Raw genomic sequence first — 57,671 nt, 5'->3', positions numbered from 1 at the left:
TATTGCCGAGGCTTCGGTTTGTTTGCCGGTTACTTCGCCAAGTTTATTGATCATGCTGAGGGCGCTGTGCAGGTCGTGTATATCGCTTACCCAAACGGGGTAGTGGCGCATTAGCTCTTCAACCTGGCTTTGCTCGTTTTCTTCTTTGTTAGCTATGATCAGGTCGGGCTTTAGCTTATAGATAGCTTGCAGGTTTAATTGCTTGGTGCCGCCAACTTTGGCTACCTGTTTAACTTTATCGGCCGGGTGGATGCAGAATTTGGTAATGCCAACAATTTGCCCGCCCAGGCTAAGGTCAAATAGAAGTTCGGTTTGGGATGGTACAATGGAGATGATTCGCCGCGGAGTATCGGGCAAATTAACGGCATTGTTCATCTGGTCGTAAAATACCGGCATATAGTAATTTCGGCTTTGTTATTGTGCTAAGGTAAATTAAATTTCAGCCATCAAAAATGAGTAGTTTTGTACCGATGAATTATTTTGAATTTTATAACATCCCGGAATCCTTTAAGCCGGACGCCGCACAGATAAAAAAACAGTTTTACGCTTTAAGTAAACAGTTTCATCCCGATTTCCATGCCAATTCGGATGATGAAAAGCAGCAGGAAATTTTAGAGCTATCCACCCTAAATAATAAAGCTTATCAAACCTTAAGCGACCCAAATAAGACCCTCGAATACATTTTAAAACTCCACGAGTTGGTAAGCGAAGGTGCAAAACCGGCGCTCCCGGCAGATTTTTTAATGGAGATGATGGACATTAATGAACGTCTTATGGAAATTGAAAACGCAGAACAATTTGGCGCTATTGGTGCCGAAGTTGCTGCAATTGAGGGTGATATGACCGAGGAGCTAAACGGCGTTACAAGCGATTACGAAACCCTTAACGATACCGCAAAAGAAGACAGGCTAAACCACATTGCAAATATTTACTACAGGCAAAAATATCTTTTGCGAATTAAAGAGAGTTTAGATACATTTGCAGCCCGCTTCTAAGCAAAAGACTTGCTTAAGAACATGCCCAGCTGGCGGCCCCGATAGCTATCGGGGTGGTAAACGAGCTGGTTACAACATGCCCAGCTGGCGGAATTGGTAGACGCGCTGGTCTCAAACACCTGTGGGAAACCGTGCCGGTTCGACTCCGGCGCTGGGTACAAAGCCTCGATGAAAATCGGGGCTTTGTTATTTAGTATAATCACTGTTGGAAACTGTGCCGGTTCGTCCCGATAGCTATCGGGACCGGCGCTGGATACAAAGCCTCCAAGGAAGACAAAATACGAAGAAGCAGCAGACTGCAACTGCCTCATTGCCATGGAGCAATCCAAGCACACGAAAAATTTTGTGTACTTACCAAATAATAAATGCCGCGCTCGATATAAAAATATTTACGAGCGATGCAAAGATATTCGACCTCAAAACCTCTTTCTCCAGATATATGTATCGGGAATGAAAAGCGTATAAGCGAAAGGAAATCGTTAAGAGAACCTATTAAATCATAAAACTGTCTTAATATGATGCTTGCTTAACAATCCGTTTGGCAGTTGATCAACTTAACATCACTTCGATGCGGCTTTTTCGTAATTCTTTTTGTTGCAAAGAAATATTTGCCCTGGCATCTTTGGACTATAATAAAAACAGTTAAGTGTTATTTGAATTAACACAGTTTGAGCGAGTACGGCCATCTTGATGATGAATAGACATATGAATCAGTAAAGGTATTCAAAACTTATTGATGACATGCTGATGCGTAAAGCAGAATAGATTTAGTTCTTTTTTCAAAAAATGCATAACTTTTTATAATTATGTTCTATTTAATAAATACCTATATTTCGAATCTGATACGATTAATAATGAAAATGACTATTATATCAACAAAAGCAATATTCACCGTCTTATTGCTATTAACGCTAAGTTTTGAATCGTTCGCCACATGTATAGTTATAAGAATTAGTCAAAATCGATTTTACATTGGAGCTGATAATATGAGATACCTTGGTAAAGGAATTAATCAAAATATCCGCAAAATCCACCAAGTAAAAAAAAATTGGTTCGCTGTATCTGGATGGAATGACTTCTATTTAACAGCCATCGCAAATGAATCATTGATGAAATTTAATGATTTAGATATAGCTTCTGAACATTTTGAAAATGCGATGGGCGACTTTTACCTATCCTTTCTGAGTCAATTTAGTTTGAAACGAACCTTAGACAGGTTTCCTCCTAATAATAACTTATTAGGAAGGGTTAGCTTCATGGGGTTTAAATATAATAAAGCTTTTTTAAAAACTGTAGTCTTTTACGTTGATGTAGATAATGGTGGTCAAATATCAATTTCCCACCAATCGACAAAAAATCAATACTGTTATATGGGTATTACAGATCATATTAAGCTTTTGAATGAAGGCGAGATTTTAATCGCTATGAAAAACGATATTTCAGCATTCGATTATATTAAAAGGATGGTATTGTTTGAACAAAGCTATTACCCAGACAAAATTTCCAAAACTGTTGATTTGTTAAAAATAAGCATCACTGGCCATACTTGGATAGCAAGGAATGATAGCGTTGAACCAATAAAAGACTTTATGGCTGTTAAAAAGGTAACTAAATAAAAATTGGCATTCTAACTTGGATAATGCGGATGGTCTGGATAATACAGTAATAGATAGGGAACTATAGAGATTATTTTTACCTGTCGTTTGAAATACGTTAGCCTAAACTGCCTCCGTTAAGTATTCTTCCGCAACGTGGTGGAACAATTTAGCATTATCGTGGCTCATATCCATGCATTGCGCTATTAGGTGCTGGTATTATTGGTATGCTAATTTTTGGGCGATCATGTTTAGGATCCTTCCCGCACCTATTTGCATGTTTTCTACAACATTCATGTACAAAATAATCGACATATCACTTTGATAATGTGCGTCTTCCTGATAAATTATCTGGGTAAAAGCTTCTTCGATAATTACGTTCATGCCAAGGCAGCACTCCGTTAATGCGGACTCGTTAAGTTGCGAAAATACCGATTTCAAGCATTTTAATTGCTCGTTAGTATCATCCAATTCCTCGCTTAAAGCAAGAACAAGGACCCCGAAATTGGCATGGCTGATAAAAATTGGGATGCTTTTAATAAGATGATGTTTCGCCGCATATAAGATGCTTAACTGATTGATAAAAATTGTACGAATAGCCGAAGTACCCAAGCTGTTGGGATAAGTAATTTTCATTTGGAAGGGAGTAGTAAAGATGTATATGGGTAACAGGATCGGCGTAGTCCCACAATGTACGTAATTATTTCACGCGATAGGCAAAACGTTTCTTAAGCATATTATCCCGCAAGTTTGGTGGCGCTATTTTGTCAGTCAGTACAAAATTTTAAATATTTGATTATCAAATATTTAAAATTTTTTCAATGCGGTCACGGCCGTGAACGTGAACATTTAAAATATAATAGGCATGCAAAGCACACGTATGCGAAGATTGACAATTATTATTATCAATCGCTCAAGAATGTTAAATTTGATCTCACCAGCACTTACCAGGAAACGGAGCATTTTTCACTCACCAAATCATTTCTGGATAACCCCAAAGCATACTTGCGGCATTCAATGGAGACTGAAGAATAGTCTATTTCACAAATTCGCCAAAATGCCACAGCACTCCCGATGGATCGTGCACGAAACACTCCTTGCCCCAAGGCTCGGTTTTGATAGGGGTTAGCCTTACATTTTTATGCTTGCCGGGCAAGTCTAAAGCCACAAGTTCCTGCCAAAACCTTTCCACGTCATCTACCTCCATAAAAAGCATGGTGTTGTCTATCCAGTCTTTTACATAGAAATCTTGCAAGTAAAAGCTTAGCGTGCCGCTTTTAAAAACCGACATATTGTGCGATAAAACGGTTTCCTCAAAGCCAAGGTCGCGGTAAAAGCTGCGCGAAATTTTAAAATCTTTAGCGCCGATAAACGGGCGGAGGGAGATGCCTTTATGTTCCATGTTGTTGATTTTTAATTAAACTATAGTGATACAATCTTCCGTTATCAGATCTTCGCCCCGGTACCTGCGGATGAGTTGCGCGGTGGCAACCACATCTTTTTGGCAATAGGTGCAAATGCGCGGTAGGTCGTCATCTACCCAGTAAATGTGGCCAACCTGGCTGCCATCAATATCGTCTTTAGGTGTGGGTATGTTAAATATCGCGGTTAGCAAACTCAGCGAGGTGTAGTTTTTATAATCGCCGAATTTCCAAAGCTCCATGGTATCCAGGTGAGGAATCTCCCAAGGCTTTTTGCCCTGAATCTGTAAATGCGGCGGGAACTGCACGCCATTGACCAGCATGCGACGGCAAATGTACGGCAGGTCGAATTCCTTGCCATTATGTGCGCAAAGGATCATGCTTAGCGGCTGCCCGGTCAACATCTTGCTAAAATCATCCAATAGTTCCTTCTCATCGTGCCCTGCGAATGATTTTATGCGCAATCCGGGGCGTTTGCCATTGGTAAATATCCCTACCGAGATACAGATGATCTTCCCAAACTCGGCCCAGATGCCTGCGCGTTCGTAAAACTCTTTAGGCGTTTCGTCCTTACGCTGGTATTGCGATTTATGCGCCCAAAGTTCCTGCAGGTTGTCGGGCATATCATCATAGTTGCTGTATTGAGGTACGGTCTCAATATCCAGTACCATCAGGTTGCTCAGGTCGTATTGTTCAAGCATGGTACTAAGTTATTTATTCTTATCCAGTACCTCAAAATTTATTTGCACGGTGTTGCCGTTAGCGTCTACCAAAGTAAGCTTATGCTTGCCCGGCACCGGGTTTAAAGCCATTTGGTGGTAGGCACCGCTTTCGCCGATATACTTATCGTCCAAATGCCAAAAGATCTTGATACCGCTTTGCCTGTGTGCGGCATTGCAAATTAACCTGCCCCGTTTACCATCAGCTTCTAACGGCACGTAAATCTTCGCGCCATCTTTCGGGTAGATCAGTTCCATAGGGTTAGCTTCGGCCTGTTCGCAGCCGGGGGCAAAAGGCGGCAGGGTGTGGTACTGGTAGTTTTTGGTTTTGTAATAATACTCCATGGATGGCGGCAGCACAAACCAGCTTTTGTTGAGCATATTATCCGGCGAAGTGCAGTTACCCGTCACCTGAAATTTTTGATCGGCAGATAAGTGAACCAATTTATGCCACGGGCAAACAGGCGCTTTTAAACCGCTCTTAGGTACTAATTGCTCAACCGGGTGTTCACAATTTGGCCCCGCGCGGTAACCGCTTTCTTTACATACGTTTATCTTTACCATTTCGCCGGTGGGAGTATCAAACCACTCTCGTGCGGCAGGCAGCAGGCGGAAAATATCAAATAGCACCGGCGCGGCGGTATGGATGCCCGTTAAACCCGGTCTGCCTTCGCCGTCGGTATTGCCTACCCAAACACCAACCACATATTTTGGGGTGATGCCAATTGCCCATCCATCCCTGAAACCGAAACTTGTACCCGTTTTCCATGCGATGCGCTGGGTAGAGCTAAACTGCTGCCAAAGCATTTCTTCGCCGGGGCGCATCACTTCTTCCATGGCTTGCAGGGTATAAAATATGGAGCCGGCATCCAGCAATCCGTTTTTTTCTGCTTTTCGTTTTTCTGTTGGCGATAGGGCATAAACCGGGGCATGGTAATCGTCAGGGTCGTACCTGGCTGTTTTATTGTAATGGTTAAGTATCCTCGCCATATCCGCGTAAGCGCCCGTAAGTTCCCAAAGGGTGTTTTCGCCGCCACCCAATATCAGGGATAGGCCATAATGGTCAGCAGGTTGGTTTAGCGTGCTGATGCCAACTTTTTTCAACTTGTCATAAAAACGTTCATACTTATATTGCTGCAGCATTTTTACTGCCGGTATATTCAGCGAGCGGGAGAGTGCATTAGATGCGGGCACCGCACCATCATAGCCCAAGTCGAAGTTCTCGGGGTGATAACCTGCAATTTGCGTAGGCACATCCGGGATGAGGCTATTGGGTAGTATCAACCCATCGTGCAGCATGCTGGCATACAGTAAAGGCTTTAATGTACTCCCCGGACTGCGCGGGGCATCCACAACATCCACATCACTTTCCATTTCAGGGTTTTCGCGGTGCGATATATTGCCCAGGTAGGCCAGCGTTGCGCCGGTCTCTACATCAAGCACTACAGCGGCTATATTGTTAATGTCATTAGCTTTTAAAACCTGGTGATGCTTTTCCAGTATATCGGCAACCTGTTCCTGTAAATTGCTTTTGAGGGTCGTTTTTAGGCGTGTTAAAGCCTGTTTGTTGCTTTTAAAATCAGCTTTAAAACGTTGCAGTAAGTGCGGGGCCATTTGGGGCAGGGCCATAGGCTTTTCGGGCACGGGTTCAAATTTGGCAAGCGATGCCGTGGTGCTGTCTATGATGCCCTGTTGGAAAAGTTTATCGAGCAGGGTATTCCGTTTGCGTAATAAAAACAACCTGTTTTTACCTGGGTGTACCAATGAGGGGGAGTTGGGTAATACCGCCAACGCAGCCATCTCTCCCCAGGAGAGCTTATCTGGCCCGCGGCCAAAGTACCGCCACGATGCGGCGTCTAAGCCTATAACATTACTGCCAAAAGGGGCGTTGCTGGCATATAGCGCCATGATCTCTTTTTTACTATAGGTAATTTCCAGTCGCATGGCCCTAAAGATCTCGCCAAGTTTGTTCCATACGGTGCGGTTATTTCTTGTACTCAGGCGGATCACCTGCATGGTTAACGTGCTGCCGCCGCTGGTTACCCTCTTAGCTTTAATATTTTGTTTTATGGCGCGTCCAAACGCCAGCGGATCGAACCCCCGGTGGTTGTTAAACCTTTTATCCTCAAAAGCGATAATACACTTACTAAATTTTTCGGGCACATCAGCGTTATAAGGAAATCGCCATTGTCCGTCAGTAGCGATGGAGGCGCCAAGTAATTGCCCCTGGTCGTCGTCGATAACAAAGGAGGTGGGGCTGCTAAATAACGGCTTGGGTAAACAAAGTGCAAACCATAGCAGCAAAGCAAATAAAATAGCCATTAATATCAGTACTTTTGGCTTTTTGAGGCTTTGCTTCATTCGCGATAGCATTAATTTGGCATTTTATAATCCATGATGAAAATAGGTAAATTATCAATAATTATCCCGGCTTATAACGAGGGCGGCACCATCCACCTCATTTTGAACAAGATAAAAGCTGTGGAGCTGGTTGATAACATCCAAAAAGAGATCATTATTGTGGATGATTGCTCTACCGATAATACGGAACAAGCTGTTGCCGGTTACCAGGCCCAACATCACGATATCGACATTAAATACCTTAAACACCCGGTAAACAGGGGTAAAGGTGCGGCATTGCACACGGGCATCGCGCAAGCAACGGGCGATTACACCATTATACAAGATGCCGATCTGGAGTACGATCCATCGGAATATAACGACCTGCTGAAACCTATTTGCAACGGCTTTGCCGATGTGGTTTATGGATCGCGCTTTATGGGTAGCAATCCACACAGAATTTTGTTTTTTTGGCACACCATAGGTAACCGCTGGTTAACTTTCTTATCAAACATGATGAGTAACCTTAACCTTACCGACATGGAAACTTGCTATAAGGTGTTCGATACCAAGTTGATACAGTCTATTAAATTAGAGGAGCAGCGCTTTGGTTTTGAGCCGGAGGTAACTATTAAGATCTCCCGCATCCCCCGCATCCGTATCTACGAAGTGGGGATCTCCTATTACGGCCGTACTTACGAGGATGGCAAGAAAATAGGGTGGAAGGATGGCGTGCGCGCTATTTACTGCATCCTGAAATATGGTTTATTTAAAACCAGGTAAGAGTGAGTATCTTCAAATTCAAACAATTTGATGTTGACCAAACCGGTTGCGCCATGAAGGTGAACACCGACGGCGTGTTGCTTGGCGCCCTGGCACATGTCCATAATCCACAAAGCATTGTTGATATTGGAACCGGCACCGGCGTAATTTCCCTGATGCTGGCACAACGGTTTGAAACCGCTAAAATTGATGCGGTAGAAATTGATCAGGACGCCGCTAAAATAGCCGGCGAGAATTTTAATAACTCCAAATTTAACAGCAGGTTATCTGCTCATTTAAACTCGTTCGAAGATTTTTTTGAAGGACATAAGGGGTTTAAATTTGACCTTATCGTATCAAACCCGCCGTTCTTTTTAGATTCGCTGATATCGGCAAATGATAAAAAAAGCCTGGCACGGCACACAGGTATTGCGTTTTTTGAAAGAATGCTAAAATACACCGCCAAATATTTAACAGATCCCGGCACTTGCCAGTTAATTCTGCCTTTGGATACAGTTGCGCTGATCAAAAAGTTATTGCCAACTTACCAGTTATACTTGCAAAAAATTATTTCAATAAAATCTTTTATTCATTCTGATCCGCATAGGGAAATAATAACTTTTGGTAAAGAGCAAAAGGACCTGTTACAGGAAGAGTTGTTTATTTATGATGATCCAAAAGTTTACGCAAAACAGTATCAATATTTATTAAAGGATTTTTTAACAATATTTTAAATCTAATCCCGATGGCAATCGTGACGTACATTTTAAATCCTCAAGTTGCATGACCCGCATAGGCCTAATATCAGATACCCACGGTTACCTTGACGATGCCGTTTTTAAGCATTTCGAAAACTGCGACGAGATCTGGCATGCCGGTGATTTTGGGGATATTGAACTTGCTGATAAACTAGCGGCCTTTAAACCGCTTAAAGGCGTTTATGGTAACATCGACGGAAAAGACATTCGCCAGGTGTACCCCGAGCACTTGCGTTTTATGTGCGAAAAGGTGGATGTTTGGATGACACATATAGGGGGCTATCCCGACAGATATGCACCCAATGTAAAGAGTGAAATATACACTAAGCCTCCGGGGTTATTTATCAGCGGGCACTCGCATATTTTAAAAGTTATTTTTGACAAAAAGATAAATTGCCTGCATATAAACCCGGGTGCAGCGGGTAAACAAGGATGGCACAAGGTGCGTACCTTAGTAAGATTTAGCGTTAATGGCAATAAAATAGAAGCATTGGAAGTGATTGAATTAAACGGACGATAATATATTACGCGCCCGCTTTGGCAGATTCCATTTCAAATACCGAATCTATCTGCAGGTCTTTTTGTTTGCCGGCGGCTACGGCTAACTGGTCGCAGCGCTCGTTTTCGGGGTGGCCGTTGTGGCCGCGCACCCAAACAAATTTTACCTGGTGCACTTTAGCGATGTTTAGGTACCGCATCCAAAGGTCCTTGTTTTTTTTACCTACAAACCCTTTGGTAACCCAGCCATTTACCCAACGTTTTTCAATCGCGTCAATAACGTATTTGGAATCGGAGAAGATGGTAACATGCTGGTTTGGAGATTTGATAGCTTCCAGCCCGGTGATAACGGCCAGAAGTTCCATACGGTTGTTGGTGGTTTTACGGAAACCGCCAGAAAGCTCCTTATAATGCTGCCCCGAACGCATAATAACCCCATAACCACCCGGACCCGGGTTGCCACTTGACGAACCATCTGTAAAAATTTCTATCATTTGTTAGCTTGTGGTTGATGGTTCATTGATCACAGGAGAACCGATCAGCTTTATAAAAACCCAAAAATATAAAACTTTATGATACCACAACTGAATTGAAGCTACTATGATCTATGAACCATTACCTATCAACTTTTTTTACTTTTAACCGTAACGAGTTACCTATTACGATCACATCAGAGAAAGCCATTGCCAAAGCACCTACCATTGGGTTTAAAAAGCCAAGCGCGGCAACCGGGATAGCTACTATGTTATAAGCGAACGCCCAAAACAGGTTTTGTTTGATGGTAAGTAGAGTATGCCTGCTTATCTGCAAAAACTTCACTACCGATTGCAGATCGGTATTCAGCAAAATCACCTTAGCCGACTGGATAGCTATTTGGCTGGCATCGTTCATAGATACGCCAACGTCTGCCTGGGTTAGGGCAGGGGCATCGTTTATACCGTCGCCTATCATAATGGTTTTACCCTTTTTGCGGTACATGTCAACCACCTTAAGCTTATCATCGGGCAGCATTTCGGCATGTACTTCGGTAATGCCGAGCACTGTCGCTACAGTCAGGCAGCGTGTTTTTTTATCGCCGCTCACCAATACCGGGGTAATACCGTCTTTTTTCAGCTGGGCTATCAAACCTGCGGCATCTGGTTTTAGGGTATCATCAACCGCTATTTGCGCCATGCGCACCTGGTTGCGGTACAAGGTCAAATTAAAGTTATCCAGGGTTTTATGTTTAGCAGTACCCAGGAAATAGTTGTTGCCATCTACATCCTCGGCGCGCATCCCTAAACCTTTTTCTTCCTTAACGGTGCGGAGTATCAGTTTATCTTGTGGTAACGATTGTAGTTCGACCACCATAGATTTAGCAATCGGATGATTAGAACGTTCCTCTATAGCAGTTATTACGCCACGGATGTGCTCCATGGTAAAACCTTCCTCGGGTTTAATGTTATGGATACTGAATTTGCCCGTGGTAAGCGTACCTGTTTTGTCAAATAGCACATATTTGGTATTGGCAACCGCCTCGATGGTATCGCCGCCTTTTATTAAAATACCGTTTTTAGCCGCACGACCTAAACCCACCATTACCGCAGTAGGGGTAGCCAAACCCATAGCGCAAGGGCAGGAGATAACCAGCACTGCTATAGCGTGCATCATAGAGCGTTGCAGGCCGGCATCGGTAGCAAAATAAGTAATAACGAAGGTTGCAAGGGCTATAAGGATCACTACAGGTACAAATATCGAGGCTACCTTGTCACCAAGTTTTTGAACGGGTGGTTTGGCGGCCTGCGCCTTTTTCATCAGGTCGATGATCTGCGACAGCGTACTGTTAGAGCCTACTTTGGTAGCCATAATACGGATGTTACCCTGTTGCAGGATGGTGCCGCCAATTACCTTATCGTATTTGGTTTTAACCACCGGGATGCTCTCGCCGGTTATCATGGCTTCATTTATCAATGCATCGCCGGATATAACTTCGCCATCCACAGGCACTTGGTCGCCTTCGTTAATCAGAAGGGTATCGCCGGATAATACATCTTTAGCGCTTATCACCTCGATACCGCCGTTGATAACCCGGTTGGCATTTACCTGCTGAAATTTCATCAAATCTTTAACAGCTGATGTTGTTTGGTTAACCGAACGTTTCTCCAGCACGTTACCTAACAATACCAATGTGATGATGGTTGCGCAAGTTTCATAGAAAAGATAATGCTCGCCAAGGTTTTGAACGGTGCCCACCAAGCTATATATAAACGCTGAGGTTGAACCTACGAAGATGAGCACATCCATATTGGGTACACCATTTTTTAAGGAACTGTAGGCGCTTCTACCAAAGTGCAGACAGCCAACCGAGAAAACGGGCAGGCATAATATCAACTGTACTACCGGGTTATGCAGAAAATGCCATGGGAACAGCATATGCAGCAGGAGCGGGGTGGTAAAAATGGCGCAGAAAATAAATTTATTCTCCACCTTGTCGTAAAACGGGGTGGGCTGGATGTTCTCTTCATCAACAACTTTAAAGCCGAGGCCCTCAATATCTTTGATGATCTGTGGCAGGATAGATTGATCGGCAGTGCTAAATTTTACCTCTTCGGACGCAAAACTAACTAATACATCCTGCAAGCCTTTCTTTTCCAGTAATTTATGGATACTCATCGCGCAATTATTGCAATGCATCCCGGTAACATTCAACTCCACTAACTGCTCTGACATAGCTACAAATTTAATCTAAGGCCCTGTTAAACAGGTAAGCAGAGTGTAATTTTAAAAAATGCTTTGCAAATTGGGTTTAGATTTCTATTTTTGCAGCCTCCAATACGGTAGATGTAGCTCAGTTGGTTAGAGCATCGGTTTGTGGTACCGAGGGTCGTGGGTTCGAGCCCCATCATTTACCCGGATGCCTCCTGAAGAAATTCAGGAGGCTTTTTTTTGTTTGAAAAGTTTAAAGTAAATGGTGAGGTGGTGGCACCGACCATAGCCAATATCATTCAATTTTTAGCGGCGGTCCTACAATCTGCATTTCGTTATCTGCGAAAAGTTTAGCCAGTTCATCATGATTTGGTTGATGATCTAACCCCGCCAGGGTAACAAAGAAATTTTCCATCTTGCCTGCGGGTTGAAAAGTAACCGTCATCTTACCTTTTTCTGAAACCTGAGTCCACGCATGTGGAACTTTCATCGGCAGGAAAATACTATCACCTGTAGAAAGATGATATTTATCATCACCCACTCTAAAATAGTATTCTCCCTCCAGTACATAAAATATTTCGTCCTGCGCATAATGGATATGCAAAGGCGTCCCTCTGCCTTGCGAAAGACTTGTTTGTTCAAAAACTGCAATATTTCCATCAGTGTCTGTCCCGGATACTTTAACATCCAGTATATTTGCATTAACACCTTTTAGTTTAATATGGCCATGCAGCCTGCCCTCTCCGTTATTGGTTTTAAAACCTTTACCTGTTTTCATATTATTTTGCCTGTCGAAAGATTTTCCAACCAGTGGTATTGCTGCAAGTGTTAGCACATTCGAAATAAAAATTTTCCTTTTCATTTTTGGTACTGAATTAAAGGCTGTAAAACGATTTCTAAATTGAAACGTATATAAAAGTAGATAATACATTAAACAATTGAAAATAAATTAGATATGCTGAACCCGTAAAGCCCTAATTAAAAACTTTTGAGTCAATTTAAGACGTGTTATCGATTTGGCTTTTTCGTGTTCAGGTTTTAAAAGTTGTTTGCTTGATAACATATCTCAAGAAAATTAATCAGTCTTTGCAGGCTAAACCATTCGTATTATCTGTTATCGGGAAATAATCGGCAGGGCTTAACGTTATTAGCCTTTTAATGTATGAAGTATTGGTGTTTGGGGATTTTTACGTTTGTGCTATTGCTGATGGTAAATGCCGGCTGTGGTTTGGTGAAATCGGTAGGTAAAAACCCGCAGGGTGAATCGCTTGCCGGTTTAGACACCTTACCTAATTTCAAAAATGGCGCTTTTGAAAATATAGCCGAACTGTCTGATTCTACCGTAAAGCGCAATAAATTACTGTTGTTATTCCACAACCGTTCTAAAATAACCCGGCCTTCCCATGCACTTCCATGGGTAAAAACCGATCTTAAGGCACTGGCGTCACCTGCGCCAACAATCGTTTGGTTTGGGCATTCGTCTTTGCTAATTAAAACCGGGCAGGGTAACATACTTATTGATCCTATTTTTAATAACCATGCAGGGCCAATACCTGGGGTAGTTAGGGCATTTAAAGGCACCACAAATTACCATGCAGAGGATATGCCGCCAATAGATGTGCTTATAATATCTCATGATCACTACGACCACCTGGATTATAACACCCTAAAAAAATTGAAAAGCCGTATCAAAATGGCGATAGTGCCAAAGGGTGTAGGTGCTGATCTCGTTTATTGGGGGTATGACCCTAAAAAGATTATGGAACTTAATTGGAACCAATCGGTAACGTTGCCCAATGGCCTTAAAGTAACCGCTACACCGGCGCAGCATCGTAGTAACCGCACTTATACTAAAGCAAATAAAACACTTTGGGCATCTTATGTAATACAGGCAGATTGCTACAGGTTATTTTACAGTGGCGACAGTGGTTATGGGCCACTATTTAAACAAATTGGGGAGCAATATGGCCCCTTCGATATGGCGCTACTTGAATGTGGCCAGTACAGCCCCAATTGGCCATGGGCACATTTGCCGCTTGGGCAAGCTGCCCAGGCAGCTGTTGACCTGCGGGCAGGTTTACTACAACCTATTCACTGGGCAAAGTTTGAGGCATCTGACCATGCCTGGAACGCACCTATAAAAAAACTGTTACCAGCTGCCGATAAATTAGGCATACAAGTAAATGTGCCGCGTATTGGGGAGCCGTATACCTTGGGTGACCCGCCAAAGAGGGCCGTTTGGTGGGATTTCTTATAAATTACGCCAACCTGCGTTTAAGCGTAATTACAGCTATTTCGGGCCACATGCCTATGCGGCCTTTAAGGCCTAAAAAACCAAACCCGCGGTTTACATAAAGGTATTTTCCGGCTTGTTCATAAAGCCCGGCCCATTGCTTATACACATATTTGATCGGGCTCCATTTAAAGCCAAACAATTCGATGCCGAATTGCATTCCGTGGGTATGGCCCGCAAGTGTTAAGTGGATATGTTTGTGATGGCCCAGTGTTACCGCGTCCCAGTGAGAGGGATCATGCGACATTAGGATGTTAAAGCTGTCCGGGCTTAGTCCGGCTGCTGCCTTTTCCAGGTCGCCATATTTATGAAAACCGCCTTTGCCCCAGTTTTCTACGCCGATAAGGCAAATGTGCTGCCCGTCTTTTTTAATACTGATGGCCTGGTTTAGCAATAATTTAAATCCAATATCGCCATGCACCTGTTTTAAGCGGACAAGATTGTTTTGCTTCGCAGTTTCGCTTTCCCATTGCACGTAGTCGCCGTAATCATGATTGCCTAATACTGAAAATTTGCCATAGGTAGACTTAAGCTTAGCAAATACCGAAATCCAGCGGTCCATTTCAGAAGCTTTGTTATTAACCAGATCGCCTGTAAATAAGATAAGGTCGCTGGCTTGGTCATTAACCATATCAACACCCTTTTGTACGCCTGCATCGCTGCTAAAGCTACCTGAATGAATATCCGAGAGCTGCGTTATTGTAAACCCATCAAAAGCCTCCGGCAGATCGGCGAAATATAGTATTTCGCGGCGTACACGATAAAAATGCCGGCCACGCGTAATGCCAAATAATACAACCAGCAATATAACTGCTGCAAACACTGCAGTAAGCTGGCTCACCCATATTGCGCGCGGCGGGAAGCCCCTAAAAAGGCGAATAAGGTCTTCGATAAGTAATACCGGGAGCGAGAACAGGCGGGGCACAAAAGTTAATAACATAAATGCCATAAGACCGGTTATGATTACTTGGGCGATTTTACCGCCGCGTGGCAATAACATTATCAATACCACTCCGAATAAAAGAATGATGTCTATAGAACGATAAGCCAGGTGGATGACCGGATTTGCAGTAATTGTTTTTACAACCTGGAAAAAGTAAATGTCGGTGAATAACCAAAGTAATAGGATAAGAGGAAGCCGTTTTGCCATAAGATGATGACGAACATCCAAACCAAACATTTTAATAGAAAAAAATTAATGAGAATTGAATGACATTAGCCTGGAATTATGCCGTTCCTGGAAGTACGTTTTTCATTTAGGATAATCTGAAATGTAAAGGCTATAACATCGGTTATAATTCGAAGGGAAATAAGTTGTAATTACACACCAAAAAATTAATAGATATCTACTTACGTAAGCCCGAAAAAATGGATGCCTAACTAAATAAAGAGACTTTATTTAGTTAGGCATTAAATTATTAAGAACTTTTAGTAACATCATGGCTCATAAGATTATTTACCGCAACCTCATGTCATCCGCCACGATCCTTTCTATCATTTGGCTATGCGATGGGCTGTCGTCGCTTGCGTTAACGTCTATGGCGCCGTAGTTGTTCAGGGCATCTGCCGCTTCTTGAGCTTCGCGGGTGGAGTTGGCATGCACAGTCAAGATAGATCCGTTTCGCCCCAACGATGCAAAATGCTTTGCCCGGTTGTCATCATCTACCAGTTGGCTAAAAAAATCACCTATACGGTTCTGGTCGTCCTGCTTATCGCCATGCGTGTGGATGTCTACATTTTCGCCTGTAAACCCATTTGCTAATAAGTATGAGCTTACCTCTTCGGCAAGTTCGGCTTTTTCAAAGATCCCTACTACTGTTATCATAGCTATTAAATAAATATCTTACTATAATTGTTTTAGCCATCTGCATGTAACAATTACCCGTATGTTTTTGTTAAATAACAAGAATAGTTAATATTGCGTTGTATTTACTTATGACAAAGATCTTCGTCGGCGGGTTTCCGCTTGATATTACCGAAATGGAACTGGTGCAGCTAATAAGCTGGCATGGTGCTGTGAGCACCATAAAAATTGTACGCGATAAAAAAACGCGCGTTTGCAAAGGATATGCCTTTGTAGAAATGGAAGACCGCATAAGTGCCGAAAATGCGGTAATTGCTTTAGATGGTACTATGTTTCAAGGCCGCGAACTTACTTTAAATATTACCGAAGACCAGCCCGTAAAGAAAACGCCAAGCCCAAGGCCATACTCAAAACCAGCTGCATCGGCTGATACACCCGACCGGCCTAAACGCCCCCGCAGGTTGTCATCTTAAACTTAATAATCCGTCAAAACATAAATAGTATTTTCCCGTTCAGTGTTAACCGTTGTTAAAGAACGGTTTAATATTATAATATCTCCCTGTTGAAAAAAGCACTCTACATTGTTTTGCTGTTTATTTGTTTTAACGCGACTGCGCAAACCGTACCTACCGATACGGTTAGGAAGGTGATCATTGTTGATACCCTTAAAAAAGATCTTTTTACCGCGCCAGATACTGTAAAACATTTGCGCAGTAAAACCGCGGCATTGATACCGCCTGCTATATTGGTTGGCTATGGCTTAAGCTCTCTCGCCCTTAAACCCCTGCAACGATTCGACCGATATATTTACAAGGAAGCTAACGAGCATAATTTTTCTACCAAGAAGCACTACGAAGATTATTTTCAGTACGCGCCCGTAGTAATAGTTTATGCCGTTAACCTGGTTGGCGTTCATGGCAAAAATACCTTTGTAGATCGTACGCTTATTTACGTAATGGCGCAGGGGATGATGAACCTTGCTGTTTTCGGATTAAAAAACGCGACCCACCGCCTTAGGCCAAACGGCAGCAATAATTACTCGTTCCCATCGGGCCATACCTCAAACTCGTTTTTAGGTGCCGAGTTTATGGCGCAGGAGCTTAATGAGAAATCTGTTTATTACGGTATCATCGGGTATACCTTTGCCACTACCACGGGGTTATTCCGTATTTACCACCAAAATCATTGGTTTAGCGATGTTGTGGCAGGTGCAGGTTTCGGTATCTTGTCTACCAAGGCGGCATATTTACTGTACCCATACATCCGTAACCGCCTTTTTAAAGCCGGGCGGTATAAAGAGCAAAACCGCGATGTGCCTTATGAGTTAAAAAAAGAAAAGAAAAGCAGTTCGATATTACTGCCGTCTTACCAGGATGGCGTATTGGGTTTACAATTTGCCATGCAGTTTTAACTACTTTATAACTACCGCCCGACTATTGAGGATTTGTGTTTACGCTTTGAAAATAAATTACCGCTGCGATTATTACCGCTATAGCAAATAAAATAGCCAGCGCTATTTTAATGTAGCTTAAAGGCCGCTGACCAATAACTTCGCCCGTGCTGGCATTTACTGTAAACTGGTAAACTTTATTGTTGTAATTGTAAGCGCTTACCCATACCGGCAGCATAATGTATTTAATGGCTTTATCGTTGTATTGGGTAGTGGTGTCATTTATCCGCTGCTCATCGCCGCCAATATCCCTCCGGATGGTATCTTCAATTTCGGCAACAGTTTGTTCCTCTGCTTTTAAAAATCCTTTCTCTGGGTCCAATTGGTAGGTTTCTGACCGGAAGCCGCTGGTATAGCGTTCGTCAAATTTTACCAGGTTGCTAAATTTCCAGGGCTCAAGCTTTACCAGCGTTACTTCGGGCAATGATGTACTTGCCGGGACTATAAGATCCTCAAATTTACAATGCACCCTCCCGGATGCGTCGCTCCAGCGGGTGTGGCGTACTTGGCGGGTTTTGGTTTGCGTTTGCCCGTTAACTGTTTCAGTATAACTTTCGGTTGTATAATAATAATCGCCGCGTTCGCCTGTATAATCGGTAAGGGTATTGGTATCGTACGCCCAATGGGGCAGGTAAACACCGTTTAGTACAGATGAACTGTTGCTTACTTTTTTAGCCAGGTCGTTTGGTGCCCACCATAGACCGGCCAGCCATTTGTTAAAAAATGCTGCACCCTGTTGTTTGGTAACCTCAAACGGTAAAATATAATGCGGCGGCACGTATTGTAAACCGCTTTCCAGGTTTAAAACCAATGGTGATGCGCAGAACGGGCATTTATCTGACGTTACAAAAGAATCGAGCACCGTACGCGACCCGCAGTTATTACAGTCTACAACCTTATGGCTATCAAGCTGCTTACTTGCATCAATGCCGGCAATATAATCCTCATAGTCAAACGATCTAATTACCGCTTCCTCTTGCTGTTCTATGGGGTTGTTTTCGCCGCAGTAATCGCATTGCAGGTTATTAGTGCCGGGTACAAAGTGCAGTAACGCACCGCAGCCCTTGCACTTTAGCTCATTGCTAATTTCCGACGGCTTTGTAAGGTCGCTCATGTAATAAGGTTTCGGTATAGGTTATGCTATTGGTGGCGGCTCGTTATCAAAAAAGCCGGTAAGGTCGGCAACGCTACCAGCAGCTGCCCACCCGGCCATTCCTTTTTTCCAAACCATAGTATCTTTAGTTATCGCGTTAGCAGTTATCATTTTATCGATGTCGCTTAACGTATGCGGCCCGTCAGATTTTCCATCCTTAACAACATGGTATTGTGCCGGGGGGATAGGAGGGGCAGCTTCGGCCGCGTCGGCATTAGGGTCAAACTGGGTTGGTTTAAACACGTTGCCCACTTGTCCCATCATGGCGGCACCAACGCCAAGGCCCATACCTGCCGCACCCAAATTGCCGCCAATAGAGTTTTCTGCCGATTTTTCAATCGCGTTAGCAGCCTGAAACTGCGCGTAAGCGCCAAGGTTTCCAATAATGCCCATTTCACTCCGCTTATCAAGCACTTGCTCGACCTCTGGCGGTAGCGAGATATTCTCTACCAATAACTTAGTCAGGTTTAATCCCATTTCAATAAAATCGGGCTGGATGCTATCTGAGATCAGCTGGCCCATTTCGTCGTAATTGGCAGCAAGGTCAAGGATCGATATTTTTGATTGCGCTACAGCATCCATACCGCGTGCCACAATCAGGTTGCGCAGCTGCTCATTAATATTTTCAACAATAAATTGCGGGTTGGTGGCTGCTATCTCTGTCAGGAACTGTTTAGCATCATGTACCCTAAAGTTAAACGAACCGAACGCACGTAACCTTACGGGGCCAAACTCGGCATCGCGGATCATAACCGGGTTTTTGGTGCCCCATTTTTGGTTGGTGAACTGGCGGGTGCTTACAAAATAAACATCAGCCTTAAACGGGCTGTTGAAACCATATTTCCAGCTATTTAAGGTGGTGAGTATGGGCATATTTTGGGTTTGCAACTCGTATAAGCCCGGAGTAAAAACATCTGCAATGCGTCCTTCGTTCATAAAAACAGCTACTTGCGATTCGCGCACCGTAAGCTTGGCGCCCATTTTAATGGCGTTATCATTGCGCGGAAATTTCCAAACCAGCGTATCCTGGGTGTTATCAACCCATTCAATTACATCAATAAATTCGTTCAGCAGTCTACTAAATAGGCCCATATACTTAAGGTTATGTTTGATTATAAATATGATGAAAAATTAGCTACCTAACCAAATTTTCGCTCTCAATTAGTTTTTAACAGCGGGTTAAAAGTTCCATAATGTTCGCGGTTTAGATTATCATCAAACCAAATTGTTACTGCGCTTCCTGTATTCGGTGGGCTGCAGGCCGGTCTTTTCCTTAAAGATCTTGGAGAAATAAAAACTCGAATCGAAATTCAGATCGATTGAGATCTCCTTAACCGGGGTATGGCCATTGCTTAATAACTCCTTCGCGCGTTCAATTTTTAACTGTAAATAATATTGGCCCGGCGATAGGCCCGTGTAATTTTTAAACAGCTTCCTAAACCTCGAATATCCCACATTTAATTCTTTAGCGGCTTGCTCTGCCGAGTATGCATTGCTGATGTTGGAGCGGAAAAGTAACCGGGCTTTATCAATTATAACTTCTTCTTCTTTATTTTCTGTCGCGCTTTGTTTTATTGCCGCATGGCAAATACCTACCAAGTGCATCACCGCGCCCGAAATGAGGGGTTGATAGCCGGGTTTTTCTTTCTTTGTCTCGGCTATGATGTTGTTATAAATATTTAGTACACTCTCGTTAAAACCAATATAGAGGCAGGGACTACCGGGTTTGAGGTAACCGGATGTAACCAGGTTATCTATCACGGGGCCTTTTATACCCACCCAATACTCATCCCAGCCGGTTTGGCTGTCGGGTTTGTAGCGGTGCTTTTCGTTTGGGAATAACACCATAACGGTACCTGCCTTAATGTCGGTTTCCCCAAAACTTTCCGATTCAAAAACCCCCTGCCCGTTAGTGATATAAACAAGCTGGTACTCTTGCAATACCCGCCAGTTGTTCCAGCTAAAATTATGGTGAGCCGGGTGGTCTTTTAAAGGATACGCGTTTGATGCGCCCACATGTGTACAGCCGGCGTTTAGCACCGTTAGGCCCCAGCGCTCGTCTTCTTTACTAACCGGTAGATATTTGTAGTAGTTGATCATGGCTTCAGTCCCGAAAAATAGCAACAAAAAATTAAATATGGTTTTACACCGCGGGCTTGCAAGTCAAAATATACATTTTATTTATCAAATAGTCCATTTTATAGTAAACGCTAATCGGGTAGTTTTGAATAACCAGTTATGCGCACCAGCCAATGGGTGTTCACCAAATACCAATGATTTACAGGAAAACTATTTTGCCCGTATTGCTCCTGATGCTTTTTAGTGTTTTTGCTAACGCGCAAATGGCTAAAATGAAAGCGTCGTTTGCACATCCCGGCGATGCTTATAAGCCCGGCGTTTACTGGTATTTTATGGATGGCAATATGTCGGCCGAAACCATTACCAAAGACTTGGAGTCGATGAAAAAAGCGGGGATAGGTAACCTGGTTTTTTTGGAAGTTAATGTAGGCGTACCGCGCGGCCCAGTTGAGTTTTTAAGTGACAAGTGGACCTCTCTTTTTGTACATGCTGAGCATGAAGCCCGCCGTTTAGGTATCGAGATCACTTTGGGCATTGGCCCGGGATGGACGGGTAGCGGAGGCCCCTGGGTTAAAGGCAATCAATCGATGAAGCATTTGGTGTCGAGCCAGGTTGTGGTTTCTGCAGGCGATAAGAATATTGTACTGCCTGTACCTAAACCTAAAAAGCCATTTTTCGGCGAGGACAACCTGACCGGCGAATTTAAAAAACAATGGCTGGATTATTACGAGGATGTGGCGGTTTTAGCTTTTCAAACTACAGATAAAAATAATGGAATTGCTGAATTGGATGAGAAGGCATTGTACGTGCGTGCGCCATATAGTTCGGCGGTTGTTAAACCATATTTGTCAGCCCCCTCTAATAATGCAGATAAAAGCACTGCCATCGCCAAAAATAAGATCATTGACCTTACGGGTAAAATGCGTGCCGATGGTACACTGAACTGGTTGCCACCTGCTGGCAAATGGATAGTGATGCGTTTTGGCAGCCGCAATAATGGTGCTATTACCCGCCCTGCGCCTGTGCCAGGCTTGGGTTTCGAAGCTGATAAGTTTGATACTACAGCACTAAACGCGCACCTTGAAAACTATATAGGCAAGCTGCTAAAAAAAATAGGTAAGGTAAATAAAAACCAACCCGGAGGTTTAAAACGCCTGCACATGGACAGTTGGGAAATGGGCGCACAAAACTGGACAGCCAACTTCCGTAAAGAGTTTATAAAACGACGCGGCTATGATCCGTTAAAATATTACCCTGTTTACTCGGGCATTATTGTGGGTAGCCCGGAGGAGAGCGAACGTTTTTTATGGGACTTAAGGCAAACCTCGCAGGAAGTAATCCTGGCGAACCATGCCGGCCATGTAAAGGCATACGCCAAACGCCACGGCCTTGGTTTATCCATAGAACCGTATGACATGAACCCTACTGCCGACCTTGAATTAGGTAGCGTAGCCGATGTGCCCATGGGCGAGTTTTGGAGCAAAGGCTTTGGCTTTAACTCCACCTACAGTGTTATAGAGGCTACATCCATTGGGCATGTTATGGGCAGATCCCTTGTGCCTGCCGAGGCTTTTACCGCGCAGGACAATGAAGGCTGGAAACAGTACCCCGGCTCCATGAAAAACCAGGGCGACTGGGCGTTTGCAACAGGTATCAACCGTTTTGTTTATCACACATTTCAAAACCAGTTCCTGGCAGATTCCCTTAGACCAGGCGCGACAATGGGCCCTTATGGCGTCCATTGGGACCGCAGCCAAACGTGGTGGCCAATGGTTGGCGGCTACCATGATTATATTACCCGTTGCCAATACATTTTGCAGCAGGGCCGCACGGTAGCCGATATCCTTTATTTAACACCAGAAGGTTCGCCACACGTGTTTGTACCACCATCTTCAGCCATATTGGGCGATACCATAGGCGATAGGCGGGGCTTTAACTTTGATGGTTGCTCGCCGGGCCAGTTGATGGAGGCTACGGTAGTAAATAATAATATTGTTTTTCCATCTGGAGCAATTTACAAAGTATTGGTGCTGCCGGTATATGAAGCCATGACACCTCAGCTGCTTACCAAAATTGGCAACCTTTTAAAACTGGGCGCAACGGTTGTGGGCAGCCCGCCGTTGCGCTCGCCAAGTTTGGCTGGTTATCCGCTGTGCGATAGCAAGGTGGAGGCTTTAAGTAAACAGATCTGGGGCTCTATTGCTAAACCAACTAAAGAAATGCGTCGCCAATATGGCAAGGGCACGCTGTTTTGGAGCGGTGCGTTGAGCGAGAATATCGACCATTTATATCCAACTTATGATGCTGTTGCCAAAATCCTGAAAGCTAAAAAAGTTAAGGAAGATTTTTTATCCGATGGCCCGATTAGGTACACCCATCGCACCGCTGCAAATTGGGATATTTACTTTTTAAGCAACAAAACAGATGGGCAGGTTAGCTTCACCGGGCAATTCAGAACTATAAAAGGTTCGCCGGAATTGTGGGATGCCATATCCGGTAAAATAAAAAGGATTAAAGCATTTAAAACTGCTAAAGGTATAACACTTGTCCCCTTACAATTAGGCGCTTATGAAAGCTGCTTCGTGGTGTTTTCGGCAAACAATAAATGGAAAGCCTCGGGCTTATCTAACACAACTATTCAAAAGACGTTAGCAAATTTAACCGGCCCGTGGGACGTAAATTTTGATCCTAAATGGGGTGGCCCTGCGCATATCGTTTTTGACACCCTTGCCGATTGGACAAAAAGCCAGGTAGATGGCATTAAATATTATTCGGGTATAGCAAGTTATTACAAGAAATTTGATGTATCGGTTGTTGGTTCATCGCCGGTTTATCTTGATCTGGGTAAAGTTAATAACCTTGCCCGCGTTATCTTGAATGGTAAAGACCTTGGCGTGGTATGGACAGCACCATGGCGGATAGATATATCATCGTCCCTAAAACAAAAAAATAACGTACTGAAGATTGAAGTCGCCAACCTTTGGCCAAACAGGCTGATAGGCGATGAGTCAAAACCATACGACGGCATTGTAGATGATAATTGGCCGGAGTGGTTGCTTAAAGGCCAACCACGCACCAGCGGGCGGTACACATTTACCACCACACAACAGTATAGCGGTAAATCGCCATTGTTACCGTCGGGATTGATGGGGCCGGTTACCATAGTTCAGGAAATCAAAAGCAAATAGGATATCGCATGAAACAAACTGAAGCCAAAGTAGGCTTATTTGGCATAGGGTTGCAAGCATATTGGGAACAATTTGCAGGGTTACAGGAACGCTTAACAGGCTATGTAAATGCGGTAGCCAAAAGCATGGAAGCCTTTGATGCCGACATTGTAAACCTTGGATTGATAGACACCCCGGAGAAAGCCTTTGAAGCAGGCGATGCCTTTAAACGCGAAGATGTTGATATCATATTTTTGTATGTAACTACCTACGCATTATCATCCACCGTGTTGCCGGTGGTTCGTAAGGCAGGTGTGCCGGTTATTGTATTGAACCTTTCGCCGGAAGCCGGCATCGACTATAAAAGCTTTAACGCTTTAACAGACCGTACCGTTATGACGGGCGAGTGGCTGGCGCATTGCTCATCATGCTCAGTGCCCGAGATAGCCAATGTTTTTAATCGCAGTAGCATACCGTTCCATCAAATAACAGGTATGCTGCAAAACGACCCGCAGGTTTGGAACGAGGCAAAGGAATGGATAGATGCTGCTAAAGTAGCCCGCATAATGTATTATAACCGCTTAGGCCTAATGGGCAACTACTACGGTGGTATGATGGATATTTATACCGACCAAACGCTGCAATGCGCAACCTTTGGCGGCCACATGGAAGTAATAGAAGTGGATGAACTATCAGCATTGCGGGATACGATTACGGATGATGAAATTGAAGCTAAACTCGCAGAGATCGCAAATGAATTTGATGTTCAGGCTGATTGCCCGGGTGAAGAACTTAACCGGGCCGCGCTAACTGCCGTAGCTTTAGATAAATTGGTAAATAAGCATCAACTTGGTTCGCTCGCATACTATCACAAAGGGACGGGTAATGTTAATGAGGATACCATTTCATCCATTATTCTTGGTAATTCGTTACTAACGGGCAGGAACATCCCGGTAGCGGGCGAGTACGAGATCAAAAATGCCCAGGCCATGAAAATAATGGACAGCTTTGGAGCCGGAGGTTCTTTTACCGAGTACTACGCCATGGATTTTAATGATGATGTAGTGCTGATGGGGCACGATGGCCCTTGCCACCCGCGCATAGCCGAAGGCAAAATAAAAGTAAAGCCCTTGCAAGTATATCATGGCAAGGTGGGTAGTGGGTTATCGGTAGAAATGTCGGTACAGCACGGGCCGGTTACCTTGCTGTCTGTTGTAGAAACCGGGGACGGGCGGCTGAAACTATTAGTTGCCGAGGGAGAATCTGTAGCGGGCGAGATCCTGGAAATAGGCAATACCAATAGCCGTTATAAATTCCCGTTAGGTGCACGTTATTTTGTGGAGGCCTGGAACGCGCAGGGGCCCGCGCATCATTGTGCTATCGGTAGGGGGCATATCGCTTCAAAAATTAAAAAACTGGGCCACATATTAAAGATAGATACGGTTAAGGTTTGCTAACAGGCCTTTATAATTTTAGCTTAGCGTAAGTTTATACATGAAGAATTTTCTTAAAATATTAAAGATTGATGAATACTCGTTAACGCCTTATTACAGGCAGTTATGCAACTGTATTTTGCAGGGGATAAATGAAAAACTGATTGATGAGAACGATATCCTGCCTTCTATTAATGATCTGAGCATCGCGCTTGATATTTCAAGGAATATTGTAACCAAGTCTTATAATACACTGAAAAAGAGTGGTATTATAAGTTCTGTGCATGGCAAGGGGTATTATGTTTCAAACGTAAACTTGGACAGGCCGGTAAAGGTGCTGCTATTGTTCAATAAACTTAGCAGCCACAAAAAACTCATGTACGATGCCTTTGCCGAAGCGCTTGGAAATCAAGCTTCCATCGATTTTTACATCTATAACAATAGTTTTAATTTTTTCAAAAAGATCCTGTTAGAGAAGCAGGACAGCTACGATAAGGTTGTTGTTGTGCCCCATTTTATAGATAAGATCGACAATGCCCACGAGGTGATCAACCAGATCCCCAAAGATAAATTGATATTGCTTGGTAAACTGGTTGAAGGTGTCGAGGGTGATTTTGGTGCGGTGTACGAAGATTTTGAGAATGATATATTTAACGCGCTGGAGGAATTGCTCCCTCAAATAAAACGCTATCACTCATGTACCATTGTCTTTCCAAAAAATAGTTATTTCCCGGTTGATATACTTATAGGTTTCCTTAGCTTTTGTAAACAATATAATTGCGAATACGATATCCTATCAGACATGAGCAATCAAAAGATCCGTAAAGATACGCTCTATATTACCCTTACCGAGGATGACCTTGTTGCCGTGATAAATCTATTGCTGCAACAAAACTTAAAGTTGAAAGAGGATGTTGGCCTGATCTCTTATAATGAAACCCCACTCAAAAAGTTTATATTGAACGGCATCACCACCATATCTACTGATTTTGAATTTATGGGTAAACATGCTGCCCAGTTGGTATTAAATAGTACCCACACCCATATTAAAGTGCCGTTCAATACCATTATCAGGGAATCGATATAGCTTTAATTGGTAACAAACGTTTGGAACTTTAATGTTCGGTTTGGTTCAGTTTTGAATATTTTGCCGCGATCAGTACTTATTGATTCGCTACCGCCCGGATAAGGCGTGATATCGCTGTAAGCAAAGCCATAGCACCCTTTAGTGGCAGCAGATTTAAGAACGAACACGTAATGGCCGCCTTTTGCAATCCGAAGATTAGGTTTTAGACTTATGTGCTTTGCCGACCAGCCAATTTTCTCTGCCGGGATGTTTTCCGTAAATAAAGCTTTGCCTACAGGTTGTTTTAAACCGTTTGCCCTGTAAACTTCCACCATCAATGATGCATCCGGATAGTTGTTTTTGAAAACGGTTATATTCAATGTGCTTAGTTTTCCAGATCGTTTAGCTGTAAAAGATTGTGCGCGTGCTGTGTCCCCGGCAATATCACCTTTGATGCTGTAGTGGGTTTGGGCAGACCGTGCTTTTGGCATTTTATACGCCTCGAAACATTTAAGCGGGTTAATGCTACCATCGGCCGCGAAAGTTAGTGGCGCCCAGTAAAAATTGGCAAGTGCTTCGTTCTTGGCGGCATTGTTCCAAAGGTCGCTGCCATAAAGGTAAACGGTTTCCGAATTAATTTTAATGGTCGATACAAATGAAGGCTGCCCGCCGCAAGAATTATCGCTGATCTTGGTAGCCTTTGACCATGGGCCGAGCGGTGAATTAGCCGTTCGATAGGATGTACCCGTTCCCGAACAATACCCGCAGTTAGGGTCAGAATAAACTACGTAGTAAACACCTTTGCGTTTAAATAGGCCGGGGGCTTCTGTTTCGCCCTCGGTGATGCCTTTTACAAATTCGCCAGTACCCGTTAGGTAATCGGGGCTCAATTTTTCTATCACGATGGTCCCTTTTGTGCGCCAGTCGGTAAAGGCCAGGTATGCCGTGCCGTCATCATCAATAAAGGTATCATGGTCGCCGTTGTTCAGGCCTGCAACGGGCATGTCGCTGTTTACGGATAAATGTGGTTCTGCAACTTCATTAAAAGGGCCTACAGGTGTTTTAGCGGTGAACACGCGGTAACCAACCTGGTTATCATAAACGTTTATCCACAGCACGTATAATTTGGTTTTTTCATTGTAGATAACATGCGGGCGAAAGCAGCCATACGTTTTGCCATCGCAACGCGTTTGCCAAACGGGGGTGGTGGCATCGAAGAGATAGCCACGGTCTGCCCAGTTATTCATATCTTTTGAAGAATACACCTTAAACCCGCAAAACGGCGCGCCCTTGTTACCCCATTGAAAACCGCAATCATAACTGGTGCCATATAAATAGTAGGTATCGCCAAAGTAGGCTATCTCACCATCATGCGCATCCACAGCGTTACCAACGGTACTAAAGCGCGTTATCTGGCCGCCGTTTTTATTAAAATTTTTGATTTGCGACAGCGCTATATTAGTACTGCCTAAAAATGCAAATACAGCTATGGCAAAGCCGATGAGTTGTTTTAAGGAAAAATGCTTCATGGTTGGTCCTTTGGGTTTACCCGTAACATTGGTTTATAAAACAAACCTACTTAAAAGCAATTTTTTAATGTTGTACTATTTGATATTATAGGTGTATAATATGATACGGCGGCAGCTATTTTCGCAACAGGCCAAGCAAGTCGGCTTTGGAGAGTGATTGCAGGAATGACGCGTCAGTTTTGATGAGGTCTTTAACCAGCTGTTGTTTGGTGTCCTGCATGTCCATTATCTTTTCTTCAACCGTATCGGGGCAAATCAATCGTACGGCTACCACATTTTTATGCTGACCGATGCGGTGGGTACGGTCTATTGCCTGGTTTTCAACGGCAGGGTTCCACCATGGGTCAACCAGGTACACATAATCGGCTTCGGTCAAATTAAGGCCAACACCGCCTGCTTTAAGGCTGATAAGAAATACCCTTATCTCCGGGTTATTTTGGAAATTGTTCACCGTTGCCTCGCGGTTCCGGCTGCTGCCTGTTAACCAGCTGAATTGAATATCGCGAGCAATCAATTCTTTTTTGATCAGTTCCAGCATGGTAACAAACTGCGAGAACACCAGGATCTTATGCTGTGGCGATTTGCTTTCTATCTGCTCTATCAGCATCGCTATCTTGGCCGATTCATCGCCCGGTGGTTTATCGCCCGTAAGCAGCATGGGCGAATCGCAGATCTGGCGCAGGCGGGTAAGGCCTTTCAAAACATTCATCGGGCTGCGCTTGAGCAAGTCATCAGTAGTGGCAGAAATATATTCCCTAAATTCCTTTTCGTAAGCATCATAAATACCTCGCTGTTGTGGCTGCATCTCGCAATACAGTACCATTTCGGTTTTATCGGGAAGTTCTTCGGCCACCTGTTGCTTGGTGCGGCGCAGTATAAACGGTTTAATTTTAGCCTGGAGTTCTGCAGCGCGTTTATTGCTCTTGAATTTATCTATAGGCACCGCGTAAATATCCTTAAAGTATTGTTTTGTACCCAATAGGCCGGGACAAGCAAATGAAAGCTGTCCATAAAGATCGAAAGTGTTATTCTCGATAGGCGTACCTGTAATGGCAATACGGTTACGCGCTTTCAATAACCGCACAGCCTTGTACCGTTGCGAATCGGGGTTTTTGATGGCCTGCGATTCATCAAGAAAAATATAGTTGAACCGATAGCTTTTCAGGAAATTCACATCCGTTAACAGCGTACCATAAGAAGTAAGGATTACCTCGAAAGTATCAAACTCATCCGTGTTTTTGATCCGGTCGGCACCGTAAATAGTGTGGATGCGGATGGAGGGGGCAAATTTTTTAAGTTCCATTTGCCAATTAAATATTAGCGAGGTGGGTACAACCAGCAGGTTGGTATTGCGCTTAACCTTATCCCGTTGCGACAGGATAAACGCAATGATCTGCAGAGTTTTACCAAGGCCCATATCATCTGCCAAACATCCGCCAAAATTCAGGTCATCTAAAAAATTTAGCCAGTTTAAGCCTTGATGCTGGTAGGGGCGCAGTGTGCCTTTAAAATCCGGCGATATCGTAACTTCCTTAAGTGATTCAAAATCCATCACTTTTAACTGGAGGTTTTGGATATCCGTTTTTACCTCATCATCCAGCATGGCGTCCTCAAAAAGCTCTGATACGGTCTGGAAGTTGGTTTTAGGGATCTGTAGTATATCATCCACTATCTCGCCCGAATTAAAGTATTCGGCAAACTTTTCCACCCATTCGGCAGGCAGGATGCCCATGGTGCCATCATCCAGCTGCACATATTTGCTTTTGTTGCGTACTGCTTTGTTCACCTGCTTTAAAGCGGCCCGTTTACGGCCAAAGCGCACATTTACTTCGGTATTGAACCAATTGATGCCGCTTAACACTCGGATGGTGATATTCACTTTATTTGGGTTAAGCTTGTTGCCCTCCAGTTCGTTAAAACCTAAAACGGTAATATCATGTGCCTTCCAATCCTCAATTACATTCAAGAACCAATCCTCCTGTAAAAAATACCGCTTATGGAGGTAAAAATAGGGCAGGTCGTCGCCCTCCAATTGCTCCGGGAACCATGGGTGTTGTTTGGTGAGCAGGGCGGTAAACGCAAGTTCGGCCTCATCATTACGCTCCACCAAAAACTCTTTTCCTTTGGCATCCCTGCCATAGATCATACGCTTTGTACGTACAGGAATCTCGGCCTCGCCATAGCGCATTACCGGCAACAGCATCACATGGCTGCCAAAATCCGACAGGTAAATGATTTGCTCCGTCTCCTTTACAAAGCCTTGCTGCTGTAGCTGTATAGGCGTGGCGGCCCTAATATATTTGTAGGCAACCAATATATTATCTTCGAGTTTCGATAAGAAACCGCCTTTAAACTCCGTGAATTTCGACTGATGGATCAGCAAATTATCCGTTCGTTTCTTAAGCAGGTCTATCAACGCCAAAACCTGCAGGTTATCCACCAGGTAAAGGGTATCGTTCAGCAACACAAAATAGTTAAAACGTAGGTCGAGATCTTTAAGCGGATGATCCGTTTTGCCGATCTTTACGGACCCGGACAATTCGAAAAACTGCCCTTTGCTATCCACCGTTAGCTTCACATCATGTGGCAGCACGGCCACTTTAACCGGGACTACAGATGTTGCTGTTATGTTTTCTGAGATAGCACTGTCGTGATAATAAAAGGGATAGTCGGGCGTGTTTTTAACGATGGCGCGCAGGGCTTTTATATCGGCCTCGGTGCGTTTGGAGTTGAGGTGGTTTTGAAATTTATTGATGCCCGTATAAAACTTAAGCCGGTTATTATCGTCCGTTTCCCAGATCAGGTCCAGGGGGTTAACAGGGGCCATGGGGTTCTTTATCTTGCCCTCTTTAGTGGTTTTGGCAGAGTATAGTTCAATGAACAGGTATTGGTAATATTTATGCTGTTTAATAACTACGCAAACCGTTCGCTCATCCTCTTTAACATGTTGATTTTCAGTAGGTATTATCAAGTCATTTAAACCAGATAAACTCTCTTTAGTTATCGGCATAAGCGAGTTGCTTAACGGATTAACAGTTACTATTTTATGCTGATAATCAAGTTTAAAATAACGGTCAAGATCGGGTTCATTTTCCAATCCATAATCATAAGCCGAGCGTTTCAGTTTTTCGTGGCGAAGCTTGTTGTTAAAGAAAATGCCCAGTTCATCCCGGCGGGTAATGGCCCCTAATACCAAGGCCTGATGGTCACAAAGTTTGCCCGGTATGCTATCACAATTGCAGGTAAGTAACAAACCATCGGCATGCTGCACAACATCCACTGGCGGGAACGTTCCGTTGGTTTGGTTGATAAAAACACCCTCATTAACAGCAATGTGTTTTGGGGCGATGTCCTTATATTGGTCGGCATCGGGGTAAGCTCCGGATGCTGAATTATTAGCAATAACCACCCCGGTGATATTTTGAAAGGGGGTATCCCTCAAAATAAAAACATGATCGGTTATGTGGTTGTCCTGTACGTTGCTCACCTAAAATTTATTGCAGCCAAAGCGCTAAATATCCTAAGAATTATGGAGAGTATGCAATTAACTTATAAACACAGGAAGCGTTAATTCATGTAGTCCCAAGCACTTTGGTAGCCGCCTATTCGCTCGGCATAACTCATCATATCCGCATAAAAAGGCAGGCGGGTAATGGTCGCGCTATCACCGATGATCACCAACTTTTTACGCGCCCGTGTCATAGCCACGTTCATCCTGCGGATATCCGAAAGGAAACCGATAATGCCATCCGGGTTGCTCCGCGTCATACTGATATAAACCACATCGCGTTCCTGCCCCTGGAAACTGTCTATAGTATTTATAGCGATCTTATCGGCATGGGGTAGCAGGGCAGATGCCTCAAACAATTCTTTTATGATGCGGATCTGGCTTTTATATGGTGATATGATGGCTATCGACGGGAAAGGCAAGTCTTTTGCTTCAATCATATCAGCAAGTTGCTGCAAGTGCTTCAGTAGAAACACCGCCTCTTCGGGGTTTACGGAACTTGTACCATCTGGCTTTTCATCAAAGCCACAGCCTGCGGTATCAACAAAACTCATAGGCATATCGCTATCAAAAAGCAAACGCTTGGCAACAGATGCGTTTGCCTTTAAACGATTGCCATAAAATTCTTTGGATGAGAAGCCCATTATATCCTTGTTCATGCGGTATTGTTCTTCCAACAAGGTAACGGCGTTGGGGTGCAGTACCGCGCATTTTTCAAGCAGCGTTGTGCTTAAACCCTCATTAGCTGCTTTGTTAGACTTAATGGTTGGCGGTAACTGGAAATGGTCGCCGGCCATAACGAGCTTTTGCGCCTTTAATATAGGGATCCAGCAGGCGGGTTCAAGTGCCTGGCCGGCCTCGTCAATTACCACGGTGTTGAACTTTACATCGCGCACGGTATAATGATTGCTGCCTACCAGGGTGGCCGTTATTATCTGCGCTTTACTTACCAGATCATCAATGATAAACTGCTCTATCTTGCCCACATCTTTTATCATGCGGTGTGCTTCGTCAAACAGGGCTTTGCGCTGGTCGCGCTCGGCTTTGCCAAAACTGCGCTTGTATTTATGAGCCATGTCCTTGTAGCCAGCCGCCTGTTTCTTAAGCTGTTTAATGTCTTTTGTGTAGGCATGCGCCGCCATCTTGCTATCTAATGTAAGGGACGTCAGCTTTTCAGACACCTTCGACGGATTGCCCACGCGCAAAACATTGAGGCCTTCGTTTGCCAGTTTCTCGCTTAACAGGTCTACAGCTGTATTGCTCGGGGCAACTACTAAGATTTGTTTGCCATCCTGTTTTATCAGGCGTTTAATGGCCTGTACAATGGTGGTAGTTTTACCTGTGCCCGGCGGGCCGTGTATAATGGTAAGGTCTTGCGCTGCCAGTGCTTTTTGCGCTGCCGAAAGTTGTGAGGCGTTTAGGCCATCAATGGGTGCCTCATATATTTCGTTGAACGAAGGCTCCGCTTGTCCCGTCAACACACGGATCAATTTCCCTTCCGGCTTATCAACTAATGCAGATGCCTGTTTAAGGGCGTTCTGCATTTCATCGTAGCTGTTGTTATCAAATAGTAATTCTATGCCCAGTTTGCCGTTGCGTGTCCAATCAGGCAGTTCATCGGTAAAAAGGGTTATTTTCAGGCGATCACCGCCTGCGTATGCTATAGTCCCTTCCACGCGGTCGGTACCGGCATCATGGTTGGAGAACAGCACGGCAGGCGCGCCAAACTTAAATTGGTGCGATATGTCTTTATTTGTGGTGCGCTCAAGCTCAACCGTAAGGTAATCTCCCCGGCTTGGTTCAGACCCACGGATAGCGATAGGGTACCAGGTAATGCCTGTCGCGCGCCTATCGGTAACAGATGTGGTTTGTGTGAGTTTTAAGTATGCGCCCCTGTCTTCGTCGCGCTCAATTTTGAGCAGCGAGAGCAGGTTTTTAAAATAGTCCATTGCTGCAAAGGTACGCTAAAGCCATACCGTAAGGAAACTATTCACCCAAATTACAACGCGTAACCTTTACATATTTAACAGCTCAATGTTAAATGTTTAGATTGGTTTTAAGCTAATATCTGTTAATGTAGCAAACATAACCGCCGGTACGCTAACCAATATGCCTTATACTTATGAAATCTCAACCACCCAAACTGAATAACCAGTGTAATAACAGGTAGCTTATGTACAGCACCGCGCTGAAAACTATCAAAAGGACAATCAATAATAGCGCGATGATACCGTTGCCGCTGCCGGTGTGCTTGCCTTCGCTGTAATGTTCTTTTAATAGTTGAATGTTGCGGGTATTTGCTTTGATGTAAAAATCGGAGATCTGCCCTAATAAAGGGATGGCGCCAACAATGGCATCTATGCTAATATTGATCGTCATAAGGATGAGTACTTTGCGGCTAACGCCGTTTTTTGCCATCACGTAAAGCAACGCGGCCGATACGATAAAACCCGAGACATCGCCCGCAAAGGGGATCAGGTTGAGGATAGGGTCGAGGCCGAAACGGAAGTTTGTGCCCGGCACTTTAAATTTATCATCCATAACGGATGCAATGCGCTCTACCCATTTAAGCTGTCCGCTTAATACTACCTGTTTTGACTTATCCATGCTTATTAATGAATAATCAAGTACAGGTATTTGTTTTACACCTGCATCTTATTTACCTGGCCGGGCAAAGGCAAATTTTTCGGGCAAACTTCAAACTAATAACTGCAAACTGATAGGAACGGTATGGTTGTTGCAAGGTATAACAAAGGCTGTAAGGTCTATTTATAAACTTAAATACATCTGTTATGAAAACCCAGGAAACAAAAAACAATGTAACCGGACAAGGATCGTCAACCTCCGACCGCGCTTATGTAGATGCTAAGGAAACACAAAAACAAAAGGGTATAAGCAATGGCGGCGGCCAACGTTCCGATCAAACATCGAATAAGGATAACACCCGTAAACACGATAATAAACATTAATGCTTTGGTTTAATACCTTAAACGCCCTTGGTGAAAACTAAGGGCGTTTTTTATTGTAGCAAGCCCTTCCGCGCATCGTCTACGAGGTAATGACGTATTGTAAACTAATTTATATGTTTGATGTAAATGCTGATAATTCACGTTATATTCACATTACTCATATTTGCTGCAAGTTATGCCAGTTACAAAGCGGGTAAGCTTACACTTGCAGGTGCCGTAACAGGTGGGGTTGTGGCGGCACTTGTTTACCTTGGCACTGGTTATATTGGGATAGCAATGCTGGCCATGTTTTTCTTGCTCTCCATCCTGGCGACCTCCTACAAAAAAGAAGAGAAGCGCAATTTAAGCGATGAGCACCCCGAAAAGCGTGATGCCCGACAGGTATTGGCCAACGGGGGCCTGCCTGCGATATTAGGTTTACTGGCTTTTATCATGCCTGAAAATACTTTGCTGGCAACCATCCTTATGGCCGCTGCATTTGCATCTGCAACTGCTGATACCTTATCTTCAGAGTTGGGGATAATTTATGGGAAACGTTTTTATAACATAACCACCTTTAAAGCTGATGAAAGGGGTAGGGATGGGGTAGTAAGCATAGAAGGCATATTGATAGGCCTTGGAGGATCTGTGATTATAGCGTTGATATTTGCCCTCAATTTTGGGTTGAACAGCCTATTCCTCAGCATCATTATAGCAGGTACCGTGGGTAACCTTACCGATTCCGTTTTGGGTGCAGTGCTGGAGCGCAGGGGTTATATAAACAATAACGAGGTTAACTTCCTGAATGGTATTTTCGCGGTGATAGCCTGTTCCTTACTTATATTTCTTTAGAAATCATTTCAATACAACCTGCGCGGTGTTCCTGCTGGTTTGTTTCATTAAAACTGTTTTGCCATTGGTTACTTCGTCAACCGCGACGGTGGTGTAATGCCTCAGGGTTATCAGCGTAAGTTCGTTATTATATTTCACTTTGAACGATTCCTTTAACGTCTGCAAAAGCTTCTCAAATTTATCGGCAGCGTAATCGATACAGGCCGTAAAGCTTAATGCTGATGTTTGCATCATATTTACCTTTACATGGTGCCTGGCAAACAACCCGAAAATCTCACTCAGGTGGCTTTCAGATATAAACGAATAGTCATTAGCCGAGATAGAGAGCAATACCTGATTTTGCTTTATGATGATAACCGGCTTATCAAATTTATTTACTGCGCCTTCTTTTATCTGCGTACCGGATGCGGTTGGGTCGGTAAATGGCTTAACTAATAGCGGTATTTTGGCGTTTTGTAAAGGTTTTATCGTTTTTGGGTGGATAACACTTGCGCCGTAATAGGTCATCTCTATAGCTTCCTGATAGCTTAATTCGTCAAATTTGATAGTATTGGCAAAATGCTTTGGGTCGGCGTTTAGTATGCCGGGCACATCCTTCCAGGTAGTGACAGATTCCGCGCCAAGGCATGCCGCAATAATCGATGCCGTGTAATCAGATCCCTCGCGACCAAGCGTAGTGGTGAAGTTCTCTGATGTTCCGCCTAAAAAGCCCTGCGTTACCACAACGCCTTTATTTAACATTGTAGGGATGTCTTTTTGTATTGCTGCACGGGTTTTATCCCAGTCCACCACACCTTCGCGGTAAGTATTGTCCGTATGAATGTAACCGCGCACGTCAAGCCATTTGCTGGTGATGCCGGTATGGTTAAACCAGGCGTTCACGATGCGGGTTGATACCAGTTCGCCTATGGATACGATCTGGTCGTAAATAAAGTCGTACTCATCATGGGGCTCGTCTTCAATGGCCCAGTCTATTTCTACAAAGGTATTGGCAATATCGTCAAACACGGGGTGGCTCTCGCCGAAGAGTTCGTGGGCGATGTGGTAATGATATTCTTTTATTTCTTCAAAGATCCCGTTCATATCATCAGTGCCGTTAAAATAGGCGTTGGTCAGCCGCTCCAGCGCGTTGGTGGTTTTACCCATAGCGGATACCACAACCAAAATCTGGTTACCCTCGTAGCTTTTAACAACGTTACCTAAATTTATAACACCCTGCGCATCCTTAACCGATGCACCGCCGAACTTAAATACCAGCATTTTTATGTAAATATTGTGAAGCGACAGACTGTGGCCGCATAAGTTTAGAAATTTCTGAATAGGGGATGATCAGCTCGGTTTGGCCGGCCGCATAGGGTTTTATTTCGTACTGGTTGTACATAAACCTTAAACCAAGTGGCGTTATCGAATAGTTCTCGTTCAGCGCGAATTTGTTTTTGTCGAAAAAGTAATCGTCAAGCGGCTTGGTTGGGGTAAGTTTTTCATCCTTACGGAAAATGCGCTCGGCAATTTTGGTAAGTTCTGGTTTATAACCAGCTATCAAAATATCATCAAGCGTAACGTTTTTATTCAGCTTACCATCCCAGTTTATAAAACCGGTAAAGCTACCGCCATGCGCGCCTCCCTGGAAAGCATAACCTCCATACTCAAGCGTTATCAATGCGGAATCCTGGCCAATAACTTTGGCGTAACTGTCCAGCGTGTAATACATTTTGCTTTGCGGATCATCTTTTTTAGAATCATTGTACGATTTGATGAATGCCTCCGTCATTGCTTTTATACTTGTGTCTGGCTTTTCGCCCAGCATAAACATGTTTAGCAGTTTATGTTTCACGGTATCATTTAAAACAGGCTTGGCTTTAAAAACCGGGTATTTGATATCTACCACGGTACAGGTGCTATCCGGTTTACTGCCACAATCTGCAGCACGTTCGTGGATGGCCTGGTAGGTGTAAGCAATAGTATCCCTGAATATTCCGTCGGTTTGTACCTTTTTTTCGTTACCCCATTTGCATGAGCTAAGGCCCAATGCGGCCAATAGCAGGAGTGATGTTACTTTCATCATTATATGATTTTGTGATTGCCTCATTTCGAATTTTGCATTTGCACATCTGCATACTTGCACATCTGCACATCCTCTCTTCACATCTACAAGTTTTCAATTTGTTCTTTAGAGAGCGATGCGTTTAGCCAACCTGCTTCAATGTTTGCGCCGTACTTTTCGTAAAATTTAATGGCGGGCTCATTCCAGTCCAGTACCTGCCATACCATGCCGCTAAAGCCACGTTGGCGCACTTCCTCAAACAGCCTGTCGAAAAGTAATTTACCAATGCCCCTGCCTCGATAATCTTCGGTCACTATCAAGTCTTCGAGGTATAAACGGTTACCTTTCCAGGTAGAGTAGCGAATGTAGTATACGGCAAACCCAACAATCATATTGTCGGCTTCCACTACAAAAGCCTTCCAAACGGGGTTGGCACCAAAACCGGCATCCTCAAATTCTTCCAGCGAAACGGTTACTTCTTCGGGGGCGCGTTCAAACAGGGCAAGCTCATTAACCAGCTCCATCAGGCGCGGGCAATCGGCTTTTACCGCGACGCGGGTTATCCCTCCGGAGCCCTGAAGAGCGAACTTTTGATCGGCTGAGTTATTATGACTCATGATGATATTCTATTAAAATCTTTAATTCAGTTAATTGGGGTTTGAGACTGTCTTTTTAGCCCTGCCGCCAAAAATGGTACTGCCCAGGCGCACCATATTGCTGCCCTGCTCAATGGCTACTTTGTAGTCGGATGACATGCCCATAGATAGCGTATCAAACGATTCCTCCTTGCGGAAAAAGCTAACCTTTATCCCGTCGAAAAAGGTCTTCAACTCGTAGTACTCATCTTTTATCTGCTTTTCAACGTCGGTATTGGTGGCAATGCCCATCAATCCGCGGACGCGGATGTTTTTTAATGCCGCGTACTCTTCGCTGCGCAAAAGTTCTATGGCCTCGTCAAACCCTAAACCAAATTTGGTTTCCTCATCGGCAATGTAAATTTGCAGCAGGCAATCAATAACACGCTTATTCTTTTCGGCATGCTTGTTTATTTCTTGCAGTAACTTAATGCTATCTACAGATTGTATCATGCTAATGAAGGGCGCAACGTACTTAACCTTATTGCTTTGCAGGTGCCCAATAAGGTGCCACTCAATATCTTTGGGTAATTGCTCTTGCTTTTCTACCAGTTCCTGCACGGTATTTTCACCAAACAGGCGCTGCCCGGCATCATAGGCTTGCTGCAGGTCTTCGGCAGGCTTTGTTTTAGAAACGGCCAGTAGGGCTACGTTTATTTCGCCGGTTTCTTTTTTTAAACTTTTAATATTATCGGCTATGCTCATTTATCGTAATTTTGCGTTATATAACGCCGCTAAATTACAGAATGCAAAAATATATAAGCTTGTTTTTTTTGGGATTGATTTGTTTGACAGCCTGCGACAACAAAGATGTGCCTAAAGATATTATACAGCAGCCAGCAATGATAAGCCTGCTAACCGATATCCACTTAGTTGATGGAGCTGTTTACACAGCACCGCAACTGCCGGATAGTTTATTTAAATATGGCAGGGCTAAATACGATGCCGTATTTAAAAAGCATCACACAACTGATGCCGAATATAAAAAAAGCCTCAAATACTATGCGGTACATCCCGATATAGTGCAGGATATGTACGTTAAGATCGAAGCTACGATAAAAGCTAAATTAGATTCTACCAACAAGGCATCAAACAAACCCTTAAAGCCCGTTAATAATGCTGTACCCACAAAATAGCGCGGATAAACTTGGCTTTACCGAGGTTAAACAATTAATAAAGGCGCACTGCCTGAGTGTGATGGGCCAGGAGATGGTGGATAAGATCCAGGTGATGAGCAATTATGACCTGATAGCCAAATTTCTGAACCAGGCCAATGAGTTTAAGAATATTTTGCAGAACGACGCCGCGCTGCCCATCAATAATTTTTACGACATCAAATCGCTGGCTAATAAAGCCAGAATAGAGGGTTCTTTTTTATCTGAGGACGAGTTCTTCCAGGTGCAGGCGTCGCTTACCACGGTGTTCGCGGTTATCGCTTACTTTAACGAGCGTACAGGTGTTTACCCAAACCTCGAAGCACTTTTTGAGCACCTGCCTATAGAGAAGGCTATCCTTAAAAAGATAGATGCCATTATCGATCCAAAAGGAAAGATCCGCCACAATGCATCGCGCGAGCTGATGGAAATTACATCGGGCATTGCCAAGGCAGAGCAGGAAGCCCGTAAAAAGATAGACCAGATCTTTAAGGCCGCCAGCGCTAATGGCTGGACGGCCGACGGCTCATTAACTGTGCGCGATGGCCGTATCTGTATCCCGCTGCTTGCCGAGAATAAGCGTAAGCTGAAAGGTTTTATCCATGATGAATCGGCCTCCGGCCAAACGGTTTATATGGAGCCGGAGGAGGTTTTCTCCCTTAATAACCGCATCCGCGATCTGGAGTTTGACCGCCGCCGCGAGATCATTAAGATCTTAACCGTTTTAACCGATGAATTAAGGCCGTACGTGCCACTTTTATTATCGTACCATGGCTTGCTTACAAAGCTGGATTTTGTGCGTGCCAAGGCTTTATTTGCAATTGATATCGAGGCCGAGATGCCTAAAGTTGTTAACGAGGCAAAGCTAAGATTGCTGAATGCCCGCCACCCGTTGTTATATCTCAGCTTTAAAAAAGAGCGTAAAACGGTTGTGCCGCTTAACGTAGGTATAGACGATGGCACGCGTGTAATTGTAGTTTCGGGCCCTAACGCGGGCGGTAAATCTGTTTGTATGAAAACTGTTGGTTTGCTGCAAATGATGGTACAGGCAGGGTTGCTTATCCCTGCTGCCGCTGATAGCGTAGTAGGGGTGTTTAAGCAAATTTTTGTTGATATTGGTGACGACCAGTCGATAGAAAGCGATTTGAGTACATACAGCGCACACCTTTCAAAAATGAAAAAGTTTGTGGAAGATGCCAATGGCAAAACCATGATACTGATAGATGAGTTTGGTACCGGTACCGACCCGCAATTTGGAGGCCCCATAGCCGAAGCCGTGCTGGAGGCCCTTAACCATAAAAAGGTGAGGGGGATGGTTACCACCCACTACTCTAACCTAAAGATCTTCGCCAGCCATACCGAGGGGATAGAAAACGCGTCGATGTTGTTTAATAACACCGAAATGCTGCCCATGTATATGCTGGAGGTTGGTAAACCCGGCAGTTCGTATGCGTTTGAAATAGCCCAAAAGATAGGCTTGCCACAAAATGTGCTTAACCTGGCTAAAAACAAGATAAGCAGCGGGCAAAAAAAGGTAGATAGCTTATTGGTTGATCTGGAACGGGAGAAGAAGGATATTTTTGATACCAAGCTGCAACTGGATAAACAGCAGCGACGTGTAAATGCCTTGCTTGCCGAGAACGAGGAGCTAAAAAGCTTTTTAGACGAGAACCGTAAAACCTTGCTTAAAGAAGCCAAACAGGAAGCCAAAGACATCATTCTGAACGCTAATAAGCTTGTTGAAAATACCATTGCCGAGATCAAAAGCAGCAATGCTGATAAAGAAGTAACCCGTAACCTGCGGGAAAATTTGAATAACGAGGTTAGGAAAAATACTGTTAAAACTGATGTGCCGAAACCAAAGGTTGCTATTGACGAAGACCTTAAAGTTGGCGATTGGGTGAAACTGATAGACGGCGATACCACCGGCCAGATCCTGGAGCTGATAAAAGATAACGTAGTGATTGCCATGGGCGAACTGCGCACCGTGGTGAAACGTAAACGACTGGAAAAGGTAGCCAGATCTACCATCCCGAAGGAAGCGAGGCGCAATACCATTAGCCAGACCGGCGATATAGCCAGCTTTAGCCCTGAGATTGATGTACGCGGCCAGCGCACCGAGGATGCTTTGTTCGCGATTGAAAAATTGTTTGACAGGGCGCTGATGATGGGTTTTGGTACGCTGAAGGTACTCCATGGCAAAGGCGACGGGATATTACGCAAGATGATTCGCCAGTACCTTAAAAAATATGATCAGGTAGACCGCATGGAAGATGAACACCCGGATAGGGGTGGCGACGGGATAACTTATGTTTATTTAAAATAGATTAGAATTGTCATCCTGAGCGACAGCGAATGATCTATTACCGAACTATACATATCGGAAATGCTTGGTGGCGAATAGATACTTCACTACGTTCAGCATGACAAAGTGGAAGATTGATACGCCTAATAAATATCATGATAAGATTTAAAGCATTTGCATTTATACTTTTATTAGCCACTGCGCTAAGCACTCACGCGCAAACCCTTGTAAACTTTAATAACCCAAAGATCCATTACATGGGGCGAGTGCCGATGAAAGATAGCACTGCCGAGCTTTCGTGGACGGCTGCATCTGTTATCGTTAACTTTAACGGCACGGCTGTAAAAGCCACCATGAATGACGAGAACGGCCTTAACTATTATAATGTAGTGGTAGATGGGAAAGTAACTAAGGTGGTTAAGTTAAGTAAGGGTAAAACGGAATATGAGTTGATCTCGGGCTTGCCTACAGGTAAGCACAAATTGCAATTGTTCAAGCGTACCGAATACGATTGGGGCCGTACCTGGTTTTACGGGTTAAATATCAATGGGAAACTACTTGCCCCGCCAACCTTTAAACATACAATTGAATATTACGGCGACTCTATTACCTGCGGCATGGCCGATGAAGATACCACCGGCAAGGATAGGGGCGATAACGATTACGAGAACGGTTATGCCGCCTATGCAAATGTAGCGGCAAGGCATTTTGATGCCAATTTTAATTCAATCTCTAAAAGTGGCATCGGCGTCATTATCAGCTGGTTCGACTACGTGATGCCGGACATTTATGATCGCGCCTACGCGCACGATAAAGCCAAATGGGATTTTAGCAAATTTACGCCCGAGCTGGTTGTGGTAAACCTGTTTCAAAATGATTCATGGTTAACAAAAAAGGAGGAACACGAACAGTTTAAAGCTCTTTTTGGTACAACCCCGCCAACGCCGGAGTTCATCATAAACCATTATCAGGACTTTATTAAAAGCATCCGCGCAAAATATCCCAAGGTGAAAATTGTATGTGCGCTTGGCGCTATGGATGCCACCAAAGAAGGTTCGGCATGGCCGGGATATATAGAAAAAGCCGTTGCCGGCTTAAATGATAAAGGTGTTTACACCCATTTCTTTCCCTATAAAAATACAAACGGCCACCCAAGTGTTAAAGAGCAGCAAACCATGGGAGAGGACCTGATAGCGTATATTGAAAAGACGTTTAAGTGGTAGGTATCAGATAAATTTGTCATCCCGAGCGATAGCGAAGGATCTATTCGCGAATTATTCTAATCACCATGTCATTTCGAACGAGGTACGAGGAGAAATCGTCTACAACACACTTTCAACGGTTTCTTAGTCGCTCGTAGAAGATTTCTCGTCGCTGCGCTTCCCTCGAAATGACAGTAGGGTCAGGCTTTACTCCCCAACCTTTTGCTGATCCGGTGTTTCATTGGGTCCCGGGATATTTACGTTATCATTCCCATCAGCAGTGCCTTCCTGGTAACTTTGCTGCGATTCGTTGCGATTACCTTCATTATCATTAGCGTCGTTTTCTGGCGTTTTTTGGTCGTTTTCTGAACCCTCTTTTGTCGGCCCATTATCCTCATTATCCGATTGACCGGTGGTCGCGGCGCCTGTTGCTTCGGTGTAGTTGGATTGGCCTAACTGGTTAGGGTCTTTAAAATTATTGTTTTCAGGATGTTCGTCAGATGGCTCGGTACGGCGGAAATATTCATTGCTGTAACCCGCGTTTTGCGATGGGTTGTTCTTGTCGTCGCCGGACGGGGTATTAGCGTTTTCGCCGAAACGTAGTCCGCCTGCACCATTAGCTTCCATACCCGGTTCATCACCGCTCTTTTCCTCGCTGCCAAACATAAAGGCGGTTCTGCGAAGGTCTTTCTCTTCCAAATTATCGTCGTCTTCAACGCGGTAAGAGGTTGGTTTATCTTGCTGGTTGTTATCGTTATTGCTTTCCATTTCTTTTAAAAATTGATGTATATTGATAACGAAATGGCTGTTGTAATTGTTTGGATTTATTAATCAGAAGTTAACTATGGGGTGTTCCACGGTGTCCCATTCTGTACCGTTTTTTTATATATTAAAACAAGTGTTTAAAATTCATAGTATACTTGTTGTCAAGTAGTTGTGTGAAAAATTTAAAGTATTTATTTAAGTGTAGTCTTATTTCGATTATTTGTAAGTAATTGTTTGTCAAATATTTAAGTAAGTGTCCCACCGCACTGTCATAATTAGTGGGACAGGACAGTAAAAGGAAAATTAACAAGAAGTAATTTATTATGCTTGCATAGTATTGTGCATCAACCAAAATGCCTAATTTTACCGCAACCAATAATACACCATGAATAAAGTTGTGAGCGGCGCCGACGAGGCCATACGCGATATAGAAGACGGCAGCACCCTGATGCTTGGCGGTTTCGGCATGTGCGGCCTTCCCGAAAAATGCATCCTGGCCCTGGTCAAAAAAGGAGTAAAGGATCTTACCTGTATCTCTAACAATGCCGGGGTTGATGATTTTGGCATCGGCCTCTTACTGCACCAACACCAGGTTAAAAAAATGATTTCCTCTTACGTTGGCGAAAACGCCGAGTTTGAACGCCAGCTGTTGAGCGGCGAACTGGAAGTAGAACTCATCCCGCAGGGAACCCTTGCCACCCGCTGCATGGCGGCAGGTTACGGTATGCCCGCGATATTTACCCCCGCAGGTATTGGTACCGAAGTTGCCATTGGCAAAGAAGTGCGCAACTTTAACGGAAAAGATTACCTGATGGAAATGGCCTTTGATGCCGATTTCGCTATTGTGAAAGCCTGGAAGGGAGATAGGCTGGGTAACCTGGTTTACCGCTCAACCGCACGTAACTTTAATCCCGTAATGGCAATGGCAGGTAAAATAACCATTGCCGAAGTAGAGGAGCTGGTAGAACCCGGCGAACTGGACCCGGATAACATCCATACCCCCGGAATTTACGTGCACCGCATTTTCCAGGGAGAGAACTATGAAAAGAGGATAGAGCAGAGGACGGTGAGAAAAAAAATTGAAAATGATATAATTTGAAGATTTGAAAATGAGGAATGATAAAGACAAACTGATAGTTACACTAACCTTCGAATTTGCATTAGATGTGATAGCGTTTTGTGAAGAATTAGAAGCATTAAAAAAATTTGCGATTGCGCGTCAATTAATTAGATGTGGAACTTCTATTGGCGCAAATGTACGAGAGGCTCAAAATGCAGAGAGCAAAGCGGACTTTATCCATAAATTAAAAATTTCAGCAAAAGAGGCTGATGAGACCGAATACTTTTTATTGTTATGTCAGTTTTCAAAAAGCTATCCGTTTAATCCAGTATTGCTCGACAAATTATCCGTGATAATTAAAGTCGTTTCTAAAATAATTTCAAGTTCCAAGAGCAATTGAAATTATTTTCAAATTTTCAAATCATCAAATTTTCAAATTAATGTTAGATAAAACAGGCATAGCAAAGCGAATAGCTAAAGAAGTAAAAGACGGTTACTACGTTAACCTGGGTATCGGGATCCCAACGCTGGTAGCAAATTATATCCCGGATGATGTGGATGTGATCCTGCAATCTGAAAACGGATTACTGGGTATGGGGCCATTCCCGTTTGAGGGCGAGGAGGACGCGGATACTATCAACGCGGGTAAGCAAACCATAACCAAGTTGGCGGGCTCGGCGGTATTTGATTCGGCTATGAGTTTTGGGATGATCAGGGCAAAAAAGGTAAACCTTACCATCCTCGGCGCTATGGAAGTATCCGAAAACGGCGATATAGCCAACTGGAAGATCCCCGGTAAAATGGTAAAAGGCATGGGCGGTGCAATGGACCTCGTAGCATCCGCAGAAAACATTATTGTGGCCATGCAGCACGTAAATAAAGCCGGCGAATCTAAACTGTTGCCAAATTGCACCCTGCCGCTAACCGGCATCAAGTGTGTCAAAAAAATAGTGACCGAACTGGCCGTTCTTGATGTACTGCCCGAAGGTGGTTTTAAACTACTGGAACGTGCGCCTGGGGTAACTGTAGAGGAAATAAAAGCTGCAACGGCCGGTAAGCTGATCATAGAAGGTGAAATCCCGGAGATGGTGATTTAATAAGTTTGCAGTGGATAGTTGGCGGTTTGCAGAAAATGCCGGCTGCAAACTGTCAACTCCTTATAAAACAATATCCGTATATTTACCGCTATGAATCACCTGATAACACCTTCTATATTATCTGCGGATTTTGCAAACCTGCAGCGCGATGTTGAAATGATAAATAACAGCGAGGCCGATTGGTTTCATGTTGATGTGATGGATGGTATGTTTGTACCCAATATTTCATTTGGTTTCCCGGTGGTGAAAGCCACCAAACAGCACGCTACCAAACCGCTGGATGTGCACCTGATGATTGTTGACCCTGATCGTTACCTTAAAGATTTTGCTGATGCAGGCGCCGATAGCATCACCGTACATTACGAGGCTTGCCCGCATTTGCACCGCACTGTAGAGGCTATAAAACAATTGGGCTGCAGAGCAGGGGTAGCCATAAATCCCGCTACGCCAACAGCTTTATTGAAAGATATTATTGCCGATCTTGACCTGGTGTTAGTAATGTCGGTAAATCCCGGTTTTGGCGGGCAAAAGTTTATCGAGCATACTTACACGAAGGTTGCCGAGGTAAAGGCCATGAGCGCCAATACCAATCCAAACCTGTACATCGAAGTAGATGGTGGGGTAGGAAACCAGAACATCGCAAAGCTGATAGCGGCTGGTGCCAACGTTTTTGTGGCGGGTAATTCGGTGTTTTCTGCGGCAGATCCATCCAAGGCTATATCGATGCTAAAACATCCATAATTATCAATCTGATAATTTATGTTCTCAAACAAAGCCGTTATGCTATTTTAAACTCCTTTTTTATAAAATTATAAAAAATAGTCTATTAAAGTTGTCGGATTTATTATCTTCGGCCTTCCTTTATAAAAAGTTGATAATTAGTTATTAGTCCAATATATAGTTTATCCAATATTATGAAACACAATTTCGGTGCCGGCCCCGGCATATTACCTAACGAAGTTTTACAACAGGCTGCAGCAGCAGTAATTGATTTTAACGGAACGGGGCTATCCCTGCTTGAAATTTCGCACCGATCGCCGGAGTTTGAAGCCGTATTAGATGAGGCAGTTGGCTTAGTTAAAGAACTTTACAGCGTACCGGCTGGTTACTCAGTTTTGTTTTTACAAGGTGGTGCAAGCACACAGTTTGCATTAGCGCCTTACAATCTTTTACCGGAGGGTGGCAAAGCCGCTTACCTGGAGAGTGGCGTATGGGCAAACAAGGCTTTAAAAGAGGCTAAGTTTTTTGGCGGAGTAGAGGTTGTTGCCACTTCAAAAGAAAGCAATTTTACTTACATCCTTAAAGGTTATACCATCCCTGCGGATGCTGCATATTTACACATCACATCAAATAATACCATTTACGGTACGCAGATGCAGGAGTTTCCTAAGTCACCTGTTCCGTTGGTATGCGATATGTCGTCAGATATTTTTAGCCGCACCGTTAACGTAGCCGATTTTGGTTTGATCTATGCAGGCGCTCAAAAAAATATGGGTCCCGCAGGTGTTACCTTAGTAATTGTTAAGGACGACCTTTTAGGCAAAACAGGCCGCAATATCCCGGCTATGTTTAACTACCAGGTGCAGATAGAAGGCGGATCGATGTACAATACGCCCCCTTGTTTCGCTATCTACGTATCTATGCTTACCCTAAAATGGTTAAAGGCAAAGGGTGGCGTACCTGCTATTGAAGTTGAAAACAACGAAAAAGCAAAAGCACTATATGCCGAAATTGATAGCAACCCATTGTTTAAAGCCGTGGCTGCTGATGAAGACCGCTCACGCATGAACGTTTGCTTTGTTGCCGAGAACCCCGAGCACGAAAAACCATTCCTGAAACTTTGCGACGAAAAAGGCATTGTTGGTTTAAAAGGCCACAGGAGTGTAGGTGGTTTCCGCGCATCCATATACAATGCATTGCCAATTAGCAGCATAAACGTGCTGATTGAAACCATGCAGGAATTTGCTGAGAAAAATAAATAACAATTAGTGATCAGCGGTTGGTGATTAGAGATTAATCCTCTTTTCCTAACCACTGGTCTCTAACCTCTAATCACAAACAAAATGATCAAAATATTAGCTAACGACGGTATCGACCCAATTGGTAAAAAAATGTTGGAAGATGCCGGATTCTTTGTAGAAACAAATAACATCCCGCAGGATGAATTACCTGTGCGTTTACAGGAGTTTGATGCTATTACCGTACGCAGTGCTACCAAAGTGCGCGCGGCTTTAATTGATGCCTGCCCTAATCTGAAGCTTATTGGCCGCGGTGGTGTAGGTGTTGATAATATTGATGTTGACTATGCTAAAAGCAAAGGCCTTGGCGTGTATAACACACCTGCTTCATCGTCATTGTCTGTTGCCGAACTGGTTTTCGCGCAATTGTTTACAGGCGTGCGTTCGCTGCACGATAGCAACCGCAAAATGCCCCTTGATGGTGGCACCAAGTTTAACGATCTTAAAAAAGCTTATGCCAAAGGTGTTGAGCTGCGTGGAAAAACATTAGGTATAGTAGGCTTTGGCCGCATTGGCCGCGAGGTTGCTAAAATAGCGATAGGCGTGGGTATGGACGTTATCGCTTATGATCTATTCCCGTTCAACCCCGAGGTTGAAATTGTTTTGGGTACAGGCGGTACTAAAGTTAGCGTAACTGTCAAAACATCAACACTTGACGAGATCATCAAAACTGCCGATTTCATCACATTGCATACGCCATTTATTGATAAAGCTCTTATTGGTGCCGAAGAATTATCTCAGATGAAAAAAGGCGTTCAACTGATCAATATTTCACGTGGTGGTTTGATCGACGAATTAGCATTGATAGACGCCCTAAACAGCGGCCAGGTATCATACGCTGCGTTAGATGTGTTTGATAATGAGCCAACCCCTCGTGCCGAGATCTTATCTCATCCCAAAATTTCGCTTACCCCGCACATTGGCGCCGCCACAAACGAAGCCCAGGAGCGGATAGGTGTTGAATTGGCAAGTCTAATTATCGGCCACTTTAATAAATAATATTACCAATAAACGATAACTCATATTTAAGCCCCTTGCAAATAGCGAGGGGCTTTTTTGATTAGGGAGCTATAATTTAATAATGGTTAAGTGTTTGAGTTTGTGGTCAGCTGAAACTATTTCCTATCTATATCTAAAAGCTCATCTTTTTTATATAAATCCTTTATTTCGCTTATGGTAAAAAACCTTTCCTCGGTATCGTACTTCTTATTCTTAAGATCATCCAAACCGGTTTCGACGTCTGTTTGAAACTTATTGTTTACAAAAAATACACTATCTCCATGTATGCCTGTAACTTTCGAAAGACTGTAAGCGTTATTTGCCAGTTTTAAATGGAGCACATCATTCTTCTGCAGCGTGGGGATCATCTTGGTTATCCGATCGGCGTTTTGCTTTTCATGGATAACAACGAAAATAGAAATTGCGATGATGACGGCAATACCAGAGAAAGTCCACAACGGAATTTTAGTGTCAGATCTCATGTTCTCGTAACTCAGTTTCAACATCGGCGTCATGTTTTTTAACGCCAAAACCTGCTGGCAGTGTGTGCATTGTGATACGCCTGTTTTACCGATCGGAAAAAAAGGGATCCAAAAGATGTGTGCCCATTTTTGCGCAATATTCATTTGCATACTGTTGAGGGTATTGCAATTAGGGCAAGGTTCTGCTATATATTCCGTTTTAATAATTTTGGATCTGGTGCCGTAAATGATCATGTGGTGTAAGTGTTATTGTTGTGATGGTTCTTATTTGCAATGAAAATACTTAAAAAAAGCCGTAGCTCGAAAATCTAACAAGCGATTTGATGCGGGTTTGATATCCGTTGCCCGTCTTTATCAAAAAGCACAATTTACTTTCCCTGTATAAATAAAATCCTATTTTTGCGCTAAGTATAGATCGCGTTAGTATGCGATTGATTATAATTCACTTATTATTAAAAATTTAAATCATAGTTGTAGATGATTAGTATTACACTTCCTGATGGTTCCGTTCGAGAATACGACAAAGGGATCACTTCCATGCAGATAGCGCTGTCTATCTCCGAAGGTTTAGCACGTAATGTATTGGCGGCCGAAGTAAACGGCGAGGTTTGGGATGCAAGCCGCCCTATCGAAGAAAATTCGGCAGTAAAGCTTTTAACCTGGAACGATGCCAAAGGTAAATCAACCTACTGGCACTCATCTGCCCACTTACTTGCCGAGGCATTAGAGGCTTTGTACCCGGGTACAAAGTTCGGTATCGGCCCGGCTATCGAAACCGGCTTTTATTACGATGTTGACTTTGGCGACGAGCCATTCTCATCAGACGATTTTAAGAAAATTGAAGATAAGGTTATTGAGCTTGCTAAAACCAAAAGCGAATACATCCGCAAACCGGTTAGCAAAGCCGATGCTATTGAATATTTTACCGAAAAAGGGGATGAGTATAAGCTCGACCTTTTGAAGGACCTGCCAGATGGCAGCATTACTTTTTACACACAAGGTAACTTTACCGACCTTTGCCGTGGCCCGCATATTCCTAACACAGGCAGCATCAAAGCTGTAAAGCTGATGAGTGTTGCCGGTGCTTACTGGCGTGGTGATGAAAGCCGTAAACAGCTTACACGTATCTACGGTGTTACTTTCCCTAAGGCGAGTGAGTTGACTGATTACCTGCACTTGATTGAGGAAGCAAAAAAACGCGACCACCGTAAATTAGGTAAAGAATTAGAATTATTCGCGTTTAGCGAAAAGGTAGGCATGGGCTTGCCATTGTGGTTGCCAAAAGGTACTGCCTTGCGCGAACGCTTGACTAACTTCCTGCAAAAAGCACAGGCAAAAGCTGGTTACGAGCAGGTTATTACACCGCATATCGGCCATAAAAACCTTTATGTAACATCGGGCCATTATGAAAAGTATGGTGCAGATTCATTCCAGCCGATAAAAACCCCGCAGGAAGGAGAGGAGTTCTTCTTAAAACCGATGAACTGCCCGCATCACTGCGAAATCTATAAAACAAAACCACGCTCATATAAGGACCTTCCGGTTCGTTTGGCAGAGTTTGGTACCGTTTACCGTTACGAACAAAGCGGCGAGCTGCACGGCTTAACCCGTGTACGTGGCTTTACCCAGGATGACGCCCACTTGTTCTGCCGCCCCGACCAGGTTAAGGAAGAGTTTAAAAAGGTTATCGACCTTGTATTATATGTGTTTGCTGCTTTGGGTTTTGACAGTTATACTGCACAGGTATCACTACGCGACCCTAATAACAAAACCAAATATATTGGAACCGACGAGAACTGGGCTTTAGCCGAAAGCGCTATCATCGAGGCTACTGCCGAGAAAAACCTGACCACCATTGTAGAATATGGCGAAGCCGCTTTCTACGGCCCTAAGCTGGATTTTATGGTGAAGGATGCCCTTGGCCGTAAATGGCAGTTAGGAACCATCCAGGTAGATTATAATTTGCCAGAACGTTTCGAACTGGAATACACCGGCAGCGATAACCAAAAACACCGCCCGGTAATGATCCACCGCGCACCATTTGGCTCGCTTGAGCGCTTTGTTGCCGTATTGATAGAGCATTGTGCCGGTAACTTCCCACTTTGGCTGTCGCCTGAGCAATTTATTATCCTGCCCATATCTGAAAAATATGAAGAATATGCAAAAAAACTTTCAGATGAATTAAAAGATTCCGATATTTGCGGGCTGATTGACTTTAGAGATGAGAAAATCGGTCGTAAAATACGCGACGCTGAAGTTAAAAAGATCCCATATATGCTTATTGTGGGCGAAAAAGAGGCTGCCGAAGGGTTGGTTTCTGTACGCAAACATGGCACCGGCGATCTGGGCAGCATGAGTATTGAAGATTTTAAACAACAAATAATTAAAGAAATAACAGTATAACTTGGCTTTAAACAAACCTTTCAACAGAGGACCAAGGCTTCCATTTAAGAAAAAAGAAGCCGAACACAACATCAACCAGTTTATTAGGGCACAGGAAGTGCGCCTTGTAGGTGACAACGTTGAGCAGGGTATATTCTCGTTAAGAGATGCACTTGCCATTGCTCAGGAACAAGAACTTGACCTGGTTGAGATTTCTCCAAACGCAGTACCTCCCGTTTGTAAAGTAACCGATTACAATAAATTCGTTTACGAGCAAAAGAAGAAGCTTAAAGAGATCAAAAGCAACGCCAAGCAAACCGTTATTAAAGAGATCCGTTTCGGGCCTAACACTGATGACCATGACTTTGAATTTAAATTGAAGCACGCGCAGAAGTTTTTGGAAGCCGGCGAAAAAGTAAGGGCTTACGTACACTTTAAGGGCCGTGCAATTGTTTACAAAGAACAAGGCGAGATATTATTGCTGCGTTTTGCACAGGCATTAGAAGATTTAGGTAAAGTAGAGCAATTACCAAAGCTGGAAGGTAAACGTATGTTTTTAACGCTTGCTTCAAAAGCGCAGAAAAAGTAATAATTAAGGCAGGTGCGTTGGTATGCAGCTGCGATTAAAATAAAACGTTGAGATAACGTAAATCATCTAAAAACAAATAAATAGAGTTATGCCAAAAATGAAAACCAATTCCAGTGCAAAAAAGCGCTTTAGGCTTACTGGAACCGGTAAAATTGCCAGAAAAAACGCATTCAAAAGTCACATCTTAACCAAGATGTCGACTAAACGTAAGCGTAACCTTAGTCACACCAGCTTGGTATCTAAAGCTGACTTAGGTAACGTAAAACGTATGCTTTGCATAGGCAAGTAATCAAACAAATTTTTTAACCAGGTATTAGAGTACAGAAGCTTCCGAGAGGGACACTCACTACCAAAAACAACACAACATGCCACGTTCAGTTAACGCAGTCGCGTCGAGAAGACGCCGGAAAAGGATCATGAACCTCGCCAAAGGTTATTGGGGTTCAAGAAGCAAGGTTTACACCGTTGCTAAAAACACAGTTGAAAAAGGTTTGCAATACGCATACCGTGACCGTAAGACCAAAAAACGCGAGTTTAGGGCTTTATGGATCCAACGTATCAACGCAGGTGCACGCCAGCACGGTATTTCTTACTCTCAATTAATAGGTAAGTTAGCCGCAAAAGAAATTGGTTTAAACCGTAAGGTATTGGCCGATTTAGCGATGAACCACCCTGATGCTTTCAAAGCTATCATTGATGCTGTAAAATAATAACAGCATACTTCATAAGAAAAGGCCTTCTGATTATTCAGAAGGCCTTTTTTGTTTATAAAACTTGTAGTGTGATAACAACTACATTACCGCGTTGTCAGCACCGCTGTTAGGTTTGTTTTCAATCGGCTCAATATGCGAGCGATAGGGGGATATTGGTTCGTTAGTGTCATTAGATGGGGTATATTCCGACGCATCATCTTCTATAATAGTTTCTTCTATCACAATAGCTACGGGTTCGGCATAGTCGTTATCATTTATGTACGATACATCCGAAGCGATGCCTCCATCGATATCCATATATTGTTTAAAGTTGCGTACATCGCTATCGACCATGCTTTTAAATACAGGGTTAAGTATATGTGCGATGCCACCTCCAAAACCACCTGCAGGCGGGCGGTAGCTAATAATAATATCCACTAAAGTGCCACTGCCATCCACGCTATCCTGAAAACGTACTTTACCGGCATTGTCTATCAACGAATCTGGTATCGAACTCCAGCCGATGCTGTAACCCGGCTCATCACGAACGATCTCGGCATCCCAGCTTACTTTAGCAGAACCTATAGGGAGTTTTAATACCCAGTGAGACCGTTTATTGTCAATAACATCCACACTCTCCAGGTGTTTCATAAATAGGGGCAGGTTATCCAGCTTACGCCAAAAATCGTAGACTTCTTGCCTTGGCTTATCAATGTGGTATGATGTGCGGATGTTCACGTTCACGGGTTCAGTACTGTTGCGGCCCATGCGCGAGTATAATTCGCAATGGCCGGTAAGCCCGCGGTTTAGCAGGTAACCGCCCGCGCCAAGTTTGATGATACTGGAAAATGGGCTTTTGAACAATCCCTTAAAACCAGATAAAGAAAGTTTAATGCCTGTTGCTATAGATATGGTACGCTCGGCGGTAGACAAGTTTAAACTTGGCTCCTGGTTTTCGGCAGGTCCGCGGTACCTGTTTTGCATTGCTGATGTTGTCATGTTAAATACGTTTGTAATTATTAAACACGTTAACTTACAGCGGGTTTTCTTTAATTGAAATTATTTTAACCGGCAATAATAATTGCTTTGGCTGTTACAGTTTCTAATGCTACATTTGCAGCGCTTTAGGTTCCTGCCTGTGAAGCATTTTACAGCAGGATTAAAAGGGAATACAGTGTAAATCTGTAACTGTCCCGCAGCTGTAAGCTCCGTTTAACCAATGTCCGTTCAAAATTGCCACTGTGCCGGGTTTCCGGGATGGGAAGGCAGGGCAAAAGGGGAGCAAGTCAGAATACCTGCCTCAGCATCATATTATTCATAGCTTTCGGGGATTGAAGCTTGGGTGTGAATGCTCTTCATAGGCGGTGTATTTCCATTCCTGTATTTTTCCTTTTTGCGGGCTGTGATGTATTTAGCATCAGCATGGTAAACGGTTACTTTGATATTTTCAGGTCAGCAACGTTTTTCTTAACAGGGAAGAAGTTATGGCTTGCGGGTATTTGTCTGTTTATTTCAAATGCTATTTTAGCGCAAAGCGATACCACCAAAAAACTAAAAGAAGTGGCGGTAAAAGCCACTCCGGTGCCTAAAGTGCAATTACTTATCCCAACACAACAGGTTACTAATAAAGACTTCGCCAGATACAGCGCATTCAATATTGCGGATGCGGTTAAAAATTTTTCGGGGGTTACGGTAAAGGATTACGGGGGTATTGGTGGTTTAAAAACAGTTTCGGTAAGGGGTATGGGGGCTAATCATACAGCGGTACAGTATGACGGCGTACAGATCAATGATGCGCAAACCGGCCAGGTTGATCTTAGTAAACTAAATCTAAACAACGTACAGCAAATCACCCTATACAACGGCCAGCCGATAGATATTTTACAACCGGCACGTAGTTATACTTCTGCAAGCGTACTTAGTATACAAACCATAAAGCCAAATTTAGCGGCGAATAAACCATATCAGCTACTATTTGGCATTAAAGGAGGGAGCTTTGGGCTAATAAACCCATACCTGCAATGGCAGCAACGCCTAAGTAGCAACTGGCAGGTTATTGTAAATGCCTATACCGAAAATGCCAACGGGCGATATAAATTCCACAACAACATTAACCGCCCCGATACGGTGCGAACACGAACCAATGCAGACATTGCCGCTCAACAAGTTGATGGCGCCTTGTATTGGGCTAAAAACGACAGTAGCAAGTTTAACCTGCATGTTAATTACTATCATTCGCAACGTGGATTGCCGGGAGCGGTTATTCAAGATAATCCTGTGCCGTCACAAGATAGGCTGTGGAACCGTGATTTTTTTATACAAGGCGGCTATAGGCGTATTTGGAAAAACGGGTTGAGTTTATTGATGAATACCAAATTATCAGAAAATTATCTGCGATACCTAAACCCCGATTTTTTAAATGTGCAGGGGCGGTTAGACCAGCAATTTACTCAGCGCGAGTTTTACCAGTCAGCGGCACTTTCCTGGCAAGTTAATGCTAACTGGAGGGTGTCTTACGCTACCGACGTGGTTGTTAACCATCTTGATATCGATTTTAATTATCCTTACCCGCAGTTCAGTTATCCAACAAGGGTGTCGTTGTTTAACGTACTCGCAAGTAACTTCAATATAGGAAGGCTAAAGCTTCAGGGTAGTTTATTGAATACCAACATAACCGAGACTGTTAAAACCGGCAGAGGTGCGCCGGCGCGAAATAACTTTTCGCCAACGATAATGGCCGCTTTGCAGCCGTTTAAAAACCCCAATTTTAACATCCGGGCTTTTTACAAACGCATCTTCCGCAACCCTACGTTTGACGACCTGTATTACGGCGGCATCGGCAACCCAAACCTAAAACCCGAATATACCAATCAATATGATGCCGGCTTAACCTATACTAAAGCGCTAAACGGCTTTTTCGAATACCTAACACTTACTGCCGACGCCTATTATAACGATGTGACTAATAAGATCGTATTTATCCCTAAGGACGCCTATAATGGGTCTATCCAAAACTTTGGTAAGGTTGATATGAAAGGACTTGATGCAGGGTTGAAAACGCAGGCTGCTATCGCTACAAATTATAAAGCATCGCTGTTTATAAATTACAGTTACCTACAGGCACTCAACGTAACCGATCCTGCCTCATCAGTGTACTTAAATCGGTTGCCTTACACGCCTAAAAACACCTTATCTGTTTATGCAGGTGTTAACCATGGCGCATTCGGAATTTATTATAACCAGGTTTACGCGTCCGAAAGGTACTACACAAATAATAATTTGCCTGCCGACCGTATACCGGGATATTCTGTTAGCGATGCCTCAATTGTTTATCATAAAGCTATTAAAAATAGAGCATTACAAACATCAATGGAAGTAAATAATCTGTTAAATAAAAGCTATTTTTTCGTGCAGAGTTACCCAATGCCTGGCCGTTCGGTACGTTTATCAATTCAAATTACAATTTAACACAACATCGATATGAGATCATTTAAACTAAAAAATCTAATCATTCTGTCCGTAGCAATAGCAGCACTATCTGCCTGTACAAAGGACCGCATTGACGTTACACCCGACAAGCCCACAGCCGAACGGGCAGGCGTGTATATTTTAAACCAGGGCAACTATGGCGCTAACAACAGCACCCTGTCTTTTTACAATTACACCACCAAACAGCTTACCAGCGATTTTTACGGTAACGCTAACCCCGGCAAAAAAATAGGCGACACCGGGAATGACGTGGGCATATACGGGTCAAAAATGTACATCATCGTAAATAACTCGGGTAATATCATAGTAGTAAACGCAAAAACCGGCGTACTCATCAAAGAAATTGCGCTAAACCAATGCCGTAACGTTGTATTTTACAAGAGCAACGCATTTGTAACATCATATGATAACAAAGTGGCTGTTATTGATACTGCATTATTAACAATCACTAAAAATATTACCGTTGGCCGTAACCCAGAGCAAATGATAATATCAAATGACAAGTTGTATGTTGCCAACTCGGGCGGTTTAAGCTTTGGTAACCCCGATAAAACGGTATCTGTTGTCGATTTAACTTCGTTCGCCGAAACTAAAAAAATAGATGTTATTGAAGACCCTGTATCAATGACCGCTGATACTTATGGAAATGTTTACGTACTGTCGTTAGGTAACTTCAATGATATTGCACCCGGGCTAACCATTATCGATAACAAAACCGACTTGGTAAAATCAAAGCCTGCAGTCGCCCTGGGTTACAATATCCCGATTGCGGCCCTTGGTGATTTTGTTTATTATCCTACCGCCAACAATAAAATCGCCGTTTATAACGCCAAAACACAAAAGCCAGAAAGAGATAATTTTGTAACCGATGGTACAATCTTCGCCAGCGCGTTTGCCCTTGCGGCGGATGAACTTACCGGTGAAATATTTGTTACCGATGCAAAAGATTTTAACTCGAATGGTACGTTAACCGCTTTTGACAGGAACGGAAAAAAGGAATATACGATAGCTACAGGTATAAGCCCGGGTAGGGTGATGTTGGTTAATAAATAGCATTTTATATTACAGGGTATTATCAATAAATTTGCGCTACAGTAACAAAATATGTCATTACAGAAAACCAATACCCGTACAACAGTACTTATAACCATGGTGCTTGCTGCCATTGCAATGCGTATTGTTAATACTCAAGTGCCCGCGTTAAGCAACTTTACACCGGTTGGTGCGGTTGCCTTATTTGGCGGCGCTTATTTTACCGATAAATGGAAAGCTTATTTAGTACCATTGCTGGCGCTATTAATAAGCGATGTGGTGATCAATTACATCTACGCGGGTAAGTTTACGTTTTACAGCAGTTCGTTATTCATGTATGGCTGTTTTATGCTGATGACCTTTGTTGGTACACTTATTAAAAAAGTAAATGTGCTTAACGTAGCTGCAGCGTCTATAGTAGCTGTTTTGATTCACTGGTTAGTTATGGACTTGCCATTTGTTTACGGCATTCCAAATACCTGGGCCAATTACGGTATGCTGTTGGTTAAAGCAATATACCCGTTCGAAACTAACATGCTTATTGCTGATGCTATTTATGGCGCCATTCTTTTCGGTGGGTTTGAACTGGCAAAAAGCAGGTACGAAGCACTTAGCGGTAAAAGGCAACTGGCTTTGTAGGTTAATAACTCGATATACAAAAGCGGTTGGCC

Annotated in this window: 53 protein-coding genes, 2 tRNA genes and 1 riboswitch (1 of these 56 cut by a window edge); of the genes, 31 read left to right on the top strand and 24 right to left on the bottom strand. The window is 43.6% G+C overall.

Going from position 1 to position 57,671, the window contains the following annotated elements; translation table 11 throughout:
- Window positions 1–396: the 5' portion of a helical backbone metal receptor gene (locus tag ACVW0P_RS05235; RefSeq protein WP_457131140.1), read on the bottom strand. It extends 393 nt beyond the left edge of the window; the window shows 396 of its 789 coding nt (coding positions 1–396); the start codon lies at window positions 394–396; its stop codon lies off the left edge, out of view.
- Between the two features lie 56 nt (window positions 397–452).
- Between ACVW0P_RS05235 and hscB the strand changes: the two genes are divergently transcribed.
- From hscB to ACVW0P_RS05220, 3 genes are all read left to right on the top strand, one after another.
- Complete coding sequence (gene hscB / locus ACVW0P_RS05230) at window positions 453–995, top strand: Fe-S protein assembly co-chaperone HscB (protein WP_457131139.1); 543 nt, start codon at window positions 453–455, stop codon at window positions 993–995.
- Window positions 996–1,073: 78 nt separating this feature from the next.
- Window positions 1,074–1,153, top strand: a tRNA-Leu gene (locus tag ACVW0P_RS05225).
- Between the two features lie 828 nt (window positions 1,154–1,981).
- A complete protein-coding gene (locus ACVW0P_RS05220; protein WP_457131138.1) occupies window positions 1,982–2,611 on the top strand; it encodes a hypothetical protein in 630 nt (209 codons plus the stop codon).
- 198 nt (window positions 2,612–2,809) lie between these two features.
- Here the strand turns inward: ACVW0P_RS05220 and ACVW0P_RS05215 are convergent, their stop codons facing one another.
- From ACVW0P_RS05215 to pbpC, 4 genes are all read right to left on the bottom strand, one after another.
- On the bottom strand, window positions 2,810–3,226 hold the full coding sequence (locus ACVW0P_RS05215; protein WP_457131137.1) for a DUF892 family protein: 417 nt from the start codon (window positions 3,224–3,226) through the stop codon (window positions 2,810–2,812).
- Between the two features lie 400 nt (window positions 3,227–3,626).
- Window positions 3,627–3,992: a VOC family protein gene (locus ACVW0P_RS05210; protein ID WP_457131136.1), complete on the bottom strand. Its 366-nt coding sequence runs from the start codon at window positions 3,990–3,992 to the stop codon at window positions 3,627–3,629.
- A gap of 15 nt (window positions 3,993–4,007) precedes the next feature.
- A complete protein-coding gene (locus tag ACVW0P_RS05205) occupies window positions 4,008–4,712 on the bottom strand; it encodes a 3'-5' exonuclease (RefSeq protein WP_457131135.1) in 705 nt (234 codons plus the stop codon).
- Between the two features lie 9 nt (window positions 4,713–4,721).
- The gene (pbpC, locus tag ACVW0P_RS05200) at window positions 4,722–7,091 is read right to left on the bottom strand and encodes a penicillin-binding protein 1C (protein WP_457131134.1); all 2,370 of its coding nucleotides are present in this window, start codon (window positions 7,089–7,091) and stop codon (window positions 4,722–4,724) included.
- Between the two features lie 33 nt (window positions 7,092–7,124).
- On the opposite strand from pbpC, the gene ACVW0P_RS05195 reads away from it, so the two are divergent.
- The 3 genes from ACVW0P_RS05195 to ACVW0P_RS05185 are packed head-to-tail and all read left to right on the top strand — an operon-like array spanning window position 7,125 to window position 9,110.
- Entirely contained in the window at window positions 7,125–7,853 is a 729-nt protein-coding gene (locus ACVW0P_RS05195; protein WP_457131133.1) for a glycosyltransferase family 2 protein, read from the top strand.
- Window positions 7,854–7,855: 2 nt separating this feature from the next.
- Window positions 7,856–8,566 (top strand): tRNA1(Val) (adenine(37)-N6)-methyltransferase, encoded by a 711-nt coding sequence (locus ACVW0P_RS05190; RefSeq protein WP_457131132.1) that lies wholly within the window; start codon window positions 7,856–7,858, stop codon window positions 8,564–8,566.
- 49 nt (window positions 8,567–8,615) lie between these two features.
- Window positions 8,616–9,110: a metallophosphoesterase family protein gene (locus ACVW0P_RS05185; RefSeq protein ID WP_354430588.1), complete on the top strand. Its 495-nt coding sequence runs from the start codon at window positions 8,616–8,618 to the stop codon at window positions 9,108–9,110.
- A gap of 4 nt (window positions 9,111–9,114) precedes the next feature.
- On the opposite strand, the gene rnhA is transcribed toward ACVW0P_RS05185, so the two are convergent.
- Together rnhA and ACVW0P_RS05175 are read right to left on the bottom strand one after the other, a co-directional pair.
- A complete protein-coding gene (gene rnhA / locus ACVW0P_RS05180) occupies window positions 9,115–9,582 on the bottom strand; it encodes a ribonuclease HI (RefSeq protein WP_457131131.1) in 468 nt (155 codons plus the stop codon).
- Between the two features lie 121 nt (window positions 9,583–9,703).
- On the bottom strand, window positions 9,704–11,797 hold the full coding sequence (locus tag ACVW0P_RS05175; RefSeq protein ID WP_457131130.1) for a heavy metal translocating P-type ATPase: 2,094 nt from the start codon (window positions 11,795–11,797) through the stop codon (window positions 9,704–9,706).
- Between the two features lie 107 nt (window positions 11,798–11,904).
- Here ACVW0P_RS05175 and ACVW0P_RS05170 point away from each other — a divergent pair.
- A tRNA-His gene (locus ACVW0P_RS05170) sits at window positions 11,905–11,978 on the top strand.
- A gap of 90 nt (window positions 11,979–12,068) precedes the next feature.
- Here the strand turns inward: ACVW0P_RS05170 and ACVW0P_RS05165 are convergent.
- Window positions 12,069–12,635, bottom strand: a complete 567-nt coding sequence (locus ACVW0P_RS05165; protein ID WP_457131129.1) for a cupin domain-containing protein — start codon at window positions 12,633–12,635, stop codon at window positions 12,069–12,071.
- 300 nt (window positions 12,636–12,935) lie between these two features.
- Between ACVW0P_RS05165 and ACVW0P_RS05160 the strand changes: the two genes are divergently transcribed.
- Window positions 12,936–14,030 carry an MBL fold metallo-hydrolase gene (locus ACVW0P_RS05160; protein WP_457131128.1) on the top strand — a complete coding sequence of 365 codons (1,095 nt, stop codon included), beginning with the start codon at window positions 12,936–12,938 and terminating at the stop codon, window positions 14,028–14,030.
- Between the two features lies 1 nt (window position 14,031).
- Here the strand turns inward: ACVW0P_RS05160 and ACVW0P_RS05155 are convergent, their stop codons facing one another.
- Both ACVW0P_RS05155 and ACVW0P_RS05150 read right to left on the bottom strand, forming a co-directional pair.
- The gene (locus ACVW0P_RS05155; RefSeq protein WP_457131127.1) at window positions 14,032–15,216 is read right to left on the bottom strand and encodes a metallophosphoesterase; all 1,185 of its coding nucleotides are present in this window, start codon (window positions 15,214–15,216) and stop codon (window positions 14,032–14,034) included.
- A 306-nt stretch (window positions 15,217–15,522) separates the two neighbouring features.
- Window positions 15,523–15,891 (bottom strand): hypothetical protein, encoded by a 369-nt coding sequence (locus ACVW0P_RS05150; RefSeq protein ID WP_457131126.1) that lies wholly within the window; start codon window positions 15,889–15,891, stop codon window positions 15,523–15,525.
- Between the two features lie 110 nt (window positions 15,892–16,001).
- Here ACVW0P_RS05150 and ACVW0P_RS05145 point away from each other — a divergent pair, with 110 nt between their 5' ends.
- Together ACVW0P_RS05145 and ACVW0P_RS05140 are read left to right on the top strand one after the other, a co-directional pair.
- Window positions 16,002–16,343, top strand: a complete 342-nt coding sequence (locus tag ACVW0P_RS05145) for an RNA recognition motif domain-containing protein (RefSeq protein WP_354430581.1) — start codon at window positions 16,002–16,004, stop codon at window positions 16,341–16,343.
- A gap of 89 nt (window positions 16,344–16,432) precedes the next feature.
- The gene (locus ACVW0P_RS05140) at window positions 16,433–17,281 is read left to right on the top strand and encodes a phosphatase PAP2 family protein (protein ID WP_457131125.1); all 849 of its coding nucleotides are present in this window, start codon (window positions 16,433–16,435) and stop codon (window positions 17,279–17,281) included.
- Between the two features lie 22 nt (window positions 17,282–17,303).
- Here ACVW0P_RS05140 and ACVW0P_RS05135 read toward each other — a convergent pair whose 3' ends face one another.
- The 3 genes from ACVW0P_RS05135 to ACVW0P_RS05125 form a co-directional block, all read right to left on the bottom strand.
- Window positions 17,304–18,434, bottom strand: a complete 1,131-nt coding sequence (locus tag ACVW0P_RS05135; RefSeq protein WP_457131124.1) for a hypothetical protein — start codon at window positions 18,432–18,434, stop codon at window positions 17,304–17,306.
- 21 nt (window positions 18,435–18,455) lie between these two features.
- Window positions 18,456–19,565 carry an SPFH domain-containing protein gene (locus ACVW0P_RS05130; protein ID WP_457131123.1) on the bottom strand — a complete coding sequence of 370 codons (1,110 nt, stop codon included), beginning with the start codon at window positions 19,563–19,565 and terminating at the stop codon, window positions 18,456–18,458.
- 123 nt (window positions 19,566–19,688) lie between these two features.
- Entirely contained in the window at window positions 19,689–20,600 is a 912-nt protein-coding gene (locus tag ACVW0P_RS05125) for an AraC family transcriptional regulator (RefSeq protein ID WP_457131122.1), read from the bottom strand.
- Between the two features lie 146 nt (window positions 20,601–20,746).
- Between ACVW0P_RS05125 and ACVW0P_RS05120 the strand changes: the two genes are divergently transcribed.
- Genes ACVW0P_RS05120 through ACVW0P_RS05110 form a run of 3 tightly spaced genes read left to right on the top strand, consistent with a single transcriptional unit; the run spans window position 20,747 to window position 26,239 of the window.
- Window positions 20,747–23,740, top strand: coding sequence for a glycosyl hydrolase (locus ACVW0P_RS05120; RefSeq protein WP_457131121.1), 2,994 nt, complete (start codon window positions 20,747–20,749; stop codon window positions 23,738–23,740).
- An 8-nt stretch (window positions 23,741–23,748) separates the two neighbouring features.
- Window positions 23,749–25,176: an arabinose isomerase gene (locus ACVW0P_RS05115; protein WP_457131120.1), complete on the top strand. Its 1,428-nt coding sequence runs from the start codon at window positions 23,749–23,751 to the stop codon at window positions 25,174–25,176.
- 37 nt (window positions 25,177–25,213) lie between these two features.
- Window positions 25,214–26,239 carry a GntR family transcriptional regulator gene (locus tag ACVW0P_RS05110; RefSeq protein ID WP_457131119.1) on the top strand — a complete coding sequence of 342 codons (1,026 nt, stop codon included), beginning with the start codon at window positions 25,214–25,216 and terminating at the stop codon, window positions 26,237–26,239.
- Window positions 26,240–26,241: 2 nt separating this feature from the next.
- Here ACVW0P_RS05110 and ACVW0P_RS05105 read toward each other — a convergent pair whose 3' ends face one another.
- The 4 genes from ACVW0P_RS05105 to ACVW0P_RS05090 all read right to left on the bottom strand — a co-directional run bounded on the left by ACVW0P_RS05105 (window position 26,242) and on the right by ACVW0P_RS05090 (window position 33,862).
- On the bottom strand, window positions 26,242–27,747 hold the full coding sequence (locus ACVW0P_RS05105) for a family 43 glycosylhydrolase (protein WP_457131118.1): 1,506 nt from the start codon (window positions 27,745–27,747) through the stop codon (window positions 26,242–26,244).
- Between the two features lie 115 nt (window positions 27,748–27,862).
- Window positions 27,863–31,234, bottom strand: a complete 3,372-nt coding sequence (locus ACVW0P_RS05100; RefSeq protein WP_457131117.1) for a DEAD/DEAH box helicase — start codon at window positions 31,232–31,234, stop codon at window positions 27,863–27,865.
- Between the two features lie 80 nt (window positions 31,235–31,314).
- On the bottom strand, window positions 31,315–33,204 hold the full coding sequence (locus tag ACVW0P_RS05095; RefSeq protein ID WP_457131116.1) for an AAA domain-containing protein: 1,890 nt from the start codon (window positions 33,202–33,204) through the stop codon (window positions 31,315–31,317).
- Window positions 33,205–33,385: 181 nt separating this feature from the next.
- The gene (locus tag ACVW0P_RS05090; protein ID WP_457131115.1) at window positions 33,386–33,862 is read right to left on the bottom strand and encodes a DUF4112 domain-containing protein; all 477 of its coding nucleotides are present in this window, start codon (window positions 33,860–33,862) and stop codon (window positions 33,386–33,388) included.
- 185 nt (window positions 33,863–34,047) lie between these two features.
- Here ACVW0P_RS05090 and ACVW0P_RS05085 point away from each other — a divergent pair, with 185 nt between their 5' ends.
- Together ACVW0P_RS05085 and ACVW0P_RS05080 are read left to right on the top strand one after the other, a co-directional pair.
- Window positions 34,048–34,224, top strand: a complete 177-nt coding sequence (locus ACVW0P_RS05085) for a hypothetical protein (protein WP_457131114.1) — start codon at window positions 34,048–34,050, stop codon at window positions 34,222–34,224.
- A gap of 126 nt (window positions 34,225–34,350) precedes the next feature.
- Window positions 34,351–35,055, top strand: a complete 705-nt coding sequence (locus ACVW0P_RS05080; RefSeq protein WP_457131113.1) for a DUF92 domain-containing protein — start codon at window positions 34,351–34,353, stop codon at window positions 35,053–35,055.
- Between the two features lie 3 nt (window positions 35,056–35,058).
- Here the strand turns inward: ACVW0P_RS05080 and ACVW0P_RS05075 are convergent, their stop codons facing one another.
- The 4 genes from ACVW0P_RS05075 to ACVW0P_RS05060 form a co-directional block, all read right to left on the bottom strand.
- A complete protein-coding gene (locus tag ACVW0P_RS05075) occupies window positions 35,059–36,315 on the bottom strand; it encodes an aspartate kinase (protein ID WP_457131112.1) in 1,257 nt (418 codons plus the stop codon).
- Window positions 36,302–37,120 carry a DUF3298 domain-containing protein gene (locus tag ACVW0P_RS05070; protein ID WP_457131111.1) on the bottom strand — a complete coding sequence of 273 codons (819 nt, stop codon included), beginning with the start codon at window positions 37,118–37,120 and terminating at the stop codon, window positions 36,302–36,304. Before ACVW0P_RS05070 ends, ACVW0P_RS05075 begins: the two co-directional genes overlap by 14 nt.
- An 83-nt stretch (window positions 37,121–37,203) precedes the next feature.
- Window positions 37,204–37,716 carry a GNAT family N-acetyltransferase gene (locus tag ACVW0P_RS05065; RefSeq protein ID WP_354430565.1) on the bottom strand — a complete coding sequence of 171 codons (513 nt, stop codon included), beginning with the start codon at window positions 37,714–37,716 and terminating at the stop codon, window positions 37,204–37,206.
- A gap of 30 nt (window positions 37,717–37,746) precedes the next feature.
- Window positions 37,747–38,439: a YggS family pyridoxal phosphate-dependent enzyme gene (locus tag ACVW0P_RS05060; RefSeq protein ID WP_354430564.1), complete on the bottom strand. Its 693-nt coding sequence runs from the start codon at window positions 38,437–38,439 to the stop codon at window positions 37,747–37,749.
- Between the two features lie 41 nt (window positions 38,440–38,480).
- Between ACVW0P_RS05060 and ACVW0P_RS05055 the strand changes: the two genes are divergently transcribed.
- The 3 genes from ACVW0P_RS05055 (at window position 38,481) to ACVW0P_RS05045 (ending at window position 42,416) form a co-directional block, all read left to right on the top strand.
- A complete protein-coding gene (locus ACVW0P_RS05055) occupies window positions 38,481–38,870 on the top strand; it encodes a DUF4296 domain-containing protein (RefSeq protein ID WP_457131110.1) in 390 nt (129 codons plus the stop codon).
- Complete coding sequence (locus ACVW0P_RS05050) at window positions 38,851–41,214, top strand: endonuclease MutS2 (RefSeq protein ID WP_457131109.1); 2,364 nt, start codon at window positions 38,851–38,853, stop codon at window positions 41,212–41,214. Before ACVW0P_RS05055 ends, ACVW0P_RS05050 begins: the two co-directional genes overlap by 20 nt.
- A 134-nt stretch (window positions 41,215–41,348) precedes the next feature.
- Window positions 41,349–42,416 (top strand): GDSL-type esterase/lipase family protein, encoded by a 1,068-nt coding sequence (locus ACVW0P_RS05045; RefSeq protein WP_457131108.1) that lies wholly within the window; start codon window positions 41,349–41,351, stop codon window positions 42,414–42,416.
- Window positions 42,417–42,602: 186 nt separating this feature from the next.
- Here ACVW0P_RS05045 and ACVW0P_RS05040 read toward each other — a convergent pair whose 3' ends face one another.
- On the bottom strand, window positions 42,603–43,163 hold the full coding sequence (locus ACVW0P_RS05040) for a hypothetical protein (protein ID WP_457131107.1): 561 nt from the start codon (window positions 43,161–43,163) through the stop codon (window positions 42,603–42,605).
- A 382-nt stretch (window positions 43,164–43,545) separates the two neighbouring features.
- On the opposite strand from ACVW0P_RS05040, the gene ACVW0P_RS05035 reads away from it, so the two are divergent.
- From ACVW0P_RS05035 to ACVW0P_RS05010, 6 genes are all read left to right on the top strand, one after another.
- Window positions 43,546–44,259 (top strand): CoA transferase subunit A, encoded by a 714-nt coding sequence (locus ACVW0P_RS05035; RefSeq protein ID WP_457131106.1) that lies wholly within the window; start codon window positions 43,546–43,548, stop codon window positions 44,257–44,259.
- Between the two features lie 10 nt (window positions 44,260–44,269).
- Entirely contained in the window at window positions 44,270–44,620 is a 351-nt protein-coding gene (locus ACVW0P_RS05030; RefSeq protein WP_457131105.1) for a four helix bundle protein, read from the top strand.
- 40 nt (window positions 44,621–44,660) lie between these two features.
- Window positions 44,661–45,317 carry a 3-oxoacid CoA-transferase subunit B gene (locus tag ACVW0P_RS05025; protein WP_457131104.1) on the top strand — a complete coding sequence of 219 codons (657 nt, stop codon included), beginning with the start codon at window positions 44,661–44,663 and terminating at the stop codon, window positions 45,315–45,317.
- 90 nt (window positions 45,318–45,407) lie between these two features.
- The gene (gene rpe / locus ACVW0P_RS05020; protein ID WP_457131103.1) at window positions 45,408–46,058 is read left to right on the top strand and encodes a ribulose-phosphate 3-epimerase; all 651 of its coding nucleotides are present in this window, start codon (window positions 45,408–45,410) and stop codon (window positions 46,056–46,058) included.
- Between the two features lie 173 nt (window positions 46,059–46,231).
- Entirely contained in the window at window positions 46,232–47,299 is a 1,068-nt protein-coding gene (gene serC, locus ACVW0P_RS05015; protein WP_457131102.1) for a 3-phosphoserine/phosphohydroxythreonine transaminase, read from the top strand.
- 81 nt (window positions 47,300–47,380) lie between these two features.
- A complete protein-coding gene (locus ACVW0P_RS05010; RefSeq protein ID WP_457131101.1) occupies window positions 47,381–48,334 on the top strand; it encodes a D-2-hydroxyacid dehydrogenase in 954 nt (317 codons plus the stop codon).
- A gap of 116 nt (window positions 48,335–48,450) precedes the next feature.
- On the opposite strand, the gene ACVW0P_RS05005 is transcribed toward ACVW0P_RS05010, so the two are convergent.
- A complete protein-coding gene (locus ACVW0P_RS05005; protein ID WP_457131100.1) occupies window positions 48,451–48,960 on the bottom strand; it encodes a hypothetical protein in 510 nt (169 codons plus the stop codon).
- Between the two features lie 333 nt (window positions 48,961–49,293).
- On the opposite strand from ACVW0P_RS05005, the gene thrS reads away from it, so the two are divergent.
- The 4 genes from thrS to rplT all read left to right on the top strand — a co-directional run bounded on the left by thrS (window position 49,294) and on the right by rplT (window position 52,497).
- The gene (gene thrS, locus ACVW0P_RS05000) at window positions 49,294–51,219 is read left to right on the top strand and encodes a threonine--tRNA ligase (protein WP_457131099.1); all 1,926 of its coding nucleotides are present in this window, start codon (window positions 49,294–49,296) and stop codon (window positions 51,217–51,219) included.
- Window position 51,220: 1 nt separating this feature from the next.
- The gene (infC, locus tag ACVW0P_RS04995; RefSeq protein WP_354430551.1) at window positions 51,221–51,787 is read left to right on the top strand and encodes a translation initiation factor IF-3; all 567 of its coding nucleotides are present in this window, start codon (window positions 51,221–51,223) and stop codon (window positions 51,785–51,787) included.
- 88 nt (window positions 51,788–51,875) lie between these two features.
- Window positions 51,876–52,076: a 50S ribosomal protein L35 gene (rpmI, locus tag ACVW0P_RS04990; RefSeq protein WP_067059792.1), complete on the top strand. Its 201-nt coding sequence runs from the start codon at window positions 51,876–51,878 to the stop codon at window positions 52,074–52,076.
- Between the two features lie 76 nt (window positions 52,077–52,152).
- Window positions 52,153–52,497, top strand: coding sequence for a 50S ribosomal protein L20 (rplT, locus tag ACVW0P_RS04985; RefSeq protein ID WP_067059791.1), 345 nt, complete (start codon window positions 52,153–52,155; stop codon window positions 52,495–52,497).
- A gap of 81 nt (window positions 52,498–52,578) precedes the next feature.
- Here rplT and ACVW0P_RS04980 read toward each other — a convergent pair whose 3' ends face one another.
- Window positions 52,579–53,478, bottom strand: coding sequence for an SRPBCC family protein (locus ACVW0P_RS04980; protein ID WP_354430550.1), 900 nt, complete (start codon window positions 53,476–53,478; stop codon window positions 52,579–52,581).
- Between the two features lie 110 nt (window positions 53,479–53,588).
- Window positions 53,589–53,796: riboswitch (cobalamin riboswitch) on the top strand.
- A gap of 105 nt (window positions 53,797–53,901) precedes the next feature.
- On the opposite strand from ACVW0P_RS04980, the gene ACVW0P_RS04975 reads away from it, so the two are divergent.
- From ACVW0P_RS04975 to ACVW0P_RS04965, 3 genes are read left to right on the top strand one after another with little or no spacing between them, the layout of a single operon-like run.
- A complete protein-coding gene (locus ACVW0P_RS04975) occupies window positions 53,902–55,947 on the top strand; it encodes a TonB-dependent receptor plug domain-containing protein (RefSeq protein ID WP_457131098.1) in 2,046 nt (681 codons plus the stop codon).
- Window positions 55,948–55,959: 12 nt separating this feature from the next.
- Window positions 55,960–57,021, top strand: a complete 1,062-nt coding sequence (locus ACVW0P_RS04970; RefSeq protein WP_457131097.1) for a DUF5074 domain-containing protein — start codon at window positions 55,960–55,962, stop codon at window positions 57,019–57,021.
- Between the two features lie 51 nt (window positions 57,022–57,072).
- Window positions 57,073–57,639 (top strand): DUF6580 family putative transport protein, encoded by a 567-nt coding sequence (locus ACVW0P_RS04965; protein ID WP_457131096.1) that lies wholly within the window; start codon window positions 57,073–57,075, stop codon window positions 57,637–57,639.
- Window positions 57,640–57,671: the final 32 nt, after the last annotated feature.

This window comes from Mucilaginibacter sp. UYNi724 (genome assembly GCF_054057495.1).
The sequence above is the reverse complement of the archived record's forward strand: the minus strand, read 5'-3'. Positions and strand labels throughout refer to the sequence as shown.

Excerpts from the sequence above, each read along its gene's own strand:
- hscB (WP_457131139.1), top strand. The coding sequence starts at position 453 with ATGAGTAGTTTTGTACCGATGAATTATTTTGAATTTTATAACATCCCG.
- ACVW0P_RS05220 (WP_457131138.1), top strand. The coding sequence starts at position 1,982 with ATGAGATACCTTGGTAAAGGAATTAATCAAAATATCCGCAAAATCCAC.
- ACVW0P_RS05215 (WP_457131137.1), bottom strand. The coding sequence starts at position 3,226 with ATGAAAATTACTTATCCCAACAGCTTGGGTACTTCGGCTATTCGTACA.
- ACVW0P_RS05210 (WP_457131136.1), bottom strand. The coding sequence starts at position 3,992 with ATGGAACATAAAGGCATCTCCCTCCGCCCGTTTATCGGCGCTAAAGAT.
- ACVW0P_RS05205 (WP_457131135.1), bottom strand. The coding sequence starts at position 4,712 with ATGCTTGAACAATACGACCTGAGCAACCTGATGGTACTGGATATTGAG.
- pbpC (WP_457131134.1), bottom strand. The coding sequence starts at position 7,091 with ATGAAGCAAAGCCTCAAAAAGCCAAAAGTACTGATATTAATGGCTATT.
- ACVW0P_RS05195 (WP_457131133.1), top strand. The coding sequence starts at position 7,125 with ATGATGAAAATAGGTAAATTATCAATAATTATCCCGGCTTATAACGAG.
- ACVW0P_RS05185 (WP_354430588.1), top strand. The coding sequence starts at position 8,616 with ATGACCCGCATAGGCCTAATATCAGATACCCACGGTTACCTTGACGAT.
- rnhA (WP_457131131.1), bottom strand. The coding sequence starts at position 9,582 with ATGATAGAAATTTTTACAGATGGTTCGTCAAGTGGCAACCCGGGTCCG.
- ACVW0P_RS05175 (WP_457131130.1), bottom strand. The coding sequence starts at position 11,797 with ATGTCAGAGCAGTTAGTGGAGTTGAATGTTACCGGGATGCATTGCAAT.
- ACVW0P_RS05165 (WP_457131129.1), bottom strand. The coding sequence starts at position 12,635 with ATGAAAAGGAAAATTTTTATTTCGAATGTGCTAACACTTGCAGCAATA.
- ACVW0P_RS05160 (WP_457131128.1), top strand. The coding sequence starts at position 12,936 with ATGAAGTATTGGTGTTTGGGGATTTTTACGTTTGTGCTATTGCTGATG.
- ACVW0P_RS05155 (WP_457131127.1), bottom strand. The coding sequence starts at position 15,216 with ATGGCAAAACGGCTTCCTCTTATCCTATTACTTTGGTTATTCACCGAC.
- ACVW0P_RS05150 (WP_457131126.1), bottom strand. The coding sequence starts at position 15,891 with ATGATAACAGTAGTAGGGATCTTTGAAAAAGCCGAACTTGCCGAAGAG.
- ACVW0P_RS05145 (WP_354430581.1), top strand. The coding sequence starts at position 16,002 with ATGACAAAGATCTTCGTCGGCGGGTTTCCGCTTGATATTACCGAAATG.
- ACVW0P_RS05135 (WP_457131124.1), bottom strand. The coding sequence starts at position 18,434 with ATGAGCGACCTTACAAAGCCGTCGGAAATTAGCAATGAGCTAAAGTGC.
- ACVW0P_RS05130 (WP_457131123.1), bottom strand. The coding sequence starts at position 19,565 with ATGGGCCTATTTAGTAGACTGCTGAACGAATTTATTGATGTAATTGAA.
- ACVW0P_RS05120 (WP_457131121.1), top strand. The coding sequence starts at position 20,747 with ATGATTTACAGGAAAACTATTTTGCCCGTATTGCTCCTGATGCTTTTT.
- ACVW0P_RS05115 (WP_457131120.1), top strand. The coding sequence starts at position 23,749 with ATGAAACAAACTGAAGCCAAAGTAGGCTTATTTGGCATAGGGTTGCAA.
- ACVW0P_RS05110 (WP_457131119.1), top strand. The coding sequence starts at position 25,214 with ATGAAGAATTTTCTTAAAATATTAAAGATTGATGAATACTCGTTAACG.
- ACVW0P_RS05105 (WP_457131118.1), bottom strand. The coding sequence starts at position 27,747 with ATGAAGCATTTTTCCTTAAAACAACTCATCGGCTTTGCCATAGCTGTA.
- ACVW0P_RS05095 (WP_457131116.1), bottom strand. The coding sequence starts at position 33,204 with ATGGACTATTTTAAAAACCTGCTCTCGCTGCTCAAAATTGAGCGCGAC.
- ACVW0P_RS05090 (WP_457131115.1), bottom strand. The coding sequence starts at position 33,862 with ATGGATAAGTCAAAACAGGTAGTATTAAGCGGACAGCTTAAATGGGTA.
- ACVW0P_RS05085 (WP_457131114.1), top strand. The coding sequence starts at position 34,048 with ATGAAAACCCAGGAAACAAAAAACAATGTAACCGGACAAGGATCGTCA.
- ACVW0P_RS05080 (WP_457131113.1), top strand. The coding sequence starts at position 34,351 with ATGCTGATAATTCACGTTATATTCACATTACTCATATTTGCTGCAAGT.
- ACVW0P_RS05075 (WP_457131112.1), bottom strand. The coding sequence starts at position 36,315 with ATGCTGGTATTTAAGTTCGGCGGTGCATCGGTTAAGGATGCGCAGGGT.
- ACVW0P_RS05070 (WP_457131111.1), bottom strand. The coding sequence starts at position 37,120 with ATGATGAAAGTAACATCACTCCTGCTATTGGCCGCATTGGGCCTTAGC.
- ACVW0P_RS05065 (WP_354430565.1), bottom strand. The coding sequence starts at position 37,716 with ATGAGTCATAATAACTCAGCCGATCAAAAGTTCGCTCTTCAGGGCTCC.
- ACVW0P_RS05060 (WP_354430564.1), bottom strand. The coding sequence starts at position 38,439 with ATGAGCATAGCCGATAATATTAAAAGTTTAAAAAAAGAAACCGGCGAA.
- ACVW0P_RS05055 (WP_457131110.1), top strand. The coding sequence starts at position 38,481 with ATGCAAAAATATATAAGCTTGTTTTTTTTGGGATTGATTTGTTTGACA.
- ACVW0P_RS05050 (WP_457131109.1), top strand. The coding sequence starts at position 38,851 with ATGCTGTACCCACAAAATAGCGCGGATAAACTTGGCTTTACCGAGGTT.
- ACVW0P_RS05045 (WP_457131108.1), top strand. The coding sequence starts at position 41,349 with ATGATAAGATTTAAAGCATTTGCATTTATACTTTTATTAGCCACTGCG.
- ACVW0P_RS05040 (WP_457131107.1), bottom strand. The coding sequence starts at position 43,163 with ATGGAAAGCAATAACGATAACAACCAGCAAGATAAACCAACCTCTTAC.
- ACVW0P_RS05035 (WP_457131106.1), top strand. The coding sequence starts at position 43,546 with ATGAATAAAGTTGTGAGCGGCGCCGACGAGGCCATACGCGATATAGAA.
- ACVW0P_RS05030 (WP_457131105.1), top strand. The coding sequence starts at position 44,270 with ATGAGGAATGATAAAGACAAACTGATAGTTACACTAACCTTCGAATTT.
- ACVW0P_RS05025 (WP_457131104.1), top strand. The coding sequence starts at position 44,661 with ATGTTAGATAAAACAGGCATAGCAAAGCGAATAGCTAAAGAAGTAAAA.
- rpe (WP_457131103.1), top strand. The coding sequence starts at position 45,408 with ATGAATCACCTGATAACACCTTCTATATTATCTGCGGATTTTGCAAAC.
- serC (WP_457131102.1), top strand. The coding sequence starts at position 46,232 with ATGAAACACAATTTCGGTGCCGGCCCCGGCATATTACCTAACGAAGTT.
- ACVW0P_RS05010 (WP_457131101.1), top strand. The coding sequence starts at position 47,381 with ATGATCAAAATATTAGCTAACGACGGTATCGACCCAATTGGTAAAAAA.
- ACVW0P_RS05005 (WP_457131100.1), bottom strand. The coding sequence starts at position 48,960 with ATGAATATTGCGCAAAAATGGGCACACATCTTTTGGATCCCTTTTTTT.
- thrS (WP_457131099.1), top strand. The coding sequence starts at position 49,294 with ATGATTAGTATTACACTTCCTGATGGTTCCGTTCGAGAATACGACAAA.
- rpmI (WP_067059792.1), top strand. The coding sequence starts at position 51,876 with ATGCCAAAAATGAAAACCAATTCCAGTGCAAAAAAGCGCTTTAGGCTT.
- rplT (WP_067059791.1), top strand. The coding sequence starts at position 52,153 with ATGCCACGTTCAGTTAACGCAGTCGCGTCGAGAAGACGCCGGAAAAGG.
- ACVW0P_RS04980 (WP_354430550.1), bottom strand. The coding sequence starts at position 53,478 with ATGACAACATCAGCAATGCAAAACAGGTACCGCGGACCTGCCGAAAAC.
- ACVW0P_RS04975 (WP_457131098.1), top strand. The coding sequence starts at position 53,902 with ATGGTAAACGGTTACTTTGATATTTTCAGGTCAGCAACGTTTTTCTTA.
- ACVW0P_RS04970 (WP_457131097.1), top strand. The coding sequence starts at position 55,960 with ATGAGATCATTTAAACTAAAAAATCTAATCATTCTGTCCGTAGCAATA.
- ACVW0P_RS04965 (WP_457131096.1), top strand. The coding sequence starts at position 57,073 with ATGTCATTACAGAAAACCAATACCCGTACAACAGTACTTATAACCATG.